The sequence below is a fragment of the Saccharothrix sp. NRRL B-16348 genome (assembly GCF_001280085.1).
In the GTDB taxonomy this organism is placed as follows: Bacteria; Actinomycetota; Actinomycetes; order Mycobacteriales; family Pseudonocardiaceae; genus Actinosynnema.
The window spans coordinates 56974-109309 of record NZ_LGED01000158.1 but is presented as its reverse complement, the minus strand read 5'-3'; the positions used below and the strand labels follow the sequence as shown (position 1 = coordinate 109309).

The 52336-nt window shown below is 71.3% G+C and carries 48 protein-coding genes (1 of these 48 cut by a window edge); 25 read left to right on the top strand and 23 right to left on the bottom strand.

Features of this window, described 5'->3' with window-relative positions; genetic code table 11:
• Positions 1-100: 100 nt before the first annotated feature.
• From ADK67_RS16100 to ADK67_RS16085, 4 genes are read right to left on the bottom strand one after another with little or no spacing between them, the layout of a single operon-like run.
• A complete protein-coding gene (locus tag ADK67_RS16100; RefSeq protein ID WP_053717241.1) occupies positions 101-2152 on the bottom strand; it encodes an alpha/beta hydrolase family protein in 2052 nt (683 codons plus the stop codon).
• A complete protein-coding gene (galE, locus tag ADK67_RS16095; protein ID WP_053717240.1) occupies positions 2153-3115 on the bottom strand; it encodes a UDP-glucose 4-epimerase GalE in 963 nt (320 codons plus the stop codon).
• A gap of 28 nt (positions 3116-3143) precedes the next feature.
• Positions 3144-4304 carry a galactokinase gene (gene galK, locus ADK67_RS16090; RefSeq protein ID WP_053717239.1) on the bottom strand — a complete coding sequence of 387 codons (1161 nt, stop codon included), beginning with the start codon at positions 4302-4304 and terminating at the stop codon, positions 3144-3146.
• Positions 4301-4993: a metal-dependent transcriptional regulator gene (locus ADK67_RS16085; protein ID WP_053717238.1), complete on the bottom strand. Its 693-nt coding sequence runs from the start codon at positions 4991-4993 to the stop codon at positions 4301-4303. Before ADK67_RS16085 ends, galK begins: the two co-directional genes overlap by 4 nt.
• A 61-nt stretch (positions 4994-5054) precedes the next feature.
• Here ADK67_RS16085 and ADK67_RS16080 point away from each other — a divergent pair, with 61 nt between their 5' ends.
• Positions 5055-5891 carry a sulfurtransferase gene (locus ADK67_RS16080; RefSeq protein WP_053717237.1) on the top strand — a complete coding sequence of 279 codons (837 nt, stop codon included), beginning with the start codon at positions 5055-5057 and terminating at the stop codon, positions 5889-5891.
• 52 nt (positions 5892-5943) lie between these two features.
• Here the strand turns inward: ADK67_RS16080 and ADK67_RS16075 are convergent, their stop codons facing one another.
• Positions 5944-6561: a DUF3558 domain-containing protein gene (locus ADK67_RS16075; RefSeq protein ID WP_197289474.1), complete on the bottom strand. Its 618-nt coding sequence runs from the start codon at positions 6559-6561 to the stop codon at positions 5944-5946.
• A gap of 162 nt (positions 6562-6723) precedes the next feature.
• On the opposite strand from ADK67_RS16075, the gene ADK67_RS16070 reads away from it, so the two are divergent.
• The 5 genes from ADK67_RS16070 (at position 6724) to ADK67_RS16050 (ending at position 12928) form a co-directional block, all read left to right on the top strand.
• Positions 6724-7899 (top strand): acetoin utilization protein AcuC, encoded by a 1176-nt coding sequence (locus ADK67_RS16070; RefSeq protein WP_053717235.1) that lies wholly within the window; start codon positions 6724-6726, stop codon positions 7897-7899.
• A gap of 5 nt (positions 7900-7904) precedes the next feature.
• On the top strand, positions 7905-10568 hold the full coding sequence (locus tag ADK67_RS16065; protein ID WP_082403512.1) for a bifunctional acetate--CoA ligase family protein/GNAT family N-acetyltransferase: 2664 nt from the start codon (positions 7905-7907) through the stop codon (positions 10566-10568).
• 135 nt (positions 10569-10703) lie between these two features.
• Positions 10704-11537, top strand: coding sequence for a glutamate ABC transporter substrate-binding protein (locus ADK67_RS16060; RefSeq protein WP_053717234.1), 834 nt, complete (start codon positions 10704-10706; stop codon positions 11535-11537).
• Between the two features lie 59 nt (positions 11538-11596).
• On the top strand, positions 11597-12370 hold the full coding sequence (locus ADK67_RS16055) for a GntR family transcriptional regulator (RefSeq protein ID WP_053717233.1): 774 nt from the start codon (positions 11597-11599) through the stop codon (positions 12368-12370).
• A 228-nt stretch (positions 12371-12598) separates the two neighbouring features.
• Positions 12599-12928, top strand: a complete 330-nt coding sequence (locus tag ADK67_RS16050) for a hypothetical protein (RefSeq protein ID WP_053717232.1) — start codon at positions 12599-12601, stop codon at positions 12926-12928.
• A gap of 110 nt (positions 12929-13038) precedes the next feature.
• On the opposite strand, the gene ADK67_RS16045 is transcribed toward ADK67_RS16050, so the two are convergent.
• From ADK67_RS16045 to ADK67_RS16020, 6 genes are all read right to left on the bottom strand, one after another.
• Positions 13039-13431 carry a hypothetical protein gene (locus ADK67_RS16045; protein ID WP_053717231.1) on the bottom strand — a complete coding sequence of 131 codons (393 nt, stop codon included), beginning with the start codon at positions 13429-13431 and terminating at the stop codon, positions 13039-13041.
• Positions 13428-13994, bottom strand: a complete 567-nt coding sequence (locus tag ADK67_RS16040; RefSeq protein WP_053717230.1) for a hypothetical protein — start codon at positions 13992-13994, stop codon at positions 13428-13430. Before ADK67_RS16040 ends, ADK67_RS16045 begins: the two co-directional genes overlap by 4 nt.
• Before the next feature lie 104 nt (positions 13995-14098).
• Entirely contained in the window at positions 14099-14902 is an 804-nt protein-coding gene (locus ADK67_RS16035; protein WP_053717229.1) for an ABC transporter permease, read from the bottom strand.
• Entirely contained in the window at positions 14899-15879 is a 981-nt protein-coding gene (locus ADK67_RS16030; RefSeq protein ID WP_053717228.1) for an ATP-binding cassette domain-containing protein, read from the bottom strand. The genes ADK67_RS16035 and ADK67_RS16030 overlap by 4 nt, the downstream gene beginning before the upstream one ends.
• 108 nt (positions 15880-15987) lie before the next feature.
• Positions 15988-16728: an HNH endonuclease gene (locus ADK67_RS16025; RefSeq protein ID WP_053717227.1), complete on the bottom strand. Its 741-nt coding sequence runs from the start codon at positions 16726-16728 to the stop codon at positions 15988-15990.
• Positions 16725-18059: an AAA family ATPase gene (locus ADK67_RS16020; RefSeq protein WP_053717226.1), complete on the bottom strand. Its 1335-nt coding sequence runs from the start codon at positions 18057-18059 to the stop codon at positions 16725-16727. The genes ADK67_RS16025 and ADK67_RS16020 overlap by 4 nt, the downstream gene beginning before the upstream one ends.
• Before the next feature lie 204 nt (positions 18060-18263).
• Between ADK67_RS16020 and ADK67_RS16015 the strand changes: the two genes are divergently transcribed.
• Positions 18264-19118, top strand: coding sequence for a helix-turn-helix domain-containing protein (locus tag ADK67_RS16015; RefSeq protein WP_053717225.1), 855 nt, complete (start codon positions 18264-18266; stop codon positions 19116-19118).
• Positions 19115-19291, top strand: a complete 177-nt coding sequence (locus ADK67_RS49015; RefSeq protein WP_073895202.1) for a DUF397 domain-containing protein — start codon at positions 19115-19117, stop codon at positions 19289-19291. The genes ADK67_RS16015 and ADK67_RS49015 overlap by 4 nt, the downstream gene beginning before the upstream one ends.
• Here ADK67_RS49015 and ADK67_RS16010 read toward each other — a convergent pair.
• Together ADK67_RS16010 and ADK67_RS16005 are read right to left on the bottom strand one after the other, a co-directional pair.
• The gene (locus tag ADK67_RS16010; RefSeq protein WP_082403511.1) at positions 19269-20402 is read right to left on the bottom strand and encodes a sensor histidine kinase; all 1134 of its coding nucleotides are present in this window, start codon (positions 20400-20402) and stop codon (positions 19269-19271) included. The two genes, ADK67_RS49015 and ADK67_RS16010, sit on opposite strands and share 23 nt — an antisense overlap.
• A complete protein-coding gene (locus ADK67_RS16005) occupies positions 20399-21055 on the bottom strand; it encodes a response regulator transcription factor (RefSeq protein WP_157620436.1) in 657 nt (218 codons plus the stop codon). Before ADK67_RS16005 ends, ADK67_RS16010 begins: the two co-directional genes overlap by 4 nt.
• A 104-nt stretch (positions 21056-21159) precedes the next feature.
• On the opposite strand from ADK67_RS16005, the gene ADK67_RS16000 reads away from it, so the two are divergent.
• The 4 genes from ADK67_RS16000 (at position 21160) to ADK67_RS15985 (ending at position 25650) form a co-directional block, all read left to right on the top strand.
• The gene (locus ADK67_RS16000) at positions 21160-21633 is read left to right on the top strand and encodes a hypothetical protein (protein ID WP_053717224.1); all 474 of its coding nucleotides are present in this window, start codon (positions 21160-21162) and stop codon (positions 21631-21633) included.
• 1113 nt (positions 21634-22746) lie between these two features.
• Positions 22747-23802, top strand: coding sequence for a peptidoglycan-binding domain-containing protein (locus ADK67_RS15995; RefSeq protein WP_053717223.1), 1056 nt, complete (start codon positions 22747-22749; stop codon positions 23800-23802).
• Positions 23799-24464 carry an ABC transporter ATP-binding protein gene (locus tag ADK67_RS15990; protein ID WP_053717222.1) on the top strand — a complete coding sequence of 222 codons (666 nt, stop codon included), beginning with the start codon at positions 23799-23801 and terminating at the stop codon, positions 24462-24464. The genes ADK67_RS15995 and ADK67_RS15990 overlap by 4 nt, the downstream gene beginning before the upstream one ends.
• Complete coding sequence (locus ADK67_RS15985; RefSeq protein WP_053717221.1) at positions 24457-25650, top strand: ABC transporter permease; 1194 nt, start codon at positions 24457-24459, stop codon at positions 25648-25650. Before ADK67_RS15990 ends, ADK67_RS15985 begins: the two co-directional genes overlap by 8 nt.
• A gap of 137 nt (positions 25651-25787) precedes the next feature.
• Here the strand turns inward: ADK67_RS15985 and ADK67_RS15980 are convergent, their stop codons facing one another.
• The 5 genes from ADK67_RS15980 to ADK67_RS15960 are packed head-to-tail and all read right to left on the bottom strand — an operon-like array spanning position 25788 to position 32010.
• Positions 25788-26003, bottom strand: coding sequence for a formate dehydrogenase subunit delta (locus ADK67_RS15980; protein ID WP_053717220.1), 216 nt, complete (start codon positions 26001-26003; stop codon positions 25788-25790).
• Positions 26003-28813: a formate dehydrogenase subunit alpha gene (fdhF, locus tag ADK67_RS15975; RefSeq protein ID WP_053717219.1), complete on the bottom strand. Its 2811-nt coding sequence runs from the start codon at positions 28811-28813 to the stop codon at positions 26003-26005. The genes ADK67_RS15980 and fdhF overlap by 1 nt, the downstream gene beginning before the upstream one ends.
• A complete protein-coding gene (locus tag ADK67_RS15970; protein ID WP_053717218.1) occupies positions 28810-30357 on the bottom strand; it encodes a formate dehydrogenase beta subunit in 1548 nt (515 codons plus the stop codon). Before ADK67_RS15970 ends, fdhF begins: the two co-directional genes overlap by 4 nt.
• Complete coding sequence (locus ADK67_RS15965; RefSeq protein WP_053717217.1) at positions 30354-30818, bottom strand: formate dehydrogenase subunit gamma; 465 nt, start codon at positions 30816-30818, stop codon at positions 30354-30356. Before ADK67_RS15965 ends, ADK67_RS15970 begins: the two co-directional genes overlap by 4 nt.
• A gap of 37 nt (positions 30819-30855) precedes the next feature.
• Positions 30856-32010, bottom strand: coding sequence for a molybdopterin molybdotransferase MoeA (locus ADK67_RS15960; protein WP_053717216.1), 1155 nt, complete (start codon positions 32008-32010; stop codon positions 30856-30858).
• Between the two features lie 90 nt (positions 32011-32100).
• Here ADK67_RS15960 and ADK67_RS15955 point away from each other — a divergent pair, with 90 nt between their 5' ends.
• From ADK67_RS15955 to ADK67_RS15935, 5 genes are all read left to right on the top strand, one after another.
• Positions 32101-33411 (top strand): MFS transporter, encoded by a 1311-nt coding sequence (locus tag ADK67_RS15955; RefSeq protein ID WP_053717215.1) that lies wholly within the window; start codon positions 32101-32103, stop codon positions 33409-33411.
• On the top strand, positions 33408-33980 hold the full coding sequence (locus ADK67_RS53650; protein WP_231648210.1) for a hypothetical protein: 573 nt from the start codon (positions 33408-33410) through the stop codon (positions 33978-33980). The genes ADK67_RS15955 and ADK67_RS53650 overlap by 4 nt, the downstream gene beginning before the upstream one ends.
• Positions 33883-34662: a formate dehydrogenase accessory sulfurtransferase FdhD gene (fdhD, locus tag ADK67_RS15945; RefSeq protein WP_231648209.1), complete on the top strand. Its 780-nt coding sequence runs from the start codon at positions 33883-33885 to the stop codon at positions 34660-34662. Before ADK67_RS53650 ends, fdhD begins: the two co-directional genes overlap by 98 nt.
• A gap of 95 nt (positions 34663-34757) precedes the next feature.
• Positions 34758-35948, top strand: coding sequence for an NAD(P)/FAD-dependent oxidoreductase (locus ADK67_RS15940; protein ID WP_197289473.1), 1191 nt, complete (start codon positions 34758-34760; stop codon positions 35946-35948).
• Between the two features lie 10 nt (positions 35949-35958).
• A complete protein-coding gene (locus ADK67_RS15935) occupies positions 35959-36894 on the top strand; it encodes a sigma-70 family RNA polymerase sigma factor (RefSeq protein ID WP_053717252.1) in 936 nt (311 codons plus the stop codon).
• Between the two features lie 9 nt (positions 36895-36903).
• Here ADK67_RS15935 and ADK67_RS15930 read toward each other — a convergent pair whose 3' ends face one another.
• From ADK67_RS15930 to sucC, 3 genes are all read right to left on the bottom strand, one after another.
• Positions 36904-37629, bottom strand: a complete 726-nt coding sequence (locus ADK67_RS15930) for a hypothetical protein (RefSeq protein ID WP_053717211.1) — start codon at positions 37627-37629, stop codon at positions 36904-36906.
• A gap of 371 nt (positions 37630-38000) precedes the next feature.
• On the bottom strand, positions 38001-38882 hold the full coding sequence (gene sucD / locus ADK67_RS15925; RefSeq protein ID WP_053717210.1) for a succinate--CoA ligase subunit alpha: 882 nt from the start codon (positions 38880-38882) through the stop codon (positions 38001-38003).
• A gap of 1 nt (position 38883) precedes the next feature.
• Positions 38884-40044 (bottom strand): ADP-forming succinate--CoA ligase subunit beta, encoded by a 1161-nt coding sequence (sucC, locus tag ADK67_RS15920; RefSeq protein WP_053717209.1) that lies wholly within the window; start codon positions 40042-40044, stop codon positions 38884-38886.
• Positions 40045-40247: 203 nt separating this feature from the next.
• Here sucC and ADK67_RS15915 point away from each other — a divergent pair, with 203 nt between their 5' ends.
• The 6 genes from ADK67_RS15915 (at position 40248) to ADK67_RS15890 (ending at position 48638) form a co-directional block, all read left to right on the top strand.
• Complete coding sequence (locus tag ADK67_RS15915; RefSeq protein WP_082403510.1) at positions 40248-42005, top strand: thiamine pyrophosphate-binding protein; 1758 nt, start codon at positions 40248-40250, stop codon at positions 42003-42005.
• Between the two features lie 88 nt (positions 42006-42093).
• Positions 42094-43323 carry a formyl-CoA transferase gene (gene frc / locus ADK67_RS15910; RefSeq protein ID WP_053717208.1) on the top strand — a complete coding sequence of 410 codons (1230 nt, stop codon included), beginning with the start codon at positions 42094-42096 and terminating at the stop codon, positions 43321-43323.
• A gap of 72 nt (positions 43324-43395) precedes the next feature.
• The gene (locus ADK67_RS15905) at positions 43396-45528 is read left to right on the top strand and encodes an acetate--CoA ligase family protein (protein WP_053717207.1); all 2133 of its coding nucleotides are present in this window, start codon (positions 43396-43398) and stop codon (positions 45526-45528) included.
• Positions 45529-45576: 48 nt separating this feature from the next.
• Positions 45577-47082 carry an Nramp family divalent metal transporter gene (locus ADK67_RS15900; protein ID WP_231648208.1) on the top strand — a complete coding sequence of 502 codons (1506 nt, stop codon included), beginning with the start codon at positions 45577-45579 and terminating at the stop codon, positions 47080-47082.
• A complete protein-coding gene (locus tag ADK67_RS15895; RefSeq protein WP_053717205.1) occupies positions 47082-47621 on the top strand; it encodes a hypothetical protein in 540 nt (179 codons plus the stop codon). Before ADK67_RS15900 ends, ADK67_RS15895 begins: the two co-directional genes overlap by 1 nt.
• 24 nt (positions 47622-47645) lie before the next feature.
• Positions 47646-48638 carry a TerC family protein gene (locus tag ADK67_RS15890; protein ID WP_053717204.1) on the top strand — a complete coding sequence of 331 codons (993 nt, stop codon included), beginning with the start codon at positions 47646-47648 and terminating at the stop codon, positions 48636-48638.
• Between the two features lie 63 nt (positions 48639-48701).
• Here ADK67_RS15890 and ADK67_RS15885 read toward each other — a convergent pair whose 3' ends face one another.
• A complete protein-coding gene (locus ADK67_RS15885) occupies positions 48702-48896 on the bottom strand; it encodes a hypothetical protein (RefSeq protein WP_053717203.1) in 195 nt (64 codons plus the stop codon).
• 268 nt (positions 48897-49164) lie between these two features.
• A complete protein-coding gene (locus ADK67_RS15880) occupies positions 49165-49902 on the bottom strand; it encodes a GntR family transcriptional regulator (protein WP_053717250.1) in 738 nt (245 codons plus the stop codon).
• 190 nt (positions 49903-50092) lie between these two features.
• On the opposite strand from ADK67_RS15880, the gene ADK67_RS15875 reads away from it, so the two are divergent.
• On the top strand, positions 50093-51076 hold the full coding sequence (locus tag ADK67_RS15875) for a 2-dehydropantoate 2-reductase (protein ID WP_053717202.1): 984 nt from the start codon (positions 50093-50095) through the stop codon (positions 51074-51076).
• A gap of 10 nt (positions 51077-51086) precedes the next feature.
• Positions 51087-52336, top strand: partial view of an aldehyde dehydrogenase family protein gene (locus tag ADK67_RS15870; RefSeq protein WP_053717201.1) — the 5' portion only. It continues 289 nt past the right edge of the window; only the first 1250 of its 1539 coding nucleotides appear in the window; the start codon lies at positions 51087-51089; its stop codon lies beyond the right edge, outside the window.

The following is a 52336-nucleotide window of genomic DNA, read 5'->3' as shown; positions in this document are numbered from 1 at the left end:
CGCGCATCCGTCTCGGGCTTCAGTTGCCCAGGCCGTGGCATCCAGACACCTCCAGAACCCACAACCTACCGCAATAACCCTTAAGTCACTGGTATTGGCGCTAGATGAGTTCCGGCCGCTCCCAGGGCTCGCCGAGCACGTGCTCCGCCAAGAACGCGAAGACCGTCTCGTACCAGACCTTGGCGTTGCCCGGCGTCAGGATCCAGTGGTTCTCGCTCGGGAAGTACAGGAACTTCGCCGGCACCCCGTGCCGCACGAGGTCGAAGTACAGGCGCTGTCCCTCGCCGATCGGGACCCGGTAGTCCTTGTCGCCGTGGATGACCAGCATCGGCGTCTTGACGTCCGCCACCCGCAGGTGCGGCGAGTTCGCCCGCACGGTGTCCTGCTGCCGCAGCGGGTCGCCCATCTCGCGGATCCAGTAGTACGAGTCGTCGGTGGTCCCGGTGAACGCGTCCAGGTGCCACAACGACGCGTGCGTCACGATCGCCTTGAACCGGTCGGTCCGAGTGGCGATCCAGTTCGCCATGTACCCGCCGAACGACCCGCCCATGGCGGCCGTCCGCGAGTCGTCGACGTCGTTCCGCCGCACCGCCACGTCGGTGATCGCCATCAGGTCCGTGTACGGCTTGCCGCCCCACGCGGCCCACCCGGCGCGCACGAAGTCGTGCCCGTACCCGGTCGACAGCGCCGGGTCCGGCAGCAGCACCGCGTAGCCCCGGGCGGCCGTCAGCCACGGGTTCCACCGCCAGCTCCACCCGCTCCAGCTCATCACCGGACCGCCGTGCACCCACAGCAGCAACGGCGCGGGCTGCTCGGCCGACGCGCCGCTCGGCAGCACCAGCCACGCCCGCACGGTCCGGCCGTCCTCGACCACCGTGTCGATCTCGGTCAACGTCCCCGGCACCGACTCCACCGCACCGGGCGCGGGCAGCGGCACGGCCACCTGGTCCACACCGGACGCCGACAGCCGCACGGGCTGCGGCGGGTGGTCCCACGCGTTGCGCAGCGCGTACACCGACGCGCCGTCCGGGCTGACCCGCACGTCGGTGTACGCGCCGGTCGCGGTCAGCTTCACCACCGAGCCGGACGCCAGGTCGAGCTTCCAGATCGGCTGGTGGCCCCGGTGGCTGCTGGTGAAGTACACCGCGTCACCGGTCGGGCTCACCACCGGGTGGTCGGGTTCCTCGGCGAAGTCCGCCGCCAGCTCCTCGACCGCACCCGACGCCAGGTCGATGCGCACCAACGTGTTCGTCCACGGGCGGTCCGGGGTGGAGTCCAGCGCGCGCACCGCGATCACGCCCGACGAGTCCGGCAGGAACACCGGCTGCAGGAACGAGTGCCCGTCGAGGTCGGCCAGCACCCGGTCTGCCGCACCGTCGGTCGACGTCAGCCGCAGCCGCACCCGCGCGCCGTAGGACGCGCTCACCGCGACGCTCTCGGTGTGCACGACCCACCGCCCGTCGGGGCTGATCGCGGGGGAGTCGTCCAGCCGCGACGCCGCGTTGGGCGTCAGGTCCACCAGGTCGGACGACTGGTCGATGCGGTCGCGGTCCACGTCCACCGGCGACGTGGTCGCCAGCAGCCGGGGGAAGCTCGGCCCGAGGTCGGCGTCCCAGTACCGCACCGGGTACGACTCGTGCAGGATCGCCGTCACCCCGGCGTCCTCGCGGGCCTTGCGGTGCTCCTCGTCCTGCTCGCCGAACTCCGCGGTCGGGTGCGCGCCCGCCGCGAGCAGCACCGTGCCCGCGTCCCGCGCCACCGCGAACTCCGACACCCCGCGGGCCGGGCGGTACAGCTCGCGCGCCTCGCCGACGGGCGGCAGCAGCCACAGCGCCGACTTGTCCTTCGAGTCGCGGTCGGACGGCTTGGCCTCCTGGTCGGGCCGCGCCGACAGGAACAGCAGCGCGCCGTCGGGCGTGAACGCGGGCGCGGACTCGCCCTTCGCGCCACGCGTCAACCGCCGCGCGGGACGCTCACCGGCGGGGTCGACCTCCCACAGCGCGCCCTGCCACGCCTTGCCGTCGGGCGAGAGCGTCGCCACCACGGTGACCAGCCGCGTGCCGTCCGGCGACAGCGCCAGCCCGGAGAGCCTCGGCATCTCGGTGAACGAGGTCAGGTCCCCGAACGCGGCCTCGGTGATCTTGCCTGCCATTCACGCCCCCTGTTGTGACCGGGTGAAGTCCCACGCGTCGCGCACGATGCCGGCCAGGTCCACCCGCTCGGGCTTCCAGCCCAGCTCGGTGCGTGCCTTGTCGCTGGAGGCCACGAGCACCGCCGGGTCGCCCGCGCGGCGCGGCGCCACGTCGGCCGGGATCGGGTGGCCGGTCACCTCGCGGCACGCGTCGACGACCTGCTTGACCGAGAAGCCCAGCCCGTTGCCCAGGTTGTAGATGCGGTGCTCGCCCGCCGCCGCGTGTTCCAGCGCCCGCAGGTGCGCGTCGGCGAGGTCCACGACGTGGATGTAGTCGCGCACGCACGTGCCGTCGTCGGTCGGCCAGTCGTCGCCGTACACCTGCACGCGCTCACGCCGGCCGGACGCGACCTGCAGCACGATCGGGATGAGGTGCGTCTCCACTCCGTGCCGCTCGCCGAACCGCCCGTACGCGCCCGCCACGTTGAAGTAGCGCAGCGACACGGCGGCCAGGCCGTGCGCGGCGGCGTAGGACGTGATCGCGTGATCGATCGCGAGCTTCGTCGCGCCGTAGGTGTTGGTGGGGCGGGTCGGCGCGGTCTCCGCGATCGGCACCTGTTCCGGCTCGCCGTAGGTCGCGGCGGTGGAGGAGAACACCAGCCGGGGCGTGCCGTGCCCGCGCATCGCGTCCAGCAGCCGCAGCGACGTCACCACGTTGCCCTGCCAGTACTTCGCCGGGTCCTGCATGGACTCGCCGACCAGCGACTTGGCCGCGAAGTGCAGCACACCGTCGTACCCCTCGGCGAGCACGTCACCGATCGCGTCATCGATGCCCGCCTCGACCAGCCGCGCACCGTCCGGCACCGCGTCCGCGTGCCCGGTGGACAGGTCGTCCAGCACGACCACCTCGTGCCCGGACTCCACCAGCCTGGCCGCGCAGACGCTGCCCACGTACCCGGCGCCGCCCGTGACGAGCAACTTCACCCTGCATCCCCGCTTTCGACCCAGTCCGTCAGTGATCCCGGCCGGCGCCCGCCGAGGGCACCGCCGTGAAAGTCCTCGGTGTCGTCCAACCACGTCCGGCGAACGCGGCCAACACCCGCCGCACCACCTCGTCGTGCCGCTCCACGGGCACCAGCGCGATCGCCGACCCGCCGAAACCGCCGCCGGTCATCCGCGCGCCCAACGCGCCCGCCTCCTTCGCCGCGTCCACCGCGACGTCCAGCTCGGGCGCGGACACCTTGTAGTCGTCGCGCAGCGACGCGTGGGAGGCGTCCAGCAGCGGTCCCAGCTCCGCCAGCCGGCCGGTGCGCAGCAGCTCCACCGCCGCCAGCACCCGTTCGTTCTCGGTCACCACGTGCCGCACCAGCGGGCGCAGCTCCTCGGGCAACCGGGCCAGCGCGCCGTCCAGCCCGCTCACGTCCACGCCCCGCAGCGCGGGAACCCCCAGGATCGACGCGGCCTTCTCACAGCCCGCGCGCCGCGCGCCGTAGCCGCCGTCGGTGTGCGAATGGCTGGCCCGCGTGTCGACGACCAGCACTTCCAGGCCGTGCTCGGCCGCGTCGAACGGCACCTGCTCGGCCTCGAACGACCGCACGTCCAGGAACAGCACGTGCGCCTCGGTGCAGCACAGCGACGCGGTCTGGTCCAGCAGACCGGTGGGCGCGCCGACGAAGTCGTTCTCCGAGCGCTGCACCCAGCGCGCGATCCGCGGCAGGTCGTCGGCCGCGTGGTCGGCCAGCCCGAGCAGCGCCAACGCCACCGCGCACTCCAACGCGTGCGACGACGACAGGCCCGCGCCCGCCGGCACGTCGCCCGCGATCACCAGGTCCGCACCGCCGGTCAGGCCCTGCTCGCGCAGCACCCACGCCACCCCCGCCGGGTACGCCGCCCAGCCCTTGACCGCGCCGGGCTCCAAGTCGGCGACCAGCACCGGCGTGGCCTGCTGCACCACGCCGTCGTCACCCACCGTGGCCACGCGCAACCGACCGTCGTCACGCGGCGACGCGGCCACCGCGGTCCGGTGGGGCAGGGCGAACGGCAGGACGAAGCCGTCGTTGTAGTCGGTGTGCTCCCCGATCAGGTTCACCCGGCCGGGCGCGGACCAGACACCGCGCGGCGTGCCGCCGTGCAGCCGGGTGAACGCGGCGATCGCGCGCCGCGCCGGGCTCACCGGGCCTGCACCAGGACGGCGTGCGCCACCGCCGGGTCCAACTCGGCGACCGTGCCGTTGCCGCGCACCTGGATGACCTTCGCGCCGCCGAGCGAGTCGACCTCGACCGTGCCGCCCGGCACGACGCCGGCGGCCTTCAGCTCGGCCATCAGGTCCTCGTCGAGCTGCACGTGCTCGGCGATCCGGCGCACCTCGACGCGACCGCCGCCGCGCCGGGCCACCTCGTCGATCCGCACCAGGTCCGCCTCGGCGGGCGGGGCGGGCTCGCCGTCACCCAGCTTGTCCAGACCGGGGATGGGGTTGCCGTAGGGCGAGGTGGTGGGGTTGCCGAGGAGCTTGACCAGCTTGCGCTCGACGGCCTCGCTCATGACGTGCTCCCAGCGGCACGCCTCGCTGTGCACGTGCTCCCACTCCAGGCCGATGATGTCGACCAGGAGGCGCTCGGCGAGCCGGTGCTTGCGCATGACCGCGATGGCCAGGTTGCGGCCCTGCTCGGTGAGCTCGAGGTGGCGGTCGTCGGCCACGACGACCAGGCCGTCGCGCTCCATCCGACCGACCGTCTGGCTCACCGTCGGACCGCTCTGGCCCAGCCGCTCGGCGATGCGGGCGCGCAGAGGCACCACACCCTCTTCTTCGAGCTCGTAGATCGTGCGGAGGTACATCTCGGTGGTGTCGATGAGGTCGTTCACACCCGCTCCCCTTCGTATGGCGTCAATGCTAGTCGGCCGGTCACGGGTGCAGGATGGTGCCGTGCATCCACTGATCAGCACCGAAGCCCTGGCCTCCGCGCTGAACGGCGCCGAACCACCGGTCGTGCTCGACGTCCGGTGGCGCTTGGTCGGACCACCGGGACGTCAAGACTACGAGGTCGGACACGTTCCCGGTGCGGTCTACGTCGACCTGGACACCGAGCTGTCCTCACCGCCCGGCGCCGGCGGCCGCCACCCGCTGCCCGACCCGGCTGCGCTCCAGGCCGTGCTGCGCGCCGCCGGTGTCCGCCGGCATCACCCGGTCGTGGCGTACGACGGTGGTGACGGCTCCGTCGCCGCACGTGCCTGGTGGCTGCTGCGCTGGGCGGGTCACCCGGAAGTGGCGGTCCTGGACGGCGGCTTCGCGGCGTGGACCGCCGAGGGCCGCCCCGTCGACGCGCACACCCCGACGCCCGTTCCCGGCGACATCGTCGTGCAGCCCGGCGGCATGCCCGTGCTGGACGCCGACGAGGCCGCCGCGTTCACCGAGGCCGGCACGCTGCTCGACGCGCGCGCCCCCGAGCGCTACCGGGGCGAGACCGAGCCGGTCGACCCGCGCGCCGGGCACATCCCGGGCGCGCTGAACGCGCCGACCTCGGGCCACACCTCCGAGGGCCGCTGGCTGCCCGCCGCGGCGCTGGCCGAACGCTTCGAGGCCATCGGCGTCACCACCGACCGCCCGGTCGCCGCCTACTGCGGGTCCGGCGTCACGGCGTCCTCGGTGGTCCTGGCCCTGGAAGTGGCCGGCATCACCACCCCGGACCACCCCGCGCCGCTCTACGCGGGCTCTTGGTCGCAGTGGTCCTCAGACCCATCCCGACCCGCCGCGACCGGTTGAAACGCGGAACGGCCGGTCGGAGCGCACCCCGACCGGCCGTTCCCGGACCTACTTAAGCATTCGGGATCTTCTCGAAGCCCTTGGTGGCGAGCTTGAGTGCGATCTCGCACGGGTCGATCTCGTCGATCGGGGTCACGGTGGCCTGGAACGCCGGGGTGATCTCCTCCGGGTCGTCGGTCAGCATGACCAGCACCGTGCAGTCGCCGCCCTTCTCCTTCACCTCGTACGCGGTGTTGCCGCCGACCTCGATGGTCCGCGCCTCACCCTCGTACTCGGCGAACGTGACCATGAACAGCACGACCGCGAACGGGTCCTCCGTGCTCTGCACGCAGCCCTTCTCGCCGCCCTTCGACGCGCCGACGGCCGCGGCCACGTCCTCGGGCGTGAGGATGTCGCAGTCCTCGTAGCCCTCGGTCTTCTTCTTCGTCGTGATCTTCACGTCGCCGGACGGCTTCTCGGCCTCGGTGGTCTTCGGCGCGTTCGCCTTGCTGGACGTCTTGGGCGACGAGGTCTTGGTCGACGACGGCTTGCCGGACGCGGTCTGCTCACCGGTCGACCCGCCCGCCGCGGCGACCGGGCTGCCGATGACCTTGGTGGCGCAGGCCGAGAGGCCGAGCGTGAGCGCCAAGGCCAGCACAGTGGTCAGGGCGGGGACTCGTCGCAGGTGCATGTCTCTCTGACCCCGTTCCGACGTGCGGGGTTCCATCCTCGATGGCCGCAATCCTGGCCCGCGTCGTCTCGGCAGACTCTAAGTCCACCCCGGGCGTCCGCACGTCGGGGGCGACCAACCTGTGATCACGCCACCGCGCGTCGCGTGGGTTAGGTTGCCGACATGGGTAAGGAAGCCGCCGTTGTCTGGGACGAGTCCTTCCTCGGCTACGACCTGGGCGGGGACCACCCGCTCAACCCCGTCCGGCTGGACCTGACCGTACGGCTGGCGAGCGCGCTCGGCGTGCTGGACGGCGTGGGGCTCATCGCGCCCGACCCGGCGACGGACACCGAGATCGAACGCGTGCACGAGCCGTCCTACCTCAACGCCGTCCAGGCCGCGCCGATGGCGGGCTGGGACGTCGGCCACGGCCTCGGCACCGCGGACAACCCGGTGTTCGCCCGCATGCACGAGGCGTCCGCGCTGGTCGTGGGCGGTTCGCTGGCCGCCGCACGGCGGATCGCCTCGGGTGAGGCGGACCGGGCGGTGAACATCGCGGGCGGGCTGCACCACGCCATGCGCGACCACGCGGCCGGGTTCTGCGTCTACAACGACTGCGCCGTGGCCATCTCGTGGCTGCTCGACAACGGCTTCGACCGGATCGCCTACATCGACACCGACGTGCACCACGGCGACGGCGTGCAGGCCGCCTTCTACGACGACCCGCGCGTGCTCACCGTCTCGATCCACCAGAACCCGCTGAGCCTCTGGCCCGGCACGGGACGGCCCGCGGAGGTGGGTGGCGAGGGCGCGGAGGGCACGAGCGTGAACCTGGCCCTGCCGCCCGGCAGCGGCGACCAGGCGTGGCTGCGCGCGTTCGAGGCCACCGTCCCGTCCCTGCTGACCGCGTTCGGGCCGCAGCTCCTGGTCACCCAGTGCGGCGTGGACACGCACCGCGAGGACCCCCTGGCCGACCTCGCGCTCACCGTGGACGGCCACCGCGCGATCTACCGCCGCCTGCGCGAGCTGGCCGAGCGGACCGCGAACGGACGGTGGCTGGCGCTGGGCGGCGGCGGGTACGAGCTGCTGCGGGTCGTGCCGCGCAGTTGGACGCACCTGCTGGCCACCGTGCTGGACCGGGACGTCGACCCGAACACCCCGCTGCCCGCCGACTGGGTCGCCCACGCCTCGACCCTGGCGCCGAACTGGCCGCTGCCGTCGTCCATGACCGACGGCTCCGACACCGCGTTCGAGCAGTGGGGCGGCCAGCTCGACACCCCGGTCGACCTGGCGGTGATGGAGACCCGGCGCGCGGTGTTCCCGCTGCACGGCCTGGACCCCGACGACCCGAGGGACTGACCGCCGTGGACCCGTTCGACTACCCGAGGCACTGGGAGGCCGACGTCGTGCTCAGCGACGGCGGCACGGTCCACCTGCGCCCGATCACGCCCGACGACGCCGAGAAGCTGCTCGCGTTCCACGGCAGGCTGTCCGAGCGGACCCGCTACTACCGCTACTTCGGCCCCTACCCGCGGATGCCCAAGCGCGACCTCGAACGCTTCAGCACCGTCGACCACGCCGACCGGGTCGCGTTCACCGCGCTGCTCGGCGACGACATCGTGGCCGTCGGCCGCTACGACCGGCTCAACGGCACCGGCAGCGCCGAGGTCGCGTTCGTGGTCGAGGACACGCACCAGGGCCGCGGCCTCGGCTCGATCCTGCTCGAACACCTCGCCGCCGCCGCGCGGGAACGCGGGCTGAGCCGGTTCACCGCCGAGGTGCTGGCGGAGAACGGGCAGATGGTGCGGATCTTCCGGGACGCGGGCTACGGCGTGAGCCGCGCGTTCGAGGAGGGCGTGGTGCACCTGGAGTTCGACATCGACCCGACCGAGGAGTCGGTGGAGGTGGCGCGCGCCCGCGAGCAGGCCGCCGAGGCGCGCAGCGTGCACAACCTGCTGCACCCGAAGTCGATCGCGGTGATCGGCGCGTCCACCGACCAGACCAAGATCGGTCACGCGGTGCTGACGCACCTGCTCGCCGCCGACTTCGCCGGACCGGTCTACCCGGTGAACGCCGAGCACCGGTCCGTGCGCGGGGTGCGGGCCTACCCGTCGGTGCTGGAGATCCCGGACGACGTGGACCTCGCCGTCGTCGCGGTGCCCGCGGCGGGCGTCGACGAGGTGATGGACGCCTGCCTGGCCAAGGGCGTGAAAGCGCTGGTCGTGGTCACGTCCGGGTTCGGCGAGACCGGGCCGGGCGGGTTGAGCGCGGAACGCAGGCTCGCCGCCGAGGCACGCGCGCACGGCATGCGGGTGGTCGGCCCGAACGCGCTGGGCGTGCTGAACACCGACGGGGGCGTGCGCCTCAACGCCACGCTCGCGCCGAAGCTGCCCGCCCGCGGCCGCACCGGCTTCTTCTGCCAGTCCGGCGCGCTGGGCACCGCGATCCTGGCCACCGCCGCCGAACGCGGCCTCGGCCTGTCCACGTTCGTCTCCGCGGGCAACCGCTCGGACGTCTCCGGCAACGACCTGCTCCAGTACTGGGAGACCGACCCGGCCACCGACGTGGTGCTGCTGTACCTGGAGTCGTTCGGCAACCCGCGCAAGTTCGCCCGGCTGGCCCGCCGGCTCGGCCGCAGCAAGCCGATCGTCGCGGTGAAGTCGGGCCGGCACGCGGTGACGCCCGCGTTGGCGGCGACCTCGGTGCCGGTGGACGAGTCGAGCGTGCAGGCGTTGTTCGAGCAGGCCGGCGTGATCCGGGTGGAGTCGCTGGCGCAGCTGTTCGACACCGCGTTGCTGCTGGCGCACCAGCCGTTGCCCGCCGGGCCGCGCGTCGCGGTGGTCGGCAACTCGACCGCGATCGGCCTGCTGGCCGCGGACACCGCGCTGGCACAGGGCCTGGAGCTGGCGGGCGAGCCGGTGGACGTGGGCGCGCAGGCCGGTCCCGAGGTGTTCGCCGCGGCGGTCAAGGAGGCGTTGGAGAACCCGGACGCGGACGCGCTGGTGGTCGTGTTCGTGCCGCCGCTGGCGGTGCCCGGCACGTCGTTCGCCCGCGCGTTGCGCGAGGTCGTGGAGCAGGGCGGGCGGACCAAGCCGATCGCGTCGACGTTCCTGGCGGTGGAGGGCGTGCCGGCCGAGCTGGCGGTGCCCGGACCCGGTGGCGCGCCCGGACGGGGTTCCGTGCCGTCTTATCCGAGCCCGGAGCGCGCTGTGCTCGCGTTGGCGCGTGTGACGCGGTACGCGCGGTGGCGGTCCGCGCCGCAGGGCACGTTCGTCCGGCCTGAGGGCATCGACTCCGACGCCGCGCACGCCGTCGTGGCGTCTCGGGATCTGGACGGCGAACGGCGGCTCGACGACGACACGACCGTGCGGCTGCTCGCGTGCTACGGGGTGGAGGTCGTGCCGTTCCGGGTCGTCACGTCGGCGGACGACGCGGTGCGCGCGGCGGGGGAGCTGGGCTACCCGGTGGCGATGAAGTCCACCGACGACCGGCTGCGGCACCGCACCGACCTGGTCGGCGTGCGGCTCGACCTGTCCGGCGAGGAGGCCGTGCGCACGGCCTACGCGATGCTCGCCGAGATGTCCGACCGGCCGGACGTGTACGTGCAACGCATGGCGCCCAAGGGGATCTCGTGCGTGCTGGGCCTCCAGGACGACCCGTCGTTCGGCACGCTGGTGTCGTTCGGGCTGTCGGGACTGGTCAGCGACCTGCTGGGGGACCGGGCCTACCGCGCCGTGCCGCTGACGGACGCGGACGCGGCGGCGCTGGTGCGCGCGCCCAAGGCCGCGCCGCTGCTGGCGGGGTACCAGGGTGACGAGCCCGCGGACCTGGCCGCGTTGCAGGACCTGGTGCTGCGGCTGGCCGCGCTCGCCGAGGACCTGCCCGAGGTGCGGGAGCTGTCGTTGGAGCCCGTGCTGGCCAGCGCCGCCGGCGCGTACGTCAGCAGCGCCACGGTGACGTTGGGCCCGCCGCCGTCCCGGCATGACACCGGTCCCAGGCGGCTGCGCTCTTTCGGCGGAACGCGTTAGCCCGGTCACTGTCTCGATACACAACCGTCACCCTTGACCGATCAGGTTTCCCCTATCTTCCTCCTGGCTCTGGACCAAGTCCGTTGGGCCGCTTAGGTTTCCGGCAACCCGAGGAAGCTCCCGAAAAGGGGAAGAATGGCTCTGGCACCGCTACGCGCCCTTGTGGTGGCGTGTTCCGCCGCGCTTGTCCTCGCGTCGTGCTCCACCGGTGACGACACGACCGTCGCCGGCAAGGCGGACAGCTCCGACAAGCTGACCATCGCCGTGGCGTACGACCAACCGGGGCTCGGTTTGCGCCGTTTGGACGGCACTTTCCGCGGCTTCGACGTCGACGTGGCCCGTTATGTGGCGAAGGAACTGGGGGTCGACGAATCCGGCATCACCTTCACCGAGGCGACGCCGTCGGAGCGCGAGAAGCTGCTCACCGAGGGCGCCGCGGATCTCGTCGTGTCCAGTTACTCGATCACCGACAAGCGCAAGGAGGTCATCGACTTCGTAGGACCGTACTTCGTGGCCGGGCAGGACCTGCTGGTCCGGTTGACCGATGAGCGGATCACCGGACCGGAATCGCTCAACTCCGGCAACCTGACGCTGTGCTCGGTGGCGAACACCACATCGGCGCAGTACGTGAAGGACCAGTTCGCGAAATCCGTGGAACTCAAGGAATATCCCAATTTCAGCGATTGCGTCACCGCGCTGCTGGCCGAGCAGGTGGACGCCATGACGACCGACGACGTGATCCTCGCCGGGTACGCCGCGCAGAACCCCGAGCTGCTGCGGGTGGTCAACCGGCCGTTCAGCAAGGAGGAGTACGGCATCGGCATGCGCCGGGGCGATCCGACCAGCAAGGCCAAGGTGGCCGCGGCCGTTCGGAAGATGATCGACACCGGCGAATGGCGCAAGTCGTTGGAGACCAACCTGGGTGCTTCCGGTTACGCCATCCCGGAGCCGCCCGCGCTCGCGCCGTGATCTGCGACCCACCCCGTTAGCGGTCTGACCGGCCCGGACCGCCCCGTAGGCTCGGCTGTGTGCATGCCTCGCATTACGTGCCCCAGTACCGCGCGGACGGGCCGGTCCGCGCCGGCATCCCCGAACACGGCCGCATCCCCCGCTACTACGCGGTGAAGACCGAGCTGCTGTGGCTCGTCGACGCGCTCGGCGAGGGCACGGCGCTGCCGTCGGAGCGGGAGCTGGCCGAGCGGTTCGCGGTGTCGCGGGTGACGCTGCGCCAGGCCGTCGGGGAACTGGTGCTCGAAGGCAAGCTGCAACGCCGCCAGGGCAGCGGCACCTACGTCGCGCCGCCCAAGCTGGTGCAGCCGCTGTCGCTGCTCAGCTACACCGAGGGCATGCGGCGGCAGGGCGTCGACGCGGCGCGCAGCGTGATCACCGTCGAGCACCTGCCCGCGGACGACGTGCTGGCGCGGGACCTGCGGATCGGGCGTGGCGACCAGGTCGTCCACCTGGAACGCGTGCTGCTGGCCGACGGTGAGCGGGTCGGGCTGGAGTCGACCTACCTGTCCGCGGCGCGGTTCCCGACGTTGCTGGAGGTGCTGGACCCGACCACGTCGCTGTACGCGTGCCTGAGCGACCGGCTGGGCGTGGTGTTCGCCGAGGCCGAGGAGCGGGTGGAGACGGTGCTGGCGACGCCGCGCGAGGCGTTGCTCATCGGCACGAACCCGGCGCTGCCGATGCTGCTGCTGCACCGCGTGTCCCATGACAACGTTGGCGAGCCGATCGAGCGGGTCCGCTCGCTCTACCGGGGCGACCGGTTCAGCTTCGTGGCGCGGCTGCGCGCGGAGTGAAAGTCACGTAACGGTAACTGTTCCGCCCGTGCGCTGTCGGTCCACTTAGGACATAACAGTGGAATTCCGGAGTCCGTGGCCGCGGGTGGGCGCGGAACGTTAGCGAATCTTGCCCGGAAACCGCCCATTGGCAGCAAGTTTTGCGCGTCCCGGCGGGAGTACCGTTGTTGCCCCTGGTACGTGAGTCCTCCTCACCCGCGCGGTCGCGGGGGAAGCGGGGGTGGCGCCGTGACGTTCAAAGAGGAGTTCCTGACGGAGCTCGAGGACTGCCTGCGCGGGTACGGCGCGGTGCCGGTGATCAACCCGGACGCGCTGGCCCGGTTCATCGACTACGTCCGCCGGCTGCCGGACGACGATTCGCGGCTGCGTTGCCTCGAAGGCGTCGACCAGGGCTCCGGCTCGTTCTGGAACAACCCGGCGGTGTGGTGGGAGCAGGTGCCCCGGTTCGGCATCGGGACGTCGTCGGACTGCTCCGAGCTGCTCGACCGGATGCTGGACGAGGCGATCAGCGACGAGATCGACGTGCTGGAGATGGAGATCCGGGAACTGCCGGGCTGACCGCCCCGAAGACGGGAAACACCCGTTGTGCACCTGGGTCGCCAGACGCACAACGGGGAGTCCTCACTCCTGGGTCGCCCTGGAAGTCGGTCGGTGGATCACGGCCGAGGTCAGACGGACAGCAGTCGGTCGAAGAACGCGCGGTAGCGCTTGAGGGCCTGCCGCAGCTCCTCGGTCTGCGCCTGCTCGCCCTGCTGCCACTGCTCCTCCAGGGCGTGCTTGTGCTCGGCGAACGTGTCGGTGAGCGTCCGCATCACCTGCGTGACCAGCTCGTCCGCCCGCTGCACGGCCTCACGCGGGTCGTCCACGAACTCGGACTGCAACGCGCGCCACTCGACCTGGAAGTTCTCCGCGTCCTCGGTGGCGAACAGCGGCGCGTCGCCCGCCGTGGTGGAGACCGGGTGCAGCTCGACCAGCTCCGCGTCCACGGGGCCTTCGGTGGTGGTAGCAGTGGTGTCGTCGGTGGTGTCGGCGGTGGCGGTGGCGTCCTGGTGGCCGGTCATCCCCGCGCTCCTTCCCGGCGTTCCCCGTCCCGGGGCTCGCCCAGCAGGTCCTCGAACAGGCTGCGGTAGTGCACCATCGCGACGCGGAGGTCTTCGGTCGTCGCCTCGCCGCGGTCCTGGCGTTCGGTGATCGCGTGCGCCTCGCGGTAGTGGTCGAGCGCGCGGGCGTGGTCGACCGACAGCATCGACGCCTGCTTCTCGTACCCCTCGGTGGGGTAGCCGCGTTCCGCCATCAGGTCGGTGACCAAGCGGTCCGCTTGGCCCACCGCCGCCGTCGGCGCGTCGACGAACTGCTCCTGCACGCGGGTCCAGTTCCGCGCGTAGCTCTCCCGCGAGACGGGGCTCAGCGGGCGCAGCTCCAGCTTGGCGTGCTCGTGCTCCCGTGCCACGAGCTCCCGTTCCGCCGCCATCCTGCTGTCGGTGCGCTGGACGACCCGCTCGTACTCGGGCCCGAACTTCGCGCGCAACCTCTTGCGCTGCAAGGCAACCTTGAGCAGCAGCGCGATCGCCGCCAGTGCGACCAGCGCGGCGACGATCACGCCGATGGTGGTGCCGGTGGACATCTCGGCCTCCCTGGCTGGATCTCCCCTTGGCTGGGCTGCCACCGGACTACCCGTTCGGGGTCAGGCGTGAAACCTGAACCCCTTGACACATTCGCGTCCGTCGTCTAGCGGGACACCGCCTTGCGGTACTGGCGGATCGCCAGCGGCACGAAGATCAGCAGGAACACGGCCACCCAGATCAACGTCATCACCACCGGGTGCTGCAACGGCCACGCGCTCGGCGTGGGCGCCTCCGGGTTGGTGTTGCCGAACAGCTGACGGGCCGCGGCCGTCACCGCCGACACCGGGTTCCACTCGGCGAACGTCTTCAGCGGCCCGGGCAGGTTGCTCTCCTGCACGAACGTGTTCGCGATGAACGTCAACGGGAAGATCGCGATGAACGAGGCGTTGTTGAACACCTCCGGGCTGCGCACCATCAGCCCGACGATCGCCATGCCCCACGACACCGCGTAGGCGAACAGCAGCAGCAGGGCGAACCCGGCCAACGCCTCCAGCGGCGACGAGTGGATCCGCCAGCCGACGATCAGACCGGTCACCGACATCACCAGGATGACGATGACGTTGTTCGCCAGGTCGCTGGTGGTCCGCCCGATCAGCACCGCCGACCGCGCCATGGGCAGCGACCGGAACCGGTCGATCACGCCCTTCTGGATGTCCTCGGCCAGCCCGGCGCCGGTGATGGTCGCGCCGAACACCACGGTCTGCGCGAAGATCCCGGCCATCAGGAACTCGCGGTAGTCCAGGCCCGGGATGGCGATCGAGCCGCCGAACACGTACGCGAACAACAGCACGAACATGATCGGCGACAACGTCGAGAACACGATCAGGTCCGGGACCCGCTTGATCTTGATGAGGTTGCGCTTGGCGACCACCGCGCCGTCGCCCAACGCCTGCGTGAACGCGCTCATTCTGCCTGCTCCCCCTGCTTGTCCTCGGTGCCGGTCCCGCTGGCTGCGTGTCCGGTCAGCGTCAGGAACACGTCGTCCAGCGTCGGCCTGCGCAGGCCGATGTCGAGCACCTTGACCGACTCGGCGTCCAACCTCCGGACACCGTCCACCAGCACGTCGGCGCCACCCGACACCGGCACGGTCAGCCGGTGCCCGCGGTCGTCCACCGTGATCTCCGCGATCGCCAACGGGGTCAGCGCGGCCTTCGCCGTCTCCGCGTCCTGGGCCGAGCTGACGGTCAGCTCCAGCCGTTCACCGCCGACCTGGGCCTTCAGCTCGTCCGCGGTGCCCAGGGCGATGACCCGGCCGTGGTCGATGACCGCGATCTTGTCGGCGAGCCGGTCGGCCTCCTCCAGGTACTGCGTGGTGAGCAGCAGCGTGGTGCCGCCCGCCACGAGCTCCGAGATGACGTCCCACATGCCGAGCCGGCTGCGCGGGTCGAGGCCCGTGGTCGGCTCGTCGAGGAACAGCACCCTCGGCTTGGCCACCAGCGCGCCCGCCAGGTCGAGCCGGCGGCGCATGCCGCCCGAGTAGCCCTTCACCGGCCGGTCGGCCGCCTCCACCAGGTCGAACCGCTCCAGCAGCTCGCGCGCCCGCGCCCGGCTGTTCTGCTTGCCCAGGTGGTAGAGCCTGCCGACCATGTCCAGGTTCTCGAACCCGGTCAGGTTCTCGTCGACGGCCGCGTACTGGCCGGACAGCCCGATCCGGCGGCGCAGCTCCTTGGCGTCGGCGACGACGTCCAGGCCGGTGACGGTCGCCTTGCCCTCGTCGTGCTCCAGCAGCGTGGTGAGCACGCGCACGGTCGTGGTCTTGCCCGCGCCGTTGGGCCCGAGCAGGCCCATGACGGTCCCTTCCGGCACCACGAGGTCGAGGCCGTCGAGAGCGACCACCGACCCGTAGCGCTTGACCAGTCCTTCGGCCACGATTGCGTCTGCCATGCGGGCCATGATGGACCCGGGGTCCGACAATTTCAGGTGGATTTCGCGGACCGCGCCCAAATCGTGCGCGGCGGTGAGCTGTGTGGACGGTGCGACCCGGACCGCCGGTCACGCGAGCAGCTGCGCCCGCAGCTCGTCGTCCCGCAGCACGGCCAACGCCCACGGCGCCTCCTCGAACACCCGCTCCGCGCCTGGTGACAGGGCCAGCCGCAGCATCGCCTGGCACACGTCGGCGAACGGCTGCCCCCGCACGGTCAGCACGGCCTCGCGCATCTCGTCCGCCGCGTCCAGCGCCCGCCCGGCCGTCCACCGCGACAGGCACATCAGGACCACCCGCTTCGCGTGCACCCGCCCCTGAGTCAGGACCGGACGGTTGAGCCCGCAAACATCTATGGTGGCCTTGCCTTTCTCCGTGCGCGGTACGTACACGCCCAGTGACAGCGTGAGCAGCAAGTGGTCGAACGGGTCCTCGGTGGTGGGGTCGACCAGCAGCGGCGTGCCGTCGTCCGCCACCGGGAACCGGTCCCGCTTGAGGTTGCTGTTGCACGTCGAGCAGGCCAGCAGGTGGTTGAGCCAGTCGAACGTGCGCAGCGGGTTCAGCGACAGCGGCTCGAAGTGGTCGATGTCCGTGCCCTGGCTGTCACCGCAGTACATGCACCGCTGGTAGCCCGGCGCCATGTCCTCCAGCCGCCGTCGCAACGGCGCGAGCACGTTCCGCCGCACCACAGCGCGCTTCCACAGCGCACGGGCCGTGTGGGTGGGGTGCGCGGCGTTCCCGATCTCCGCGGTCAGCACGGGCAGCCGGTCGGCCAGCTCGGCGGGCAGCGCGGGCCGGACGAGCCGGATCACGTCTCGTCGCGTTCCAGCCGCGCGGACACCTCGCGCGTGCGCGCCACCGGCGAGCTGGTCAGCAGCGCACGCAGCTCCTCGTAGCGGCGCACCGCGCGGGCGCCGGCCGTGCCGCCGATCACCGCCACCTCCAGCTCCACCAGCTCGGCCCGCAGCTGCTGCGCGCGTTCGGAGTAGGGCGTGTCGAGGCCGAACAGCTCCGAGAGCACCGCGTCGTCGCCGCTGCCGTAGACGATCCGCTCGTAGAGGCCCTGGTCGACCACCCGCGGCGGCTCCTGCTGGTCCGGCCCGGGCAGCCTGATCAGCCCGCCCGGGTCGGCGGCCTGGCACAGGTACGGGCTGTGCGTGGTGACGATGAACTGGATGTTCGGGAAGTGCTCCTTGAGCCAGCCGCCGATCCGCTTCTGCCACGACACGTGCAGGTGCGCGTCCACCTCGTCGATGATGACCACGCCGGGCGCGGTCAGGGCGAGGCCGTGCGCGGTGGGCGTGGTCTTCAGGTCGCCGTACGAACCGTGGATCTGCTTGATCAGGTCCACCACCAGCGCGGCGACGGTCCGGTAGCCGTCGCTCATCTCCCGCAGCGGGAACCGGTGCCCGCCGCTGACCACCCACAGGCCGTCGGAGTCGACGCCCTCGATCCGGTAGTCGTCGGGCAGCAGGCCGTCCGACAGCACGCCGAGCGCGACCGTCTTCAGCTCCTCGGCTCCCGGCCTGCGCTCCAGGGACCTCAGGTGCTGCTCGATCAGCCAACCGACGCCCTCGGCCAGCGACGCGTCTTCGTGGAAGAGGCTCGCCAGCCGTGACACCGGGCCGTGGCTGAGCATCAGCCGCTGCGCCTCGCCCGCGCCGCCGACGAGCCGCCGGAACGGGCCGTAGGCCGCGCAGAACCACCCGGTCGGGTTGTCCTGCCACGGTCCGCGGAGGGCGGCGGTCTTGCTGCCCTCCAGCTTCTCCTTCAGCGACGGCTGCAGGCCGCGGTGGGTGGGGCGGCTCTCGTCGTCCGGCATCGTCCAGCCGAGGCCGGCCCACAGCCTGCCCTCCGGCGGGCGGCCCTTGCCGAACCGCTCCACCCGCCGGTCGTGGGTGAACTGGACCTGGACGACGCCCTCCCGCTGGCCCGCGGTGACCCAGTTCTCGAAGTCGGGCACCAGGTTGCGGGCCACCGCCGGACCGCTCACGGCCAGCGCGATCGCCCTGAGCAACGAGGTCTTGCCGGACCCGTTGCGGCCCGCGATCACCGTCCAGCCGGGCGCGGTGAGCTTGAGATCCACTTCGCGGGCGCCGTGGAACCCCTTGACGTTCCGCAGCCGGACCTGCGAGATGTACATGTGGCCAGACTTTAGTCCGCGCTGATCACCCGTCCAGTTGGTCGGGCACGCCCTGCGGCGTGCCCGCCGGCGTCGGGGCCGCCACCACGGCGGGTGACGAGCAAGGGCGTATATGCACCTTTTAGACCTCGATCGAGTGAAAGCGAGCGGGCTGCGGAACAGCACTAGGGTGTTCGCAGTTCTTTTCAGCGAGGAGCGATCCGCATGGCAGCCGTCCAAACCCGACGCAAGCGCAAGCTGGGGCAGTTCCTCAACGCCTTGCGCAAGCGGGCGGGCAAGACCGAGATCGACTACCACGCCCTGACGCGGAAGACGCAGTCGACGCTGTCGCGGATGGAGAACGGTTACATCAGTCCGAGTTGGACCGAACTGGGCGCGCTGCTCGGGCTCTACGGGGCGACCGATGCCGAGCGGCGCGAGGCGGAAGCGTTGTGGGAGGACGCGAAACAGGATGGCACCCGCCTGGTGTACGCCGCGGCCTTCACCCCGGAGGCGCGGACCTATGCCCGGCAGGAGGCCGATGCCACGGAGGTGCGCACCATCGAGATGATCGTCATCCCGGGACTGCTCCAGACGCCCGCGTACGCGGCGGCGATCAGGCTCGCGGGACAGCGGTTCATGGACTCGTCGGTGTCCGTGGAACAGGTGGCCGCGGCACTGGCGAACCGGCAACGCCGGCTGCCCGGGTTAAGGCTGCACGCGGTGATCGACGAGGCGGCCCTGCACCGGATCGTCGGCGGCCCCGCGGTCATGCGCGAGCAGTTGTCGCATTTGCTCGAGAAGGGGAAGCAGGACAACATCACCATCCAAGTGGTTTCGTTCGGCGCCGGTGCCCACGGAACCATGTCTGGCGGTGGCGCGACCGCTCTCCGCTTCGAGGACAGTGATCCTTCCGCCGTGTACCTGGAGTACGCGGGTGGTGGCAAGTGGGTGGACAATCGCGCCGACGTGCAGAAGTACCTGTTGCACTTCGAGGAAATCGTGAGCGAGGTCGCCCTGTCGCCCAAGGAGTCGGCTTCGCTGATCAGAAAACTGGCAACCGCACTGAAGGACACATGAACAACGACAAGGCGTGGCGCAAGAGCACTTACTCCGGCGCGGGGAACAACTGCGTCGAGCTGGCCGTGGGACGGAGCACGACCAGCGTCAGGGACAGCAAACGACCAGGACCCAGATTGACCTTTGGGGAGCGTCCATTCCGGGCGTTCCTCACGGCTCTCCGGCAAACCTGACGGTAACCGCCAACCCGCCGTCCGCCCCCGGTGTCGCGGTCACCGTCGCACCGTGGGCGGCGGCGATGGCACGGACGATCGAGAGCCCCAGACCCAGGCCCCGATCGCCCGTCGAGGTCTCGTCCCGGTCGAGCCTGCGGAACGGCCGGAACAGCCCTTCCACCTCGTACGGCTCGATTCTCGGGCCGGTGTTCGCCACCATCAGGAAGTCCGGTCCGGCGTTCACGTCGACCCACCCGTTCCGGTGGTTGTGCCTGATCGCGTTGTCCACCAGGTTGCGCACCAGGCGCTCCAGCAGGACCGGGTCGCCGACGACCTCGCACGGCGCCATCTCGTGGTGCAGGACGACGCCGGCCCGTTCGGCGACGGCGCTGGACTGCCACAGGACGTGCTCGGCGATGTCGGAGACCGAGGTGAGCGTGCGCTCGGTGAGCTCGTTCTCGCTGTCGGCCAACGTGAGCAGACCGTCGATGAGTCGTTCGTGGCGGGCGTTCACCTTCAGCAGCTCCGCGCCCAGCTGCTTGGCGTCCGCCGAGGCGCCCGGTCGGGTGATCGACACCTCGATCAGCGCCCGTTTGACGGCGAGCGGGGTGCGCATCTCGTGCGACGCGTCGGCGACGAACCGGCGTTGGCCGTCGAACGCGCGGTCCAGCCGTTCCAGCATCGCGTTGAACGTTTCAGCCAGTTCGGCGACCTCGTCACGCGGCCCGGTCGGCGCGATCCGCTCGTGCAGGCCGTGGCCGGCGGCGATCCGGCGGGCGGCCTCGGTGATGCGGTGCACCGGCTGCAACGCGCTGCGCGCCAGCAGCCACCCGAACGCCACCGCGATCCCGGCCACGCACAGCAATGCGAGGCCTCCTCGGGTCAGCAGCGACTGCAGCACCTCGTCGCGGTAGCGGACCTGGGCGGTGCGGATGGCCTCGATCACCTCGTCGGAGGACGCCTCGCGCAACTCCCGCAGGCTCGCCACGTCGGTGAACGGCTGCAACCGACCGTTGAGGCTCTGCCACACCAGCAGGTAGGTGACCGCGAGCAGGGCGGCGCCGGCGAGCAGGAACAGCCCGCCGTAGAGCGCGGTCAACCGGCCGCGGATGCTCCACCGGCCGATCACGGGATCCGGTATCCCACACCGGGCACGGTCTCGATCAGCGGCGGCTCACCCAGCTTGCGCCGCAGCTTCACCATGGTGACCCGCACCGTGTTGGTGAACGGGTCGATGTGCTCGTCCCACACCTTCTCCAGCAGGTGCTCGGACGTCACGACGGCGCCTTCCGCCCGGACCAGCTCGGTCAGCAGCGCGAACTCCTTGTTGGCCAACGGAATGAACTCACCCGCCCGGGTGACTTGGCGACGGGCCGGGTCGACCCGCAACCCCGCCCGTTCGAGCACCGGAGGGTTCGGCGGTCTGACTCTGCGCAGCAGCGCGTGCACCCGGGCGGACAGCTCCACGAAGGCGAACGGCTTGGGCAGGTAGTCGTCCGCGCCGAGGGCCAGCCCGGCCACCCGGTCCCGCACCGCGGCGGCGGCCGTGAGCATCAGGATCCGGGTCTCGGCGCCCGAGTCGGCGACCCGGCGGCACACCTCGTCGCCGTGCACGCGCGGTATGTCGCGGTCGAGGACGAGCACGTCGTAGGCGTTGACCGAGAGGTGTTCCAGCGCGGAGTCGCCGTCGTGGACCACGTCGACGGCGAACGCCTCGCGACGCAGCCACTCGGCGATGGCCGCCGCCAGCGTCGTTTCGTCTTCGACCACGAGGATGCGCATGGGTCCATGGTGCTCTGGGGGCCATAACTTCCGCATAACCAGATTTGGTAACGCGCTGGTTATAGCGCCCCTGGTCGACTGTCCCCACCGACGAAGGAGGGGACATGCGAAGCAGCATCGTGCTGGCGGCGCTGGCACTGGCACTGACCGCGTGCGGCTCGGGCGGGGCGGAGGTGGCGGCGCCGTCGTCGTCGAGCGTGGCGATGAGCCAGGAGGAGCGGTCGCGGGAGTTCGCGAAGTGCATGCGCGACAACGGCGTGGACGTGCCGGACCCGGAGCCGGGGGGCAAGCCGGGCGGATTCGGCAAAGTCGACCGCACCGATCCGGACTTCGAACGTGCCACGGACGCGTGCCGCGAGTTCCTGCCTGGCGGTGGCGATCTGTCCAAGCTGGACCCGGCGAAGCTGGACCAGCTGAGGGTGTTCGCGCAGTGCATGCGGGACAACGGCATCGACGTCCCGGACCCGGACCCGAACGGCGGCAAGCTGACCGGCCTGGGCCAACTCGACCGCAACACCCCAGCATTCCGCTCTGCCTTGGACGTGTGCCGCGACAAGCTGCCGGAGCTGGGCCGATGAACAGGCGCGCGGGCACCTCGGTCCTACCCACGCCGGGCGGCGTCGGGGCGGGTCGCGCGGACGGGGATCGGAAGGCCGCCGGGCCGTGCGGTCCGAGCCGACCGCGACCGCCTGGTGTTGTGCGTGTGCAGGATCGTGCCTCCGAGGCTGGGCCGATGAACGGGCGCGCGGGTGCGCGGGCCATGCCGGCGCCGGGCCGTATCGTGCCGGGCCGCGTGGTTCGGGTCGATCGCGACCGCCTGGTGTTGTGCGTGTGCCGGCACGAGCCTCCGAGGCTGGGCCGATGAACGGGCGCGTGCGGTTCGTCGGAGGAGCGGGCGCACTGATCGCGCTCCGGGCCGGAGACATCGCGGCAGCGGGGTTGGGCGATGCAGACCTGGTCGGTGCCGCGCGTGTGCCGGGACGAGCTGCCCGAGCTGTGAGGACGAGCAAGCCTGCGGGGACCGGGCGCGAGCCGGCGCGATGGGCCGTGTGGTCCGGTCGACCGCGACCTCCTGGTGTTCGGCGTGTGCCGGTACGAGCCTCCGAGGATCGGCCGATGAACGTGCGTATGCGGCTCGTCCAAGGAGTGGGAGCACTGATCGGGGCAAGGGCAGGAGGCGTCGCGGCAGCGCGTCTGGGCGATGCGGACGTGGCCGGTGCCGCATGTGTGCCGGGACGAGCTGCCCGAGCCGTGCGGACGAGCAAGCCTGCGTGGATGGCGCGGGGACCGGGCGCGAGCCGGCGCGATGGGCCGCGTGAACAGGTGCCGGAATGGGAGCACGCGGACCGGTCCGGGCCAGATCGACCGCGCCTCCGGCGTTCAGGTCGGTCCTGGCACGTGCCGTTACGAGCATTCGGAGCTGGGCAGATGAGCAAACGTGCGAAATCCATGGGGAAAGCGGGAGCGCCGATCGTGGCGAGAGTTGGAGACGTCGTGGCGGCGGGTGCCGGAATCGGGCCGGCGAACAGGCGAGCAGGCGCGCCGGGCGTGGACGAGGCCGGAGGCGTAGCCGGCTGGGATCGGAGCGAGAGCGAGAGCGAGTTGAGTGGTCTGGGTCGGGTCGACGGCGTGGGCTCGGCGTTCCGGTCGGCCGGAGTCGTGCGTTGGACCGAGTCGGAGGAGTCGGAGCGATGAGCAGACGTGCGCGGCTCGCGTGGGTAGCGGGGGCGCTGGTGGTGTTGGGGGCGGGCGGTGTCGCGGCGGTCGGGCTCGGTGGTGCGGATCCGGTGCCCGCGAGCGCGGCGAACCTGCCACCGGCCACGGCGAAGGTGTCGGCGACGACGTTGACCCGCACCGAACGGGTCACCGGCACGTTGACCCACGGCACGGCCACGCCCGTGCCCGTCGGCGCGCAGGGCACCGTCACCTGGTTGCCCGCGCCCGGCGCCGTCATCGGACGCGGTCAGGCGGTGTACGAGGTGGACGACCGGCCCGTCCCCCTGCTGTTCGGCGCGACACCGGCCTACCGGTCGCTGGCACCCGGCGCCACCGGCGGCGACGTCCGCCAACTGGAGGAGAACCTGCTCGCACTCGGTTACGGAGGGTTCACCGTGGACGAGTCCTACACCGCCGGCACGGCGACGGCGGTACGCGCGTGGCAGCAGGCGCTGGGCGTGCCGGAGACGGGAGCGGTGCAGGCGACGGACGTCGTGGTCGCCGGCGGCGAAGTGCGGGTGGCCGAGCTGAAGGCCCAGCCGGGCAGCCGCGCCACCGGCCCCGTCCTCACCTACACCGGTACCACCCGGGTGGTGGTCGTGCCGCTCGACGTCGGCAAGCAGCACCTGGTGGCCGAGGGCGTGGCGGCGACCGTCGGCCTGCCGGACGGCAAGTCGGTCCAGGGCACGGTGGCGTCGGTGGGCACCGTCGCCACCAGCAGCCCGACCCAAGCGGGCTCGACTCCCACCACCACGATCGACGTCGTGGTCTCGGTCGCCGACCAGGGTGCGCTGGGCCGCCTCGACTCGGCACCGGTGGACGTCCTGCTCGTCTCGGAGCGCAAGGAAGGCGTGCTGACCGTGCCGGTAGGCGCCCTGGTGTCCCTAGGCGAAGGCAAGTACGGCGTGCAAGTGGTCGAGAACGGCGCGACACGGCACGTGCCCGTCGAGACGGGCCTGTTCGCCGCCGGTCAGGTCGAGGTCGCCGGCGAGGGCATCGCCGAGGGCGTGGAAGTGGGGGTGCCGCGATGACGCCGGTCGTGGAGTTGCGTGATGTCGGTCGCGAGTACCAGGGGGTGGTCGCCTTGCGGGACGTGTCGCTCACCGTCGGGCGTGGCGAGTTGGTGGGCATCGTCGGCCCGTCCGGGTCCGGCAAGTCGACGATGCTCAACCTCATCGGCACCCTCGACCGGCCGACGCACGGCGAGGTGCGCATCGACGGCCACGCCGTCCGCGACCTGTCGGACCGGGCCCTGTCCGCGCTGCGGGCGAGCGTGATCGGGTTCGTGTTCCAGCAGTTCCACCTGACCGCCGGTGTGTCCACAGTGGACAATGTCGCCGACGGCCTGCTCTACACCGGCGTGGGGCTGAAGCAACGCCGCCGACGCGCCGTGGAGGCACTGGAGACCGTCGGCCTCGGCCACCGGCTCACCCACCGCCCGCACGAGCTGTCCGGCGGCGAGCGGCAACGCGTGGCGATCGCCCGTGCCGTGGTCGGGCGGCCCGCGCTGCTGCTCGCCGACGAACCCACCGGCAACCTCGACTCGAAGTCGGGCGAGGCCGTCCTCCGGCTGCTGCGCTCCCTCAACGACGCGGGCACCACGGTCCTCGTCATCACGCACGACCAGGAAGTGGCCGCGACCCTCCCGCGCCGGGTGGACGTGCGCGACGGCCGGGTGGTGCGCGATGCCTGACCTGCGACCGGCCCGCCTCTCACCGGCCGACGTGCTGCGCGTGGGCGGCGCGGGCCTGCGTGCCAGGCCGACCCGGGTGGTGCTGTCCGCGTTGGGCATCGCGATCGGCATCGCGGCGATGATCTCGGTGGTCGGCATCTCGACCTCCAGCCGCGAGGACCTCAACCGCCGCCTCGCCGCGCTGGGCACCAACCTGCTGACCGTCGGCCCCGGCCAGACCCTGTTCGGCGAGCAGACCCACCTGCCCGCCGAGTCGGTGGGCATGATCGGCCGGATGGCGCCGGTCACCTCCACCACCGCGACCGGGAAGGTGGTCGACGCCCACGTCTACCGCAACGACCACATCCCCGAGACCCAATCCGGCGGCATCGCCGTCCTGGCCGCCAGGACCGACCTCCTGGACACCGTCGGCGCGTCGGTCGCCAAAGGCGTCTTCCTCAACGACGCCACCGCCCGCTACCCGGCCGTGGTCCTCGGCGACAAGGCCGCCGAACGCCTCGGCGTGGCCGCCCCGAACGAACCCGTCCACCTGGGCGGCGAGTGGTTCACCGTGGTGGGCGTCCTGCACCCAACACCCCTCGCGCCCGAACTCGACACCGCGGCCCTGATCGGCTGGCCGGTGGCCCAGCAGCACCTGGGCTTCGACGGCTACCCGACCACGGTGTACGCCAGATCCCGCGAGGACGCCGTGCACAGCGTCCAAGCGAACCTGGCCGCCACCGCCAACCCCGAACACCCGGACGAAGTGGAGGTGTCCCGACCGTCGGACGCCCTGGCGGCCAAACAGGCGACCGACGAAACCCTCAACGCCCTGCTCCTCGGCCTGGGCGCGGTCGCCCTGCTGGTCGGTGGCGTCGGCGTGGCCAACACCATGGTCATCTCGGTCCTGGAACGCCGAGCCGAGATAGGCCTCCGAAGATCGCTGGGCGCCACCAGGTCCCAGATCCGCACCCAGTTCCTGACCGAATCACTCCTCCTCTCCGCCCTGGGCGGCGCGGCGGGCGCGGTCCTGGGCGTCCTGGTCACCACGGCCTACGCCACCTACCAGGGCTGGCCTTCCCTGGTGCCGGCCTGGGCAACACTGGGCGGCATAGCCGCCACCGCCGTCATCGGCGCCGTCGCCGGCCTGTACCCGGCGGTCCGAGCCAGCCGCCTCTCGCCGACGGAGGCACTGGCAACGCCATGACGTCGGCGGCCGGAGCGGTCACGGGCACACACCAAGCCGGGCTGCCGGCGGGGTGACCGGCGGACAGGTGGGCCGGTCACCCCGAGCAGCGGGCAGCCACGGCAGTCCTGAGCCACGGCAGTCCTGAGCCGCAGCGGTCAGGAGCCGACCAGCTTGGCCGCCGCCAGCGCCACCGGGTCCAGGGACTCTGGGGCGGTGGCGACGTGGTGTTGCAGGTCGGTGCGCATCCGGGGGTCCCAGAAGCGCTCGATGTGGCCGGCGATGGCGGTCGCGGCGGAGGACGGGGGTTGGTGGGCGAACTGGCGGGCTATCTCGTTCGCCAGGCGGACGGTGGGTGGGGTCGTGCCGCTCATCAGTCGACGACCGCCCGTTCACGCGTGCCCGGGACCGCCGCGGCCTCGGCGGCGTCGGCGCGGAGGGCGACCTGGACCGCGGTGACCTTGTACTCCGGGCAGTTGGTCGCCCAGTCGGAGTTCTCCGTGGTCACCACGTTCGCCCCGGTCACGGGGTGGTGGAACGTCGTGTACACGACACCCACCGGCATGCGGTCGGAGATGACCGCGTGCAGGGACGTCGCGCCGACCCGGCTCGCCAGCGTGACCGAGTCGCCGTCGCCGATCCCGCGCACCTCGGCGTCGTGCGGGTGGATCTCCAGCACGTCCTCCGGGTGCCAGGCGATGTTCGCCGTCCGCCTGGTCTGCGCGCCCACGTTGTACTGGCTCAGGATCCGCCCCGTCGTCAGGATCAACGGGAACTTGCGGGTCGTGCGCTCGCTCGTCGGCACGAACGACGTCGGCACGAACCTGCCCTTGCCGCGGGTGAACGAGTCCACGTGCATGGTCGGCGTGCCGGCCGGCGCGTCCTCGTCGCACGGCCACTGGATGCTGCCCAGCCGGTCGAGCGCGGCGAACGACACCCCGGCGAACGTCGGCGTCAGCGCCGCGATCTCGTCCATGATCTCGCGCGGGTGCGTGTAGGGCATGTCGTAGCCCAGCGCCGCCGCCAGCTCGCACACGATCTGCCACTCGTGCTTGCCGGTCTTCGGCGCCATCACCGGCCGCACCCGGTTGATCCGGCGCTCGGCGTTGGTGAACGTGCCGTCCTTCTCCAGGAACGACGTGCCGGGCAGGAACACGTGCGCGAACTTCGACGTCTCGTTCAGGAACAGGTCCTGCACCACGACCAGGTCCATCGCGGTCAACGCCGCCGTCACGTGCGCGAGGTTCGGGTCGGACTGCGCGATGTCCTCACCCTGCACGAACAGCCCGCGGAACGTGCCGGCGATGGCCGAGTCGAACATGTTCGGGATGCGCAGGCCGGGCGTCGGCAGGATGCTGCGCCCCCACACCTGCTCGAACACCGTGCGCACCGCGTCGTCGGACACGTGCCGGTAGCCCGGCAGCTCGTGCGGGAACGACCCCATGTCGCACGACCCCTGCACGTTGTTCTGCCCGCGCAACGGGTTCACGCCGACGCCGTCACGGCCGACGTTGCCGGTGGCCATGGCCAGGTTCGCCATGCCCATCACCATGGTCGACCCCTGGCTGTGCTCGGTCACGCCCAGCCCGTAGTAGATCGCGGCGTTCCCGCCCGTCGCGTACAGCCTCGCCGCCGCACGGATCTCCGCGGCCGGCACCCCCGTGATCGACTCGACCACCTCCGGGCTGTTCTCCGGCCGCGCGATGAACTCCGCCCACTCCTCGTACCCCTCGCAGCGCGACGCCACGAAGTCGGAGTCCACCAGCCCTTCGGTCACGACGACGTGCGCGAACGCGTTCACCACGGCCACGTTCGTGCCGGGCTGCAACTGCAGGTGGTGGGTGGCCTCGACGTGCGGCGAGCGCACCAGGTCGATCCGCCGCGGGTCGACCACGACCAGCGAAGCGCCCTCCCGCAGCCGCCGCTTCATCCGCGACGCGAACACCGGGTGCCCGTCGGTCGGGTTGGCGCCGATCACCACGATCACGTCCGCCGCCGCCACCGACCGGAAGTCCTGGGTGCCCGCGGACTCGCCGAACGTCTGCTTCAGCCCGTACCCGGTGGGGGAGTGGCACACCCGCGCGCACGTGTCGACGTTGTTGTTCCCGAACGCCGCCCGCACGAGCTTCTGCACCACGTACACCTCTTCGTTGGTGCACCGCGACGACGTGATGCCGCCGATCGCCCCGACGCCGTGCGCGGCCTGGATCTCCCGCATCCGTGACGCGGTGTAGCCGATCGCCTCCTCCCACGACACCTCACGCCACGGATCGGTGATCTTCTCCCGCACCATCGGCGACATCACCCGGTCCGGGTGCGTGGCGTAGCCGAACGCAAACCGACCCTTCACGCACGAGTGACCCTCGTTCGCGCCACCGTCCTTGTACGGCACCATCCGCACGAGCTCGTCACCGCGCAGCTCGGCCTTGAACGAGCACCCGACACCGCAGTACGCGCACGTCGTCAGCACCGTCCGGCTGGGCATCCCCAGCTGCACCACGGACTTCTCCTGCAACGTCGCCGTGGGGCACGCCTGCACGCACGCGCCGCACGACACGCAGTCGGACTCCATCAACGGCACGCCGGCCGCGGACACCTGCGACTCGAAGCCGCGCCCCTGGATGGTCAACGCGAACGTGCCCTGCACCTCGCCGCACGCCCGCACGCACCGCGAGCACGAGATGCACTTGGACGGCTCGAAGTCGAAGTATGGGTTGCTGGTGTCCTTCTCCAACGACAGGTGGTTCTCGCCCTCGTACCCGTACCGCACCTGCCGCAACCCGACCGCGCCCGACATGTCCTGCAGCTCGCAGTCGCCGTTGGCCGAGCAGGTCAGGCAGTCCAGCGGGTGGTCGGAGATGTAGAGCTCCATCACGCCCTGCCGCAGCTTCTCCAGCTTCGGCGTCTGTGTGCGAACCCTCATCCCGTCGGCGACGGGCGTGGTGCAGGACGCGGGCGTGCCGCGCCTGCCGTCGATCTCCACCAGGCACAGCCGGCACGACCCGAACGCCTCCAGGCTGTCCGTCGCGCACAGCTTGGGGATGTCGATGCCGCTGGTCGCGGCCGCGCGCATGACGGACGTGCCCGCCGGCACGGTCACCGGGATGCCGTCGACCTCCACCGTCACCGAGGTCGAGGACGTCGAGGCCGGTGTGCCGAAGTCCGGTTCCTTCAAGATCGTCACGGCGTGACCCTCCTTGGGGTGAAGTCGTCGGCGAAGTGCTGGAGCGCGCTCCGCACCGGGTTGGGCGTGAGGCCGCCCATCGCGCACAACGACCCGTCGGTCATCAGCTCGCAGAGGTCGCCGAGCAGGGCCAGGTTGTCGTCGACGTCCTCGCCGCCGACGATCCGGTCGATCACCTCGACCCCGCGCACCGCGCCGACCCGGCACGGCGTGCACTTGCCGCAGGACTCCTCCGCGCAGAACGAGAACGCGAACCGCGCCATCGACGCCATGTCCACGGTGTCGTCGAACACCACGATCCCGCCGTGGCCGAGCATCGCGCCCGCCTCGGCGAACGCCTCGTAGTCCATCGCCAGGTCCAGCCCGGACACCGGTAGGTACGCCCCGAGCGGCCCGCCCACCTGCACCGCGCGCACCGGCCGACCCGACAGCGTGCCGCCGCCGTGCACCTCGACCAGGTCACGCAGCGAGATGCCGAACGCCGTCTCGAACACGCCGCCGCGCGCGATGTTCCCCGCGAGCTGGAACACCTGCGTGCCACGCGACCGCTGCACGCCCAACGCCTGGTAGGACGCGCCGCCGTCGGCGAGCACGGCGGGCACGGACGCCAGCGTCAGCACGTTGTTCACCACGGTCGGCTTGCCGAACAGGCCGGTGATCGCGGGGATCGGCGGTTTCGCCCGCACCACGCCCCGCTTGCCCTCCAGGCTCTCCAGCATGGAGGTCTCCTCGCCGCAGATGTACGCGCCCGCGCCGACCCGCACCATCAGGTCGAACCTCAGCCCGGACCCGAGCACGTCGTCCCCGAGCCACCCCTGCGCGTAGGCGATGTCGATCGCCCGGCGGAACGTCCGCACCGCTTCGGGGTACTCCGACCGTATGTAGATGTAGCCCTCGGTGGCGCCGACCGCGAAGGCCGCGATGGCCATTCCCTCGATCAGGCAGAACGGGTCGCCCTCGATGAGCATCCGGTCGGCGAACGTGCCGCTGTCGCCCTCGTCGGCGTTGCAGCACACGAACTTCAGCTCGCCGGGCGTGTCCGCGACGGTCTTCCACTTGATGCCCGCCGGGAACCCCGCGCCGCCGCGTCCGCGCAACCCGGAGTCGGTCACCTCGGCGACCGTGGCCGCCGGTCCGATCTCCAACGCCCGCCGCAGACCGGTCATCCCACCGTGCGCGAGGTAGTCCTCGGGCGACAACGGGTCGGTGACGCCGACGCGCGCGAAGCACAGCCGGTGCTGCGCCCGGAACCACGGCAGCTCCTCGACCACGCCGACCCGCAGCTCGTGGTGCGCGCCGTCCAGCATCCCGGCCGCGACCAACGCGGGCACGGCGTCGGCGGTCACCGGCCCGTAGCCGATCCGGCCGGCGTCGGTGACCACCTCGACCAGCGTCTCCAGCCACAGCATGCCGCGCGAGCCGTTGCGCACGACCCGGACGGCCCGACCCGCGAGCGCGGCTTCCCGGGTGATCGCGGCGGCGACCGCGTCCGCGCCGACCGAGAGCGCGGCGGCGTCGCGCGGGACGTACACGGTGGTGGTCATCGCATCTCCATCTCCGCGTCGACCAGCCCGTCGAGCCGGGCCGGGTCGAGCCGTCCGTGCAGCCGCCCGTTGACCTGGGCGGCGGGTCCGAGGGCGCAGTTGCCGAGGCAGAACACCTGGCCGAGAGTGACCGCGCCGTCCTCGCTGGTCTGGCCCACCTTCACGCCGTACGTCACCTCTGCGTGTGCGACCAAGCGCTCCGCCCCGACCGACTGGCACGCCTCCGCGCGGCACAGCTGCACGGTGACGCGGCCGGCGGGCTCGCTGCGGAAGTCGCTGTAGAAGGTGACGACGCCGTGCACGTCGGCACGCGACAGGTTCAGCTCCTTGGCCACCAGCGGGATCACCGACTGGTCGACGTAGCCGAACTCGGCCTGGATGCCGTGCAGGACCGGGAGCAGCGCGCCCCGGTCGCCGCGGTGCGCCTCGATCACGGCGAGCACCCGTTCCACCACGGTCATGGGGCCTCCACTGTCGCTCGCAGACTGTATACCGTATTCACCATACGCTTATCGTCTTGCTGTGGACAGGCACGACTTCCACCACGCCGTCCCGAAAACCCGGCGGCACCACCGCGAGCCCGTCCGCCAACGCCGCGCCCCACAACGTCCCCGGCTGGTCGTGCCCCACCGGCACGCCGACCGGCCCGGACACCACCACCGGCACCAGCCGCGTGTCGTGCGCGTGCGCCCGCGCCGCCGGCAACCTGACCGTCCACGGCGGCCCGACCTCACGCCCCGACAACGCCTCCAGCAGCGGCGCCAGCAACGTGACGCCGGCGGCCAGCGCGGCGAACGGGTTGCCGGGCAGCCCGACCACGCACCGCCCGTCCGGCAGCACGGCCAACACCTGCGGATGACCCGGACGGCACGCCACACCGTCCACCCGCACGTCCGCGCGCAGCACCCGCAACGCCTCGTGCAGGTGATCGGCCGGTCCGACTGACGTCGCGCCGCCAACCACGATCACGTCCGCGTCGATCTCCCACAACGCCTCGATCAGCGCGCCGGGGTAGTCGGTGAGGTGCGTGGTCCCCAGGTGCTCGCCGCCCGCCGCGCGCACCAACCCCGGCAGCATGGGCCCGATCGCGTCGCGCACCCGTCCCGGGCCGGGCACGCCGGCGGTCACCACCTCGTCTCCCGTCATCACGGCCGCGACACGGGGGCGTCGGTGCACGGCAAGGGTGTCGTGGCCGACGCTCGCCGCCAGCCCGAGCACGGCGGGCGTCACCACTGCGCCCGTCGGCAGCAGCAGTTCACCGGCGGGGCAGCTCTCGCCGACCCGCCGGATGTGCCGACCGGGCACCACGTCGCCCAGCACCAGTGCGCCGGCGACTTCGGCGTGCTCCACCGGCAGCACGGCGTCCGCACCGCACGGCACGGGCGCGCCGGTCGCGATCTCGACCGCCTGACCGTCGTCCAGGGAACCCGCCACGCCGCCCGCGCGCACCCGGCCGACCACGATCCACGGTCCACGCCCGGCCACGGCGTAACCGTCCATCGCCGAGTTGTCGAACGACGGCACGGCCGCCAGCGCCCGCAACGGCGCCGCCAGCACCGCGCCCGACGCCTGTGTCAACGGCAGTTCCACCACGTCAAGCGGCTTGCCCGCCTGGCGGGCCGCCTGCCTCGCCTCGGTCCAGGGGATGCGCATGGGTGCCGCCCGCCTGAGGGGTGTTCAGGAATGCATACAAGGTAGTAGGCTACTCAATACTGTATACAATCTGCAAGGCGGGTGGTCCTCATGCAGGTGCGTGAAGTCCTCGACGTCTACGGCCGCCGCTACCGCATCGGCGAGTCGGACCACGAGCTGCTGGGCCGTCCCCGGAGCCGGATCGCCTGGCTGAGCGGCATCGCCATGCTCGTCACCGGCACCGCCCAGTACGGGTTCGGCGCCCTGGTGCCCGCGTTGGGGCAGCGGTGGAGCCTGGTCGAGCTGTGCTGGGCGTTCGCGCTCTGGACGGCGTTCCAGGCGGGCATCGCGTTCCCCGCCGCGTGGCTGCGCGAACGTGGTCTGCTGCCACCGCGCAACGCCGTCGTGCTCGGCGCCGTGCTGAGCGCGATCGGTCTGCTCACCCTCGGCTCCGCCGACCACCTGCTCGTCGTCTACCTCGGCTACTCGCTGGTCGGTGGCGTCGGCACCGGTTTGGTCTACGCGACGTGCGTCGGCACCGTCATCCGCTGGTTCCCCGACCGGGTCACCGGCCGGATCGCCCTGGTCACCGGCGCGTTCGCGCTCGGCGGCGTGCCGTTCGCGCTGGCCGCTGGGCTCTGGTTCGACGCAGGCAACGCGGCCGTGTTCCTGTCCGTCGCGGCACTCGTGGTGCTGGTGGTCGTGACCGCGTGCGGGCTGCCGTTGCGCGATCCGCCGCCCAACTGGTGGCCCGCCGACGTCGACCCGCGCCACCGGGAACTCCGCACGCACCGCAGCAACCGGCCCGCCATCCGCCACTTCAAGCCGGGGGAGGCGCTGCGCAGCGGTGTCCTCGTGCCGATGTACGTGACGGTGGTGTTCGCGGCGGCGGTGTCGCTGTTCGACCTGGTGTTCCTGGCGGCGTTCGCCGACGGGACGGTGTTCGCGGCGGTGGCGCTGGCGGTGCTGGCCGCGTCGGCGGGCGCGGGACGGATCCTGGCCGGCCGGATCTCGGAGGCCATCGGCCGTCGCCGCACGCTGCGGCTGGCGATGGCGACCGGCGGCCTGGCCCAGCTCGTACTGCTGTTCGGCGGTCAGCGGCAGGACGCCGTCGCCCTGCTGATCGGCGCGGGCGTGGCCGGTCTGGGCACGAGCTGCTGCTACTCGCTGCTGGTCGGGCTGGTGCGAGAGTACTTCGGCGAGGACACCGCGCCGCTGAACTTCGCCGTCATCTACAGCGCGAAGGCCCTCGGCGGCGTCATCGGCGTCGGCCTGGCGTCCCTGGTCGTCGTGTCGCACGGCTACCCCGGCCCGTTCCTCGCCGCCGCGGTGCTCGGTGTGGCGGGCGCGGCGCTGGGCGGGCGGTTCAGCCGGCCGGGACGTCCGCACCACCTGCTGCCGCGTCCCCGTGAGGCGTCGTGACCCGGCTGCCCCGGTTGGCGCCGGGGCGGCACGTCACCCCCGCGCACGGCTGCTGCCTGCTGGAACTGGTGTCCACGTTGGCGGACGACGTGTGGACCGACCGGCCCGCGACCGTGCACCCGGTGCTGGGCGCCGTCGCCCGCTGCGTGAACGACCTCAGCACGCCGGACGGCCGCCGTGCGCTGCTGGTCTTCGCGGTGCCGTTGATCGGCACGTCCCAGGCCCGCTGCGCGAACGCGCTGGTCGAGCACTGCCTCCGGGCGGCGGGCCGACCCCGTGCCCGGTGGACGAGGTGGTGGCCCGCGCTCGCCGCGCACCGGGCCGCCAAGACCGTGGCGGACCGGGCGGGGGAGCACCGCGACGAAGCCCTGCGCCGCCTGCTGGCCGAGTGCACCGCGCTGTGCCGAGACGAGGAGTGTCCCCGTGGGACGAGTGACGAGCAGGCGACGGGTAGTGCGCGTGGTGGACGGCGTGGCCGACGCCCGCGCGGACACCCTCACCGTGGAGGAGCCGCTGGAGATCCGCGTCGCCGGGAAACCGCTGTCGGTGACCATGCGCACGCCGGGTGACGACTTCGACCTGGCGGCGGGTTTCCTGGTCAGCGAGGGTGTGGTCCGCGGCGCCCAGCAGATCAGCTCGATCCGCTACTGCGCGGGAGCGACGTCTGACGGCGGCAACACGTACAACGTGCTGGACGTCGTGCTGGCGGCCGGCGTGCCACCGCCCGACCCGTCGATCGAGCGCAACTTCTACATGACGTCGTCCTGCGGCTTGTGCGGCAAGGCGAGCCTCGACGCCGTCCGCACCAGCGCCACCTGGCCGGTGGCCGACGACCCGCTCACCGTCGACGCCGAGACCCTCGCCGTGCTGCCGGACGAACTGCGCGCCGCCCAGCGCGTCTTCGACCGCACGGGTGGCCTGCACGCCGCCGGCCTCTTCGACGCGCAGGGCCACCTGCTGTGCCTGCGGGAGGACGTCGGCCGGCACAACGCGGTGGACAAGGTCGTCGGCTGGGGCCTGAAGGAACGCGGCCTGCCCCTCACCTCCACCGTGCTGATGGTGAGCGGCCGGGCGTCGTTCGAGCTGGTGCAGAAGGCGGCGATGGCCGGCATCCCGGTGCTGGCCGCCGTGTCCGCGCCGTCGTCCCTGGCGGTCGACCTGGCCGCGGAGGTGGGCATGACCCTGGTCGGCTTCCTGCGCGGCACCTCGATGAACGTCTACGCGGGCCGCCACCGCCTGGTCGAACGCTGACGCCCGCCAGGGTGACCCACGACACAGCCCCAACCTGTCAGGGATCGAGGCGCTGTCCCGTTCAGAGGACGAGCCAACCCGACAGGAGCATGACCATGAAGCACCGCATCATCGTCCTGGGAGCCGGCTACGCCGGGGGCTACGCCGCCGGACAACTCGCCCGCCGCCTGCACGCCGACGACGTCGAGATCACCGTCGTCAACGCCGAACCCGACTTCGTCGAGCGGATGCGCCTGCACCAGCTCGCCGCAGGCCAGGACCTGCGCCGCTACGCACTGGCGGAGCTGTTCTCGGGCACCGGCATCCGCCTGCGGCCGGCGCGGGTCACCGCCGTCGACGCCGAACAGCGGACGGTCACCGTGACCGACGGCGAGGGCACCGACCGGCTCGACTACGACACCCTCGTCTACGCGCTCGGCAGCACCGCCGCCGACCACGGCGTCCCCGGCGTGGCCGAGCACGCCTTCCCCATCGCTGGCCGGCCTGCGGCGCTGCGCCTGCGGCAACGCCTCGACGACCTGGGCGGGACCGGGACGGTGCTCGTCGTCGGCGGCAACCTGACCGCGATCGAGGCCGCCACCGAGATCGCCGAATCCCGACCCGGACTCGACGTCACCCTCGCCACCAGCGGCGAACTGGGCGGGTGGCTCGGCCCGAAGGCCCGCCGCCACCTGCTGCGCGCGTTCGACCGGTTCGGCATCACCGTCCACGAGCACACCACGATCGAGCGCGTCGAGGCGACCGGCGCCATCGCCGCCGACGGCACCACCTTCGCCGCCGACGCCACCGTGTGGACGGCCGGTTTCGCCGTCCACCCCATCGCCGCCGCCAGCGGGCTGCGGGTCGCGGACACCGGCCAGATCCTGGTCGACCGCATGATGCGGTCGGTCTCGCACCCGGACGTCTACGCCGTCGGCGACAGCGTCCACGTCATCGGCGAGAACGGCCGGCCGCTGCCGATGTCCTGCGCCTCGGCCGGGTACACCGCCAAGCAGGCGGTGGCCGCGATCGTCGGTGACCTGACCGGCCGCAAGATCCCGAAGACCACGCTGGCCTACGTCGGCAACCACATCAGCCTCGGCCGCAAGGACGCGATCTTCCAGGCCGTCGGCGGCGACGCGCGGTCGAAGACCTGGGCTCTGCGCGGACGCCCGGCCGCGCGCCTCAAGGCCGCCGTCCTCCGGGGCGCCGCCTTCGGCATGGGCCACCCGACGTTCGGGATGCCGACCCGCAGGCACCGCCTGGCCACCGCGCCCCAGCGCTCCACCGAGGCGGTCATCGCCTAGCGTGACGCTCATGGACAGCGCGACCGTGGCGCGTTTCGAGGCCGGCCGGGACAGGCTGGCCTCGTTGGCGTACCGCCTGCTCGGCTCCGCCACCGACGCCGAGGACGTGGTGCAGGACGCGTTCCTGCGCTGGCAGGCCGCCGACCGGGACCACATCGAGGTGCCCGAGGCGTGGCTGACCAAGGTGGTCACCAACCTGTCCCTGGACCGGCTCCGCTCGGCGAAGGCCCGGCGTGAACGCGCGGTCGGCGCCTGGCTGCCCGAACCCCTGCTCGACGGCGACCCGATGCTGGGCCCGGCCGACACCTTCGAGCAGCGCGAATCGGTGACGCTGGCGGTGCTGATGCTCATGGAGCGCCTGCCACCGGTCGAGCGCGCCGTCTACGTCCTGCGCGAGGCCTTCTCCTACAGCCACGCCGAGATCGCCGAGATCCTCGACATCACCGAGTCCGCGAGCCAGCAGCACGCCCACCGCGCCCGTCGGCACGTCGCCGCCGGCCGCAACTCCGGCGAGGTCGACCGCGCCACCGCCCGCCGGATCGTGGAGGCGTTCATCGCCGCCGCGTCCTCGGGCCGGACCGAACGCCTGGTGGCGTTGCTGACCGACGACGCGACCGCGATCTCCGACGGCGCCGGGCTGACCGAGAAGCTGCTGCGGTACACGGCCCCCGAGCGGGTCGCCTCCGCCTTGCGGGCCGGCTTCAAGCCGTCCCCGGCGAAGCGGAAGCTGGTCGGCGGCACCCTGGCGATGCACGCCGGCGTGGTCAACGGCTGCCCCGCCGTGATCGCCGTGCTGGACGACCAGGTGGTGGGCGTAGGTGTCCTGGAGGTCCGCGACGGCAAGATCGCGACCGTGCGCGCCGTCGCCGCCGCGTCCCGCCTCGGCCGCGCGACCGAGGAATGGAGGCGTCACGCGCACGACGAACCGCTCATCGCGTCGTGGTGACCGACCTGATCACTGCCGGCCGAACTCGCCGTGGATGGCGGTGGCGAAGTGGATGCCGCCGCCCATGTGCGCGACCTGGCGAGCGTCGTTCACGGTGATCGCGAACTCGACGTACGGGTAGTCCTCCAGCGTCATCGCCGCCAACTTGTCCGCGTACTCGTCCTCGTCGTAGTCCTCGTCGTCCTCGTCACCGAAGTCCCACGGCGGCGGCCAGTTCCGCACGTCGCCGAGGCGGTACTCGGTGACGACCTCACACGCCCGTTCGTAGAACGCGTGGGCGTCACGCTCCGTCCGCACGTACGGGCTGCCGTCGTTCCCGACGGAGAGCGACCTGACGCCGTACCTCTCCATCAACACCTGCCTGGCCGCCCGCTTCTCCTCGTGGTCGCGGATCTCGTGGACCGCCCGGATCTCGGCCACCTGCTCGTCGGACAGGTAGACCGCCGTGCCGTGGTCCAACCCCATGAGCAGCTCGAACGACGACTTGAGCTCCGGATCCTCCACGACGCTCTCCAACTCGTCGAGGTGGACGTGCAACCGGTCGTCGGGCAGGTTCCCCTCGCCGGACGTGAAGAAGTACCCGTGCCGGATGCGGTGCCAGACCTCGACGATCATCCGCAGGGCGAAGTCACGCCCGGGCGGCACCTCCTCGGCATCGGGGTTGATGATGTGCACCCGTCCACGCAGCGTCGCGCCCGACCTGTCGTCGATCGAGATGCGGTAGGTATCGGTCACCCTCGCCTGCCCCGTCCTGTCGGCTGAAACCCACCCACAACGACGTAGCGCGCGGCACCTCGGTTCCGTGGTTCCTGACGGGACCCCTCCACCACCGCCCTTCTCCCAAAGGGAGGGCTTCGTGTCATCCCGCCGACCTGGCTCCGCCCTACCGCGCGTGTCAAGGGGGCGCGGGTTCACCTCTGCCCGCGGCTTGCACTGATGTCGCGCGCCCCCTTGACGCGGGTGGTAGCCCGTAGGGAGGTCGGTGGGATGACACGAAACCCGGACCAACAACGGACCCGGCGCTTGACCTGGCAGTTGGCGTCATCCTGCTGATCTGCCCGTCCGGCGAGGACGCTTTTGATCTTTGATCTCTCCCTCACCTGATCTCATCCCAACAACTCCCGCAACAACCGCGCCGTCTCACTGGGCGTCTTCCCGACCCGAACCCCAGCCGCCTCCAACGCTTCCTTCTTCGCCTGAGCCGTCCCAGCCGACCCGGACACGATCGCCCCCGCGTGCCCCATCGTCCGTCCCTCCGGAGCGGTGAACCCGGCCACGTACGCCACAACGGGCTTGCTCACCCACGAGCGGATGTACTCGGCCGCACGTTCCTCCGCGTCCCCACCGATCTCACCGATCATCACGATCGCCGACGTCTCCGGATCCTCCTCGAACGCCGCCAACGCATCGATGTGCGTAGTCCCGATCACGGGATCGCCCCCGATCCCCACCGCCGTCGTGAACCCGACATCCCGCAGCTCGTACATCAACTGGTACGTCAACGTCCCCGACTTCGACACCAACCCGATCGGCCCTGGCCCACAGATGTCGTCGGGAATGATCCCGGCGTTCGACTTACCCGGGCTCACCACGCCCGGGCAGTTCGGCCCGATGATCCGCGTCCGACCACCCGCCGCGACCGCGTGCGCCCAGAACGCCGCCGCGTCGTGCACCGGCACGCCTTCCGTGATCACGACCGCCAACCCGATCCCGGCGTCGACCGCCTCGATCACCGCGTCCTTGGTGAACGCCGGCGGCACGAACACCACCGTCACGTCCGCGCCCGTGGCGGCCATCGCCTCCGCCACACCGCCGAACACCGGCAGCACGTGACCGTCGAAGTCGACGACCTCGCCCGCCTTGCGCGGGTTCACCCCGCCGACGATCCGGGTGCCCGCCTTCAGCATCCGCTTGGTGTGCTTCGCGCCCTCCGCCCCGGTCATGCCCTGGACGATCACGCGACCTCCCGACGTGATGAAGACGGCCATCTCACACCCCCACCGCGGCGAGTTCGGCGGCCTTGTCGGCCGCGTTGTCCATCGTGTCCACCACGGTCACCAACGGGTGCGCGGCCTCGGCGAGGATCCGCCTGCCCTCCTCCACGTTGTTGCCGTCCAACCGCACCACCAACGGCTTGGTGGCCGCGTCGCCGAGCATCCCGAGCGCCGCCACGATCCCGTCCGCGACCGCGTCGCACGCCGTGATGCCGCCGAAGACGTTGACGAACACCGACCGCACGTCCGGGTCGTTGAGGATGATGTCCAGTCCGTCCGCCATGACCTGCGCGGACGCGCCTCCTCCGATGTCCAGGAAGTTCGCCGGCCGCACGCCGCCGTGCCGCTCACCCGCATAAGCGACCACGTCCAAAGTGGACATCACCAGCCCGGCTCCATTCCCGATCACGCCTACCTGGCCGTCCAGCTTCACGTAGTTGAGGCCACGCGCCCGTGCCGCCGCCTCCAGCGGGTCTTCCGCCGCCACGTCCGCCAGCTCCGCGTGCGCCGGGTGCCGGAACGCCGCGTTCGCGTCCAGCGTGACCTTCCCGTCCACCGCGACGACCTCACCGGACCGCGTCCGCACCAACGGGTTCACCTCGACCAGCGTCGCGTCCTCCGCGACGAACGCCTCCCACAGCCGCACGACCACATCGGCGACACCGTCCGCCACCTCCGGCGGGAACTTGGCCGCCGTCACGATCTCGTGCGCGACGGCCAGGTCCACGTGCGTCACCGGCACCCGCGCCAACGCGCCCGGCCGCGTGGCCGCCACCTCCTCGATGTCCATGCCGCCCTCGACGGACGCCATGGCGAGGAACGTCCGGTTCGCCCGGTCCAGCAGGAACGAGAAGTAATACTCCTCCGCGATGTCACTGGCCTCGACCACCAGCACCTCGCGCACCACGTGCCCTTTGATCTCCAGCCCGAGGATGTCGGACGCGACCTCCCGCGCCTCCGCCGGCGTCCGGGCGAGCTTCACCCCGCCCGCCTTGCCCCGGCCACCGGTCTTCACCTGCGCCTTCACCACGACGGTCCCGCCGATCGACGTCGCCGCGGCGTGCGCCTCGTCCGGTGTCACGGCGAGCAGGCCGTGCGGCACCGGGACGGCGTGCGCCGCGAACAGGTCCCTGGCTTGGTGTTCGTGCAGATCCACGGCAGAAAGTCCTCTCCGCGCGGTGGGGCGCCGATGACGGGCGCTGAAGGCCCGATCGTTCCGAGCTCTGGACATCGACGCGAACAAGGCGTAACTATATGGGCTACCCCATACGGTATGCAATCTACAACCGGGCCGGTTCCAGGGTCGGGACCCCACCTCTCAGAGGCGGGCCGACCGCGATCGAAGGAGTTGACCAGCACATGGCGCGGACAGCGACCGAGGCCGCCACGGGCACCAGCGAAGCCGCCACGGGCACCAGCGCGGGGCCGGCGGGAGACGCCGACACGGGCCCGGAACTGATCTCCGGCGGGCACCTGGTGGCCAAGGCACTCAAGGCCGAGGGCATCGACACGATCTTCACCCTGTGCGGCGGCCACATCATCGACATCTACGACGGTTGCGTGGACGAGGGCATCGCGGTGATCGACGTGCGGCACGAGCAGGTGGCCGCGCACGCCGCGGACGCCTACGCCCGCGTCACGGGCAAGCCGGGCTGCGCCGTGGTGACCGCGGGTCCGGGCACCACCGACGCGGTCACCGGCGTGGCGAACGCCTTCCGGGCGGAGAGCCCGATGCTGCTGATCGGCGGTCAGGGCGCGCTGAGCCAGCACAAGATGGGCTCACTCCAAGACCTGCCGCACGTCGACATGATGACCCCGATCACGAAGTTCGCGGCGACCGTGCCGTCCACGGCGCGCATCGCCGACCTGGTGTCGATGGCGTTCCGCGAGGCGTTCAACGGCGCGCCGGGCCCGTCGTTCCTGGAGATCCCGCGCGACGTGCTGGACGCGTCGGTGCGCGTGGACCAGGCGCGGATCCCGGAGGCTGGCCGCTACCGCGCGTCGACCCGCAACGCGGGCGACCCGGCGTCGGTCGAACGGCTGGCCGACCTGCTGGTGCACGCGAAGAAGCCGGTCATCCTGTTCGGCAGCCAAGTCTGGACCACCCGCGCCACCGGGTCGGCGATCGAGCTGGTCCGCGCGCTGAACATCCCCGCGTACATGAACGGCGCGGGCCGCGGCACGCTGCCGCCCGGCGACCCGCACCACTTCCAGCTGTCCCGCCGGTACGCGTTCGACAACGCCGACGTGATCGTCATCGTCGGCACCCCGTTCGACTTCCGGATGGGCTACGGCCGCCGCCTGTCCGCCAAGGCCACCGTCGTCCAGGTCGACCTCGACTACCGCACGGTCGGCAAGAACCGCGACATCGACCTGGGCATCGTCGGCGACGCGAACCTCGTCCTCGGCGCGGTCACCCAGGCCGCGTCGGGCCGCGCGGACAACGGCGCGGTGGCGCGCAAGCCGTGGCTGGAGGAACTCCAGGCCGTCGAGGAGAAGGCGCGCGAGAAGCGGTTGCCGCAGCTGCGCTCCGACGCCACGCCGATCCACCCGTACCGCCTGGTGCACGAGATCAACGAGTTCCTGACCGAGGACTCGATCTACATCGGCGACGGCGGCGACATCGTCACGTTCTCCGGCCAGGTGGTGCAGCCGAAGTCCCCTGGGCACTGGATGGACCCGGGTCCGCTCGGCACGCTCGGCGTCGGCGTGCCGTTCGTGCTGGCCACGAAGCTGGCCCGGCCGGACAAGGAAGTGGTGGCGCTGTTCGGCGACGGCGCGTTCAGCCTCACCGGCTGGGACTTCGAGACGCTGGTGCGCTACGACCTGCCGTTCGTCGGGATCGTCGGCAACAACTCGTCGATGAACCAGATCCGGTACGGGCAGGCGCAGAAGTACGGCGTGGCGCGCGAACGGGTCGGCAACACGCTCGGCGACGTCCGCTACGACGAGTTCGCCCGGATGCTCGGCGGCCACGGCGAAGAGGTCCGCGACCCCAAGGACATCGCGCCCGCCCTCCGACGCGCCCGCGAGTCCGGCCTGCCGTCGTTGATCAACGTCTGGGTGGACCCGGACGCGTACGCGCCGGGAACCATGAACCAGACGATGTACAAGTAACGCTCCCGTTATACGGCAAGGAGTTTCCTCGATCCCAGCGGGACAGAGCGAGACGGCAGCGAGACCGAAGACAGAAGGAGGACGTGCCATGGGCAAGGCTCTCGACGGCGTCCGGGTCCTGGACCTGACGCATGTCCAATCCGGACCGTCGGCGACGCAGATCCTCGCGTGGCTGGGCGCCGACGTGATCAAGGTCGAGGCGCCGGGCCGGGGTGACATCACCCGCGGCCAGCTGCGCGACCTGCCCGGCGTGGACAGCCTGTACTTCACCATGCTGAACGCGAACAAGCGCAGCATCACGCTGAACATGAAGAGCGACGAGGGCAAGGCCGTGTTCGGCCAGCTCGTCACCACCGCCGACGTGCTGGTGGAGAACTTCGGCCCCGGCGTGGTCGACCGGTTCGGGTTCACCTGGGACCGGCTGCAGGAGCTCAACCCCGGCCTGGTGTACGCGTCGATCAAGGGCTTCGGCGCCGGCCGGTACGCGCACTTCAAGGCGTACGAGGTCATCGCGCAGGCCATGGGCGGCTCGATGAGCACCACCGGTTTCGAGGAGGGCCCGCCGCTGGCCACCGGCGCCCAGATCGGCGACTCGGGCACCGGCATCCACCTGGTCGCGGGCATCCTCGCGGCCCTCTACCAGCGCACGTCCACCGGCCGCGGCCAGCGCGTGCAGGTCGCCATGCAGGACGCGGTGCTCAACCTGTGCCGGGTGAAGCTGCGCGACCAGCAGCGGCTCGCGCACGGCCCGCTCGGCGAGTACCCGAACGAGGCGTTCGGCGACGAGGTGCCGCGCTCGGGCAACGCCTCGGGCGGCGGGCAGCCGGGCTGGGCGGTGCGCTGCGCGCCCGGCGGTCCCAACGACTACATCTACGTGATCATCCAGCCGGTGGGCTGGAGGCCGATCACCGAGCTGATCGGCAAGCCGGAGCTGGCCGACGACCCGGCGTGGGCCACGCCGGAGGCCCGGCTGGACAAGCTCGACAAGGCGTTCGCGCTGATCGAGGAGTGGACCGAGCGGCACACCAAGTGGGAGGTCATGGACGCGCTCAACTCCCACGACATCCCGTGCGGCCCGATCCTGTCGACCCGGGAGCTGATCGAGGACGAGACGTTGGCCGACCTCGGCGCCGTGGTCGAGGTCGAGCACCCGGAGCGCGGCGCCTACAAGACCGTGGGCAGCCCGTTGAAGCTGTCCGACTCGCCGGTCGACGTCCGGCGCTCGCCACTCCTCGGCGAGCACAACGGCGAGGTGCTGGCCGAACTCGGCTACCTGCCCGAGCAGCTGGACAAGCTCAAGGCCATCGGCGCGATCTGACGTTTCCGGGCGCACCTGAACCCCTCCCAAAGCCTCGCGAGGAACTCCCGATAACCCCCAAGGAGAGACGTCATGCCGGACTACGACCGGGCAGCGGTCGAACGGATCATCGCGGCGGTCACCGCCGAGGGGCGCGACTCGCTGACCGCGCCCGAGGGCAGGCTGGTGTGCGAGGCCTACGGGATCACGACCCCCGCCGAGGGCCTCGCCGCGTCGCGGGACGACGCGGTCGCGCTGGCCGCCGACCTCGGCCTGCCGGTCGTGCTCAAGATCGTCTCGCCGGACATCCTGCACAAGACCGAGGCCGGCGGCGTGCTGGTGGGCCTGACCACGCCCGACGAGGTGGCCGCGGGCTTCGACACGATCATCGCCAACGCGGTCGCTTACAACGCCGACGCGGACATCGTCGGCGTGCAGGTGCAGCAGCTGATGACGTCCGGCCACGAGGTCATCGTCGGCGCGACCACGGACGAGACGTTCGGCAAGATCGTCGCCTTCGGCCTGGGCGGCGTGCTGGTCGAGGTGCTCAAGGACGTCACGTTCCGCCTCGCCCCGACCACCACCGCCGAGGCCAGGTCCATGGTGGACGGCATCGCCGCGGCCGAGATCCTGCGCGGTGTGCGCGGCGCGCCGCCCGCCGACACCGCCGCGCTCGCCGACCTGATCCGCCGGGTCGGCGACCTGGTCACGGACTTCCCGCAACTGGCCGAGGTGGACCTCAACCCGGTGCTGGCCACACCGGACGGCGCCACCGCCGTGGACGTGCGGATCCTGGTCGACCCCGACGCGGCGCGCGAGCCGTTCCGGTTCACCCAGGAGGCCATCCTGGCGTCGATGAACCGGATCATGAAACCGGCCGCGGTCGCGGTGATCGGGGCGTCCAACGAGACCGGCAAGATCGGCAACTCGGTGATGCGCAACCTGGTCGACGGCGGCTACCGGGGCGAGATCTACCCGATCAATCCCAAAGCGGACGAAATCCTCGACCGCAAGGCGTACCGGAGCATCGCCGACGTGCCCGGCGACGTGGACGTGGCGGTGTTCGCGATCCCGGCGAAGTTCGTGCCCGCCGCGCTCGAAGAGGTCGGTGCGAAGGGCGTGGCCGGCGCGATCCTCATCCCGTCCGGCTTCGGCGAGACCGGCAACCACGAGCTGCAGGACGAGGTCGTGACCATCGCGCGCAAGCACGGCGTGCGCATCCTCGGCCCGAACATCTACGGCTACTACTACACACCTGAAAACCTTTCAGCTACGTTTTGCACCCCGTACGACGTGAAGGGCGGGGTCGCCCTGTCCTCGCAGAGCGGGGGCATCGGCATGGCGATCCTCGGGTTCAGCCGCTCCGCCCGGATGGGCGTGTCCTCCATCGTCGGTGTCGGCAACAAGGCGGACATCGACGAGGACGACCTGCTCACGTTCTTCGAGCAGGACGACAACACCCAACTCATCGCCATGCACCTGGAAGACCTCAAGGACGGCCGGGCGTTCGCCGAGACCGCCAAGCGGGTGTCGGCGAAGAAACCCGTCGTGGTCCTCAAAGCGGGCCGCACCGCCCAGGGCGCGAAAGCCGCCAGTTCGCACACCGGCGCACTGGCCGGCAACGACAAGGTCTACGACGACATCCTGCGGCAGAGCGGCGTCATCCGGGCGCCCGGGCTCAACGACATGCTGGAGTACGCGCGCGGCGTGCCCCTGCTGCCCACGCCCAAGGGCGAGAACGTCGTCATCATCACCGGCGCGGGCGGCTCCGGCGTGCTGCTGTCCGACGCGTGCGTCGACAACGGACTGTCCCTCATGGAGATCCCGGCCGACCTGGACGCGGCGTTCCGCGAGTTCATCCCGCCGTTCGGCGCGGCGGGCAACCCCGTCGACATCACCGGCGGCGAACCGCCCTCCACCTACCGCGACACCATCGCGCTCGGCCTGGAGGACGAGCGCGTGCACGCCCTGATCCTCGGCTACTGGCACACCATCGTCACGCCGCCGATGGTGTTCGCCGAGCTCGTGGTCGAGGTCGTCCGGCACTACCGGGACCAGGGGATCCACAAGCCCGTCGTCGCCTCTCTCTCCGGCGACGTGGAAGTCGAAGAAGCCAGTGAACACCTGTACCGGCACGGCATCGTCGCCTACCCGTACACCACGGAGAAGCCGGTCACCGTGCTCGGCGCCAAGTACCGCTGGGCCCGCTCCGCCGGGCTGCTGTGAAGGGGGAGCCCCGCCTTTAGAAGCCTGTCACTCACCGGGAGGTCCGTTGTGGATACACCCAACTCACCCGCCGAGCCGCGGTCGGGCGCGGACGTCACCGCACCTCCGCCGGAGGAACGCGTGTGGCGGGCGGGGCGGCTGGAAGCGATGCCCATCAGGAAACTGCCCGACGCCCCGCCCTCCATCCACATCCTCGGCCCGACGGTGTTCCTCGTCGCGCTCGGCGTCGGCATGGGCGAGTCCTACATGTGGCCGCGGCTGGTGCTGCTGTTCGGCCCGGAGATCCGCTGGCTGTTCCTCATCGGCGTGACGCTGCAGGCCGTGGTCATGCTGGAGATGGCCCGCTACGCGATGGCGACCGGTGAGAGCATCTTCTTCGGCGCGGCCCGCGTGTTCAAACCGATCATGTGGTTCTTCTTCACGGTCGCGATCCTGGTCTACATCTGGCCGGGCCACCTCTCCGCCGGCGCCGCCGCCCTGGAGGAGCTCACCGGCATACCGTGGACCGTGTCGGCGTGCGTCGGCCTGATCCTCGTCGGCGTCCTGTTCAGCATGGCCAAGGTGATCTACAACCTGCTGGAGAACGTGCTGTCCCTGCTCATCGGGCTGCTCGTGGTCGGCACGGCCGTGGTGGCCGCGATGGTGGGCACCTGGTCCGACGTGGTGTCCACCATCACCGGCATGTTCCACTTCGGCTACCTGCCGCCCGAAGCGCTCAGCGCGGCCTGGTTCCCGATCATCGTCGGCTCCATCGCGTTCGCCGGGCCGTCCGGCATGCAGCAGATGTGGTACACGCTGCACCTGCGCGACAGCGGCGCCGGCATGGGCGCACACATCCCCCGCATCCGCGGCCTGCGCCACGCCGGCGAGGAAGAGGCCATGCCCGCGCGCGGGTTCATGTTCGACACCGACGACCCCGCCGAGATGGCGAAGTGGCGCGGCTGGCGACGCTGGGTCACGTTCGACGCGCTGCTGCTGTTCTGGGGCGTCACGATGCTGGTCACGGTGTCGTTCACGGTGCTGGCGCAGGCCGCCAGCCGCACCAGCCCCGACGTGACGGAGCTGCTGCGGGCGGGGGAGCGGGAAGCCGCGCTCAACGCCATGTCCGACTCCTTCGCCGCGGCGGGCGGACCGGCGCTGGGCGGGGTGTTCCTCGGGTTCATCGCGCTCATCGGCCTCAACGCCACCCTGGGCCTGTTCGACTCGTTCTCCCGCGGCCAGGCGGACATGACCTACCACTTCGTGCCCGGCGCGAAGCGGTTCCGCATGTCCCACCTCTACGCCGGGTTCCTGTGGGGCGTCATCGCGTTCGGCATCGTCATCCTGCTGTTCGGGCCCGCCGACGGACCCGGCGCGATCCTCGACATCCTCGCGTTCCTGTCCACGTTCGCCATGGGCGCGTACTGCGTCGTCCTGCTGCTGGTGAACAACCGGATGCTGCCCAAACCCATCCGACCCAGGCTGCTCACCAACCTGATCATCGGGTTCGGCGCGGTGTTCTACCTCGGCATGCTGATCTACAGCCTGTTCCGGTTCGGCGTGGTGGTGGGCTGATGCGCGACAGGCTGGAGTTGGCGGTCCCCGGCGCCGTCGTCGGCGCGGTCGGCGGCCTGATCGCCGGGGCGTTGTCGGCGTTCGTCGGCCACCCCGCCGGGTGGGCGGCCGCCACCGCGCTGGCCATGGCCGTGCCGCTCGGACTGCTCGGCGGCGGCTTCGGCCTGCTCGTCGGCGGCGGGCGGTTCCGGCTCGGCGTGTTCGCACCGGCCGCCCTGTACTGGCTGGTGGGTTTCCCGCTAGCCAGGCTGGTCGCGGAGACCTCGACGGGGTTCCTCCTCGGCGGCGGGTTCACCCCGCCCGACGACGTGCTCGGTTTCCTCGCCTACCAGGGCATCGTCAGCTTCGGCTGGGCCATCGGCTTCCTGTGGCTGCACGAGCGGATCGCGCCGCACTGGCTCGACAAGGTGCGTGCGCGCAACGCGTTGGCCCAGCAGTGGTACGAGCGCTACGTGACGCACGCCCGCGTGCTGCGGGAGTCGTCGGCACGCGCCCGGCGGAGACGTGCCGCCCGGGAGACGACGGCACGGACGAAGTGACCGGCTAGCGAAGGGCTCGCACAGATGGTTCTCCCCACCTGGGTCTGGATCGCGACGTTGATCGGGATCGCCGCGGTGATCGCGTTCGACTTCTACCTCGTGGCGCGCAACCCGCGCGACCCGTCGTTCCGGGAATCGCTGGTGTCGGTCTCGGTGTACGTCGGGCTGGCCGTGCTGTTCGGGCTCGGCGTCCTCGCGTTCGCGGGTCCTCGGTACGGCGGCGAGTTCTTCGCCGGGTGGATCACCGAGTACTCGCTCAGCGTGGACAACCTGTTCGTGTTCGTGCTGATCATGGGCCGGTTCGCGGTGCCGCGCGAGTACCGGCAGAAAGTCCTGATCGTCGGCGTTGTGCTCGCCCTGCTGCTGCGCGCGGTGTTCATCGCGCTCGGGGCCGGGGCGATCTCCCGGTTCGACTGGCTGTTCTACGTCTTCGGCGCGTTCCTGATCTTCACCGCCTGGAAGCTGCTGAAGGAGGGGCCGGGCGGCGACGAGGGCGAGTTCCAGGAGAACGCGGCGCTGCGCGCGGTGCGCCGCGTGCTGCCGACCTCCCCGCGGTACGACGGCGCGGCGTTGACCACCCGCGTGGACGGGCGGCGGGTGGTCACGCCGATGCTCATCGTGATGGTCGCGGTCGGCACCACGGACCTGCTGTTCGCGGTGGACTCGATCCCGGCGATCTTCGGCCTGACCAAGGAGCCCTACCTGGTGCTCACCGCCAACGCGTTCGCGCTGATGGGGTTGCGCCAGCTGTTCTTCCTGGTCGGCGGCCTGCTCGACCGGCTGGTCCACCTCGGCAAGGGTCTCGCGGTGATCCTCGCGTTCATCGGGGTGAAGCTGATCCTCGAAGCACTGCACCACCACGGCGTCACCTGGGCGCCGGAGATCCCGATCCTGCTGTCCCTCGGGGTCATCGTCGTGGTGCTGCTGATCACGACCGCGGCGAGCCTGCTCGCGTCGCGCCAGGCCGACGTGCGGGCCGAGCGGGACGCGCGGCAGGAGGGCGCCGCCGGGTCGTGAGCCGGGGAGCCGGGCGTTGCTGTGGGCGTCGTCCGGCTCCCTCGTCGGGCCTGACCACGGCCGTCAGGAGATGGTGCTGGTCTCTTCGCCCTTGCTGCGCCGGTCGTTCGCGTACTGCTCGATGTCCGCGACGGCGTGGTCGGTCTCCCGGCGTTGGGCGTCCATCGCGGTGTCCAGGCCGAGGCCGATGCGCCTGCCGTCGGCGGAGAACCCCGCCGGACGGGTCAGGGCCTGCTTGAGTTGCTGCCATCCGGGCATGCGTGTACTCATCTGGCTCGAGTCCTTCCTTGCTCATTCTCGGGTGTGAGCGTTCCTCGGAGCCTGCCCGCGCCATCGGGGGCGGCTCCACGATCCAGTAGACCGCACTTGCACCAGGGGTACCGGCCGGAGGTGCTACATCCAGAATACAGGCTATCGTATACAAAACGCTTGTAGCGTGAGGGCCGTCACCTGTACTCGATTCAGGTGTTCTGAACTGGGCTTCGGTGCTCCGAAGAGGGGCCCGGTGTGGTGGGCCCCGTCACGCTCAGCGGCTCTCGTTGCCCTCGATGTGGGCCTGGTACGCCGTCCGGGTGCGCTCGGTGTGCCGGTTCATCACCCGGCCGGCGGCCTCGGGGTCGTGGTCGGCGATCGCCTTGATCAGCTCGGCGTGCTCGTTCCACGCGTCCTTGCCGCGGGTCAGCGCCAACGGTGCGTAGTACCAGCGGACCCGGCGGTCGACCGTGGCGATCATCTCCGCCAGCACGGCGTTGCCGGACAGCCGGGTGATGCGCGCGTGCAGGGCGGCGTTGGCCGCGACCACGCGTTCCACGTCCTTCTGCTTCAGCGCCTCGACGCCCTCGCGTTGCAGCGCCTTGAGCTCGGCGACGTCCTCGGCCGTGGCGTGCTCGGCGGCGAGCTTCGCGGAGTGGGTCTCCAGGACGTTGCGGACGGACAGGAGCTGGTCGGCCTCTTCGTCGGTCGGCGTGTGCACGAACGCGCCCTGTGCCGGTCGCAGGTCGACCCAGCCCTCGGTCTGCAGGCGTTGCAGCGCCTCGCGCACCGGCTGACGGCTCACGCCGAGGTGCTCGGCCAGCTCGATCTCGACGAGGTGCTGCCCGGGCTTGAGGGTACGGTTGACGATCAGGTCGAGCAGGGCCTCGTAGACGGCCTGGCGCAACGGGGCGGGCCGCTCGACCTTGCGGGAAGCGGCGCCGCTCAGCGACTCGCGGGCCGCGCGACGGGTGTTCCCCGCGCCGATCAGCGGCGCGTTGGGCTGGCTCACGGTCGCCTCCTCGGGCAGGTGTCGGGAATGCCCGATCTTCAGCATACAGATTTTCGTATGCAAAAAGCAATTTGAGATCACTCGTCCGAGTGGCGCCCTCCCGGCGTCGCACGTCGGCCGCCGGTGGGGCTATCGCTCGCGTAGTTCATACAACATACTGTATGCAATCATTGCGAAGGCGAGGGACGTCATGAAAGTCGCAGTTCTCGGAGCCGGAGCCATCGGCGCGTACGTCGGCGCGGCACTGCACCGCGCCGGGGCGGAGGTGCACCTCGTCGCACGGGGAGCGCACCTGGAAGCCATGCGCCGCCACGGCGTCCGGGTCCACAGCCCTCGCGGCGACTTCACCGCCGCACCGCACGCCACCGACGACCCGGCCGACATCGGCCACGTCGACTACGTGTTCCTCGGGCTCAAAGCACACCAGTACGCCGCCTGCGGCCCGCTCATCACACCCCTGCTCGGCCCGGACACCGCCGTCGTCGCCGCGCAGAACGGCATCCCCTGGTGGTACTTCCACGGGCTCGCCGGCCACCCCCTCGAAGGCACCCGCATCGAGGCCGTCGACCCGGGCGGCACCGTCAGCGCCGTCCTCGACACCCGGCGCGCGATCGGCTGCGTCGTCTACTGCTCGACCGAGATCGAGGCGCCGGGCGTCATCCGGCACGTCGAGGGCACCCGCTTCTCCCTCGGCGAACCCGACCGCACCGTCTCCGCGCGCGGCACGCGACTCAGCGAGGCCATGGTCGCGGGCGGCCTCAAAGCACCCATCGAACCCGACCTGCGCGACGACATCTGGGTCAAGCTCATGGGCAACGTCGCGTTCAACCCGCTCAGCGCGCTCACCCGCGCCACCATGGTCGAGATGTGCGAGCACCGCGACACCCGCGAGCTCGTCGCCCTCATGATGACCGAAACCATCGCGGTGGCCCGCGCCGTCGGCTGCCACCCCCGCGTCTCCATCGAGAAGCGCATCGACGGCGCCCACCGCGTCGGCCACCACAAGACGTCCATGCTCCAGGACCTCGAAGCGGGCAAAGCGCTGGAGACCGACGCGATCATCGGCGCGGTCGTCGAGATCGCCCGGCTCACCGGCGTCGCCGCGCCCACCCTGCGCAGCGTGTACGCCGCGATCGACCTGTTGGGGCGCAAGGCACTCACCGCCGCTAGCTGAGAGGACCGACATGTCCCCGATGCTCAAGCCGGGCACTTCGTGGCCCGAGCTGTACGACCGGTGCGCCAAGGCCGCGCCCGAGGCGTTCCACCACGACCGGCTGCTCAACCACGTCGACGGCAGGTGGCAGCGCACCGGCACGCCCGGCCAGGCCACGTCACCCGTCGACGGCTCCACCATCGCCGGACCACCCCGCCTCGACGCCGCGGAGGCTTCGCACGCCGTCGCGGCGGCCGTCGAACGGCACCGCGCGTGGGCCGCTGTGCCGTTGAAGGAGCGCAAGGCCCGCACGCTCGCGGCGTTGGCCGACCTGCGCGCCCACCGCGACCTGCTCGCGTTGCTGCTCGTGTGGGAGATCGGCAAACCGTGGCGCCTGGCGACCGCAGACGTCGACCGGTGCGTCGAAGGCGTCGAGTGGTACGTCGAGCAGATCGACCCCATGCTCCACGGCCGCACGCCGCTGCACGGCCCGGTCAGCAACATCGCCAGCTGGAACTACCCGATGAGCGTGCTGATGCACGCGATGCTCGTGCAGGCGTTGGCGGGCAACGCGGTCATCGCGAAAGCGCCCACCGACGGCGGCGTCAGCTGCCTGACCCTGGCGTGCGCCCTCGCCGTGCGGCACGGCCTGCCGCTCACCCTGGTCAGCGGCGGCGGGCGCGATCTGTCGCCGGTGCTCGTCGGCTCGCCGGACATCGGCTGCCTGTCGTTCGTCGGCGGGCGCGGCGTCGGCGGCGAGATCGTCACCGGGCTCGACGCCACCAAGCGGCACGTCCTGGAACAGGAAGGGCTGAACTGCTGGGGCGTCTGGGAGTTCAGCGACTGGGCAGCGCTGCGGCCGCAGCTGCGCAAGTCGTTCGACTACGCCAAGCAGCGCTGCACCGCCTACCCGCGGTACGTCGTGCAGCGGTCGTTGTTCGACTCGTTCCTCGCGGTGTACCTGGAAGCCGTCCGCGAGATCACGTTCGGCCACCCGCTGGCCGTCACCTCACCGGACGACGACCTGCCGGACCTCGACTTCGGTCCGCTGATCACCGACGCCAAGGCCAAGGAACTGGCCGACGTGGTGGACGAGGCGATCGCCAAGGGCGGCGTGCCGCTGCACCGGGGTTCGCTGGACACCGGGCGGTTCCTGCCCGACCAGCAGACGTCGGCGTACTTCGCGCCGGTCGCCATCCTGGCGCCACCGCCGTCCTCGCCGCTGCACCACGCCGAGCCGTTCGGACCGGTGGACACGATCGTGCTGGTCGACACGGAAGC

Coding starts and splice junctions, on each gene's coding strand:
- ADK67_RS49015 (WP_073895202.1), top strand. CDS start 19,115: ATGAACAACGACAAGGCGTGGCGCAAGAGCACTTACTCCGGCGCGGGG.
- ADK67_RS15960 (WP_053717216.1), bottom strand. CDS start 32,010: ATGCGCATCCCCTGGACCGAGGCGAGGCAGGCGGCCCGCCAGGCGGGC.
- ADK67_RS16045 (WP_053717231.1), bottom strand. CDS start 13,431: ATGACCGGCCACCAGGACGCCACCGCCACCGCCGACACCACCGACGAC.
- ADK67_RS15905 (WP_053717207.1), top strand. CDS start 43,396: ATGCCGGACTACGACCGGGCAGCGGTCGAACGGATCATCGCGGCGGTC.
- ADK67_RS16000 (WP_053717224.1), top strand. CDS start 21,160: ATGCGAAGCAGCATCGTGCTGGCGGCGCTGGCACTGGCACTGACCGCG.
- ADK67_RS15940 (WP_197289473.1), top strand. CDS start 34,758: ATGAAGCACCGCATCATCGTCCTGGGAGCCGGCTACGCCGGGGGCTAC.
- ADK67_RS15915 (WP_082403510.1), top strand. CDS start 40,248: ATGGCGCGGACAGCGACCGAGGCCGCCACGGGCACCAGCGAAGCCGCC.
- ADK67_RS16005 (WP_157620436.1), bottom strand. CDS start 21,055: ATGCGCATCCTCGTGGTCGAAGACGAAACGACGCTGGCGGCGGCCATC.
- ADK67_RS15965 (WP_053717217.1), bottom strand. CDS start 30,818: ATGACCGTGGTGGAACGGGTGCTCGCCGTGATCGAGGCGCACCGCGGC.
- ADK67_RS16040 (WP_053717230.1), bottom strand. CDS start 13,994: ATGTCCACCGGCACCACCATCGGCGTGATCGTCGCCGCGCTGGTCGCA.
- ADK67_RS16060 (WP_053717234.1), top strand. CDS start 10,704: ATGGCTCTGGCACCGCTACGCGCCCTTGTGGTGGCGTGTTCCGCCGCG.
- ADK67_RS15890 (WP_053717204.1), top strand. CDS start 47,646: ATGGTTCTCCCCACCTGGGTCTGGATCGCGACGTTGATCGGGATCGCC.
- ADK67_RS15990 (WP_053717222.1), top strand. CDS start 23,799: ATGACGCCGGTCGTGGAGTTGCGTGATGTCGGTCGCGAGTACCAGGGG.
- frc (WP_053717208.1), top strand. CDS start 42,094: ATGGGCAAGGCTCTCGACGGCGTCCGGGTCCTGGACCTGACGCATGTC.
- ADK67_RS16070 (WP_053717235.1), top strand. CDS start 6,724: ATGGGTAAGGAAGCCGCCGTTGTCTGGGACGAGTCCTTCCTCGGCTAC.
- ADK67_RS16015 (WP_053717225.1), top strand. CDS start 18,264: ATGGCAGCCGTCCAAACCCGACGCAAGCGCAAGCTGGGGCAGTTCCTC.
- ADK67_RS16020 (WP_053717226.1), bottom strand. CDS start 18,059: ATGTACATCTCGCAGGTCCGGCTGCGGAACGTCAAGGGGTTCCACGGC.
- ADK67_RS15995 (WP_053717223.1), top strand. CDS start 22,747: ATGAGCAGACGTGCGCGGCTCGCGTGGGTAGCGGGGGCGCTGGTGGTG.
- ADK67_RS15895 (WP_053717205.1), top strand. CDS start 47,082: ATGCGCGACAGGCTGGAGTTGGCGGTCCCCGGCGCCGTCGTCGGCGCG.
- ADK67_RS15875 (WP_053717202.1), top strand. CDS start 50,093: ATGAAAGTCGCAGTTCTCGGAGCCGGAGCCATCGGCGCGTACGTCGGC.
- ADK67_RS16030 (WP_053717228.1), bottom strand. CDS start 15,879: ATGGCAGACGCAATCGTGGCCGAAGGACTGGTCAAGCGCTACGGGTCG.
- ADK67_RS15955 (WP_053717215.1), top strand. CDS start 32,101: ATGCAGGTGCGTGAAGTCCTCGACGTCTACGGCCGCCGCTACCGCATC.
- ADK67_RS16100 (WP_053717241.1), bottom strand. CDS start 2,152: ATGGCAGGCAAGATCACCGAGGCCGCGTTCGGGGACCTGACCTCGTTC.
- ADK67_RS15970 (WP_053717218.1), bottom strand. CDS start 30,357: ATGACCACCACCGTGTACGTCCCGCGCGACGCCGCCGCGCTCTCGGTC.
- sucD (WP_053717210.1), bottom strand. CDS start 38,882: ATGGCCGTCTTCATCACGTCGGGAGGTCGCGTGATCGTCCAGGGCATG.
- ADK67_RS15935 (WP_053717252.1), top strand. CDS start 35,959: ATGGACAGCGCGACCGTGGCGCGTTTCGAGGCCGGCCGGGACAGGCTG.
- ADK67_RS16075 (WP_197289474.1), bottom strand. CDS start 6,561: ATGCACCTGCGACGAGTCCCCGCCCTGACCACTGTGCTGGCCTTGGCG.
- ADK67_RS15985 (WP_053717221.1), top strand. CDS start 24,457: ATGCCTGACCTGCGACCGGCCCGCCTCTCACCGGCCGACGTGCTGCGC.
- ADK67_RS16035 (WP_053717229.1), bottom strand. CDS start 14,902: ATGAGCGCGTTCACGCAGGCGTTGGGCGACGGCGCGGTGGTCGCCAAG.
- ADK67_RS15980 (WP_053717220.1), bottom strand. CDS start 26,003: ATGAGCGGCACGACCCCACCCACCGTCCGCCTGGCGAACGAGATAGCC.
- ADK67_RS15885 (WP_053717203.1), bottom strand. CDS start 48,896: ATGCCCGGATGGCAGCAACTCAAGCAGGCCCTGACCCGTCCGGCGGGG.